Annotated in this window: 66 protein-coding genes and 1 pseudogene (2 of these 67 cut by a window edge); 24 read left to right on the top strand and 43 right to left on the bottom strand. The window is 37.9% G+C overall.

Annotated features, from left to right (window positions below; translation table 11 throughout):
• The 3 genes from parC to MMB68_RS20795 all read right to left on the bottom strand — a co-directional run.
• Positions 1 to 1,912 carry the 5' portion of a DNA topoisomerase IV subunit A gene (parC, locus tag MMB68_RS20805; RefSeq protein ID WP_221785053.1) on the bottom strand. The gene continues 515 nt to the left of window position 1, outside the view, so 1,912 of the gene's 2,427 nt are visible here — the first part of the coding sequence; its start codon is at positions 1,910 to 1,912; its stop codon lies beyond the left edge, outside the window.
• On the bottom strand, positions 1,909 to 3,885 hold the full coding sequence (parE, locus tag MMB68_RS20800; protein ID WP_221785052.1) for a DNA topoisomerase IV subunit B: 1,977 nt from the start codon (positions 3,883 to 3,885) through the stop codon (positions 1,909 to 1,911). The genes parC and parE overlap by 4 nt, the downstream gene beginning before the upstream one ends.
• A 333-nt stretch (positions 3,886 to 4,218) precedes the next feature.
• Positions 4,219 to 4,632 (bottom strand): CoA-binding protein, encoded by a 414-nt coding sequence (locus MMB68_RS20795; RefSeq protein ID WP_221785051.1) that lies wholly within the window; start codon positions 4,630 to 4,632, stop codon positions 4,219 to 4,221.
• Between the two features lie 205 nt (positions 4,633 to 4,837).
• Here MMB68_RS20795 and plsY point away from each other — a divergent pair, with 205 nt between their 5' ends.
• Positions 4,838 to 5,431 (top strand): glycerol-3-phosphate 1-O-acyltransferase PlsY, encoded by a 594-nt coding sequence (gene plsY, locus MMB68_RS20790; protein WP_013083364.1) that lies wholly within the window; start codon positions 4,838 to 4,840, stop codon positions 5,429 to 5,431.
• A 379-nt stretch (positions 5,432 to 5,810) separates the two neighbouring features.
• Positions 5,811 to 6,101 carry a HesB/YadR/YfhF family protein gene (locus tag MMB68_RS20785; protein WP_013057245.1) on the top strand — a complete coding sequence of 97 codons (291 nt, stop codon included), beginning with the start codon at positions 5,811 to 5,813 and terminating at the stop codon, positions 6,099 to 6,101.
• 41 nt (positions 6,102 to 6,142) lie between these two features.
• On the opposite strand, the gene MMB68_RS20780 is transcribed toward MMB68_RS20785, so the two are convergent.
• The 3 genes from MMB68_RS20780 to tlp form a co-directional block, all read right to left on the bottom strand.
• Entirely contained in the window at positions 6,143 to 6,565 is a 423-nt protein-coding gene (locus MMB68_RS20780) for an acyl-CoA thioesterase (protein ID WP_277549295.1), read from the bottom strand.
• Between the two features lie 78 nt (positions 6,566 to 6,643).
• Positions 6,644 to 8,071, bottom strand: a complete 1,428-nt coding sequence (locus MMB68_RS20775) for a phospholipase D family protein (protein ID WP_416234871.1) — start codon at positions 8,069 to 8,071, stop codon at positions 6,644 to 6,646.
• Positions 8,072 to 8,183: 112 nt separating this feature from the next.
• On the bottom strand, positions 8,184 to 8,426 hold the full coding sequence (tlp, locus tag MMB68_RS20770; RefSeq protein WP_014459887.1) for a small acid-soluble spore protein Tlp: 243 nt from the start codon (positions 8,424 to 8,426) through the stop codon (positions 8,184 to 8,186).
• 173 nt (positions 8,427 to 8,599) lie between these two features.
• On the opposite strand from tlp, the gene MMB68_RS20765 reads away from it, so the two are divergent.
• Complete coding sequence (locus MMB68_RS20765; RefSeq protein WP_269870771.1) at positions 8,600 to 9,211, top strand: hypothetical protein; 612 nt, start codon at positions 8,600 to 8,602, stop codon at positions 9,209 to 9,211.
• Between the two features lie 31 nt (positions 9,212 to 9,242).
• On the opposite strand, the gene MMB68_RS20760 is transcribed toward MMB68_RS20765, so the two are convergent.
• The 4 genes from MMB68_RS20760 to acnA all read right to left on the bottom strand — a co-directional run bounded on the left by MMB68_RS20760 (position 9,243) and on the right by acnA (position 13,302).
• A complete protein-coding gene (locus MMB68_RS20760) occupies positions 9,243 to 9,386 on the bottom strand; it encodes an acid-soluble spore protein N (RefSeq protein WP_221785048.1) in 144 nt (47 codons plus the stop codon).
• A gap of 44 nt (positions 9,387 to 9,430) precedes the next feature.
• Positions 9,431 to 9,574, bottom strand: coding sequence for an FbpB family small basic protein (locus MMB68_RS20755; protein WP_013057252.1), 144 nt, complete (start codon positions 9,572 to 9,574; stop codon positions 9,431 to 9,433).
• 212 nt (positions 9,575 to 9,786) lie between these two features.
• Complete coding sequence (locus MMB68_RS20750; RefSeq protein ID WP_013057253.1) at positions 9,787 to 10,386, bottom strand: TlpA disulfide reductase family protein; 600 nt, start codon at positions 10,384 to 10,386, stop codon at positions 9,787 to 9,789.
• Between the two features lie 195 nt (positions 10,387 to 10,581).
• A complete protein-coding gene (gene acnA / locus MMB68_RS20745; protein ID WP_221785047.1) occupies positions 10,582 to 13,302 on the bottom strand; it encodes an aconitate hydratase AcnA in 2,721 nt (906 codons plus the stop codon).
• 221 nt (positions 13,303 to 13,523) lie between these two features.
• On the opposite strand from acnA, the gene sspO reads away from it, so the two are divergent.
• The 4 genes from sspO (at position 13,524) to ku (ending at position 15,603) form a co-directional block, all read left to right on the top strand.
• Entirely contained in the window at positions 13,524 to 13,673 is a 150-nt protein-coding gene (gene sspO, locus MMB68_RS20740) for a small acid-soluble spore protein O (protein WP_277549294.1), read from the top strand.
• A 212-nt stretch (positions 13,674 to 13,885) separates the two neighbouring features.
• Positions 13,886 to 14,026 carry a small acid-soluble spore protein P gene (locus MMB68_RS20735; RefSeq protein WP_013057256.1) on the top strand — a complete coding sequence of 47 codons (141 nt, stop codon included), beginning with the start codon at positions 13,886 to 13,888 and terminating at the stop codon, positions 14,024 to 14,026.
• 152 nt (positions 14,027 to 14,178) lie between these two features.
• Complete coding sequence (locus MMB68_RS20730; RefSeq protein ID WP_269870772.1) at positions 14,179 to 14,619, top strand: Hsp20/alpha crystallin family protein; 441 nt, start codon at positions 14,179 to 14,181, stop codon at positions 14,617 to 14,619.
• Between the two features lie 150 nt (positions 14,620 to 14,769).
• Entirely contained in the window at positions 14,770 to 15,603 is an 834-nt protein-coding gene (gene ku / locus MMB68_RS20725; protein WP_221785045.1) for a non-homologous end joining protein Ku, read from the top strand.
• A 22-nt stretch (positions 15,604 to 15,625) separates the two neighbouring features.
• On the opposite strand, the gene MMB68_RS20720 is transcribed toward ku, so the two are convergent.
• The 3 genes from MMB68_RS20720 to MMB68_RS20710 form a co-directional block, all read right to left on the bottom strand.
• Entirely contained in the window at positions 15,626 to 16,024 is a 399-nt protein-coding gene (locus MMB68_RS20720) for a hypothetical protein (protein ID WP_014459877.1), read from the bottom strand.
• A gap of 186 nt (positions 16,025 to 16,210) precedes the next feature.
• Positions 16,211 to 17,923 carry a DUF2357 domain-containing protein gene (locus MMB68_RS20715; RefSeq protein WP_269870773.1) on the bottom strand — a complete coding sequence of 571 codons (1,713 nt, stop codon included), beginning with the start codon at positions 17,921 to 17,923 and terminating at the stop codon, positions 16,211 to 16,213.
• Entirely contained in the window at positions 17,877 to 19,511 is a 1,635-nt protein-coding gene (locus MMB68_RS20710) for an MrcB family domain-containing protein (RefSeq protein WP_269870774.1), read from the bottom strand. Before MMB68_RS20710 ends, MMB68_RS20715 begins: the two co-directional genes overlap by 47 nt.
• Before the next feature lie 539 nt (positions 19,512 to 20,050).
• Between MMB68_RS20710 and MMB68_RS20705 the strand changes: the two genes are divergently transcribed.
• A complete protein-coding gene (locus MMB68_RS20705) occupies positions 20,051 to 20,281 on the top strand; it encodes a hypothetical protein (RefSeq protein ID WP_221785042.1) in 231 nt (76 codons plus the stop codon).
• Between the two features lie 12 nt (positions 20,282 to 20,293).
• On the top strand, positions 20,294 to 20,527 hold the full coding sequence (locus tag MMB68_RS20700) for a hypothetical protein (protein ID WP_014459873.1): 234 nt from the start codon (positions 20,294 to 20,296) through the stop codon (positions 20,525 to 20,527).
• Positions 20,528 to 20,652: 125 nt separating this feature from the next.
• On the opposite strand, the gene MMB68_RS20695 is transcribed toward MMB68_RS20700, so the two are convergent.
• Complete coding sequence (locus MMB68_RS20695) at positions 20,653 to 20,892, bottom strand: hypothetical protein (RefSeq protein ID WP_013057271.1); 240 nt, start codon at positions 20,890 to 20,892, stop codon at positions 20,653 to 20,655.
• A 70-nt stretch (positions 20,893 to 20,962) separates the two neighbouring features.
• On the opposite strand from MMB68_RS20695, the gene MMB68_RS20690 reads away from it, so the two are divergent.
• From MMB68_RS20690 to MMB68_RS20670, 5 genes are all read left to right on the top strand, one after another.
• Positions 20,963 to 21,436 (top strand): Hsp20/alpha crystallin family protein, encoded by a 474-nt coding sequence (locus tag MMB68_RS20690; protein WP_013057272.1) that lies wholly within the window; start codon positions 20,963 to 20,965, stop codon positions 21,434 to 21,436.
• Between the two features lie 147 nt (positions 21,437 to 21,583).
• Entirely contained in the window at positions 21,584 to 22,489 is a 906-nt protein-coding gene (locus MMB68_RS20685) for a dynamitin family protein (protein WP_221785041.1), read from the top strand.
• A gap of 92 nt (positions 22,490 to 22,581) precedes the next feature.
• A complete protein-coding gene (locus MMB68_RS20680) occupies positions 22,582 to 22,713 on the top strand; it encodes a hypothetical protein (RefSeq protein ID WP_013057274.1) in 132 nt (43 codons plus the stop codon).
• Positions 22,714 to 22,787: 74 nt separating this feature from the next.
• Complete coding sequence (locus MMB68_RS20675; protein WP_221785040.1) at positions 22,788 to 23,342, top strand: PadR family transcriptional regulator; 555 nt, start codon at positions 22,788 to 22,790, stop codon at positions 23,340 to 23,342.
• Positions 23,339 to 23,809 (top strand): DUF4188 domain-containing protein, encoded by a 471-nt coding sequence (locus tag MMB68_RS20670; RefSeq protein WP_277549293.1) that lies wholly within the window; start codon positions 23,339 to 23,341, stop codon positions 23,807 to 23,809. Before MMB68_RS20675 ends, MMB68_RS20670 begins: the two co-directional genes overlap by 4 nt.
• On the opposite strand, the gene MMB68_RS20665 is transcribed toward MMB68_RS20670, so the two are convergent.
• The 4 genes from MMB68_RS20665 to MMB68_RS20650 form a co-directional block, all read right to left on the bottom strand.
• A complete protein-coding gene (locus MMB68_RS20665) occupies positions 23,770 to 24,006 on the bottom strand; it encodes a hypothetical protein (protein WP_277549292.1) in 237 nt (78 codons plus the stop codon). The genes MMB68_RS20670 and MMB68_RS20665 overlap by 40 nt on opposite strands.
• Positions 24,007 to 24,148: 142 nt before the next feature.
• Positions 24,149 to 24,844 carry an SAM-dependent methyltransferase gene (locus MMB68_RS20660; protein WP_034651606.1) on the bottom strand — a complete coding sequence of 232 codons (696 nt, stop codon included), beginning with the start codon at positions 24,842 to 24,844 and terminating at the stop codon, positions 24,149 to 24,151.
• A 67-nt stretch (positions 24,845 to 24,911) separates the two neighbouring features.
• Positions 24,912 to 25,253: a DUF3147 family protein gene (locus MMB68_RS20655; protein WP_050689720.1), complete on the bottom strand. Its 342-nt coding sequence runs from the start codon at positions 25,251 to 25,253 to the stop codon at positions 24,912 to 24,914.
• Complete coding sequence (locus MMB68_RS20650) at positions 25,246 to 25,653, bottom strand: MarR family winged helix-turn-helix transcriptional regulator (protein WP_016764337.1); 408 nt, start codon at positions 25,651 to 25,653, stop codon at positions 25,246 to 25,248. The genes MMB68_RS20655 and MMB68_RS20650 overlap by 8 nt, the downstream gene beginning before the upstream one ends.
• A 172-nt stretch (positions 25,654 to 25,825) precedes the next feature.
• On the opposite strand from MMB68_RS20650, the gene pssA reads away from it, so the two are divergent.
• Complete coding sequence (pssA, locus tag MMB68_RS20645) at positions 25,826 to 26,317, top strand: CDP-diacylglycerol--serine O-phosphatidyltransferase (protein WP_170959531.1); 492 nt, start codon at positions 25,826 to 25,828, stop codon at positions 26,315 to 26,317.
• Positions 26,318 to 26,349: 32 nt separating this feature from the next.
• Here pssA and MMB68_RS20640 read toward each other — a convergent pair whose 3' ends face one another.
• Positions 26,350 to 26,577, bottom strand: a complete 228-nt coding sequence (locus tag MMB68_RS20640) for a hypothetical protein (RefSeq protein WP_221785037.1) — start codon at positions 26,575 to 26,577, stop codon at positions 26,350 to 26,352.
• Positions 26,578 to 26,800: 223 nt separating this feature from the next.
• On the opposite strand from MMB68_RS20640, the gene MMB68_RS20635 reads away from it, so the two are divergent.
• The 3 genes and pseudogenes from MMB68_RS20635 to MMB68_RS20625 all read left to right on the top strand — a co-directional run bounded on the left by MMB68_RS20635 (position 26,801) and on the right by MMB68_RS20625 (position 29,192).
• The gene (locus MMB68_RS20635) at positions 26,801 to 27,559 is read left to right on the top strand and encodes a TrmB family transcriptional regulator (RefSeq protein ID WP_221785036.1); all 759 of its coding nucleotides are present in this window, start codon (positions 26,801 to 26,803) and stop codon (positions 27,557 to 27,559) included.
• 104 nt (positions 27,560 to 27,663) lie between these two features.
• Positions 27,664 to 28,833: an MFS transporter gene (locus tag MMB68_RS20630; RefSeq protein ID WP_057245050.1), complete on the top strand. Its 1,170-nt coding sequence runs from the start codon at positions 27,664 to 27,666 to the stop codon at positions 28,831 to 28,833.
• Between the two features lie 123 nt (positions 28,834 to 28,956).
• Positions 28,957 to 29,192, top strand: a pseudogene (locus MMB68_RS20625) (hypothetical protein).
• Here MMB68_RS20625 and MMB68_RS20620 read toward each other — a convergent pair.
• From MMB68_RS20620 to MMB68_RS20595, 6 genes are all read right to left on the bottom strand, one after another.
• Entirely contained in the window at positions 29,179 to 29,637 is a 459-nt protein-coding gene (locus MMB68_RS20620) for a 2-thiouracil desulfurase family protein (protein ID WP_269870777.1), read from the bottom strand. The pseudogene MMB68_RS20625 and the gene MMB68_RS20620 overlap by 14 nt on opposite strands.
• Before the next feature lie 83 nt (positions 29,638 to 29,720).
• The gene (locus MMB68_RS20615) at positions 29,721 to 30,161 is read right to left on the bottom strand and encodes an Asp23/Gls24 family envelope stress response protein (RefSeq protein ID WP_013057284.1); all 441 of its coding nucleotides are present in this window, start codon (positions 30,159 to 30,161) and stop codon (positions 29,721 to 29,723) included.
• Positions 30,162 to 30,188: 27 nt separating this feature from the next.
• Entirely contained in the window at positions 30,189 to 30,398 is a 210-nt protein-coding gene (locus MMB68_RS20610; protein ID WP_029322072.1) for a DUF2273 domain-containing protein, read from the bottom strand.
• A 15-nt stretch (positions 30,399 to 30,413) separates the two neighbouring features.
• Entirely contained in the window at positions 30,414 to 30,956 is a 543-nt protein-coding gene (amaP, locus tag MMB68_RS20605) for an alkaline shock response membrane anchor protein AmaP (protein WP_098524982.1), read from the bottom strand.
• Positions 30,957 to 31,103: 147 nt separating this feature from the next.
• Positions 31,104 to 31,934: a YihY/virulence factor BrkB family protein gene (locus MMB68_RS20600; protein WP_221813276.1), complete on the bottom strand. Its 831-nt coding sequence runs from the start codon at positions 31,932 to 31,934 to the stop codon at positions 31,104 to 31,106.
• A gap of 282 nt (positions 31,935 to 32,216) precedes the next feature.
• Positions 32,217 to 32,579 (bottom strand): YidH family protein, encoded by a 363-nt coding sequence (locus MMB68_RS20595; protein ID WP_071274061.1) that lies wholly within the window; start codon positions 32,577 to 32,579, stop codon positions 32,217 to 32,219.
• A 334-nt stretch (positions 32,580 to 32,913) separates the two neighbouring features.
• Between MMB68_RS20595 and MMB68_RS20590 the strand changes: the two genes are divergently transcribed.
• A complete protein-coding gene (locus MMB68_RS20590; protein WP_221785129.1) occupies positions 32,914 to 34,113 on the top strand; it encodes a multidrug efflux MFS transporter in 1,200 nt (399 codons plus the stop codon).
• A 33-nt stretch (positions 34,114 to 34,146) separates the two neighbouring features.
• Here MMB68_RS20590 and MMB68_RS20585 read toward each other — a convergent pair whose 3' ends face one another.
• From MMB68_RS20585 to MMB68_RS20570, 4 genes are all read right to left on the bottom strand, one after another.
• Complete coding sequence (locus MMB68_RS20585; RefSeq protein WP_028413131.1) at positions 34,147 to 34,446, bottom strand: TIGR04104 family putative zinc finger protein; 300 nt, start codon at positions 34,444 to 34,446, stop codon at positions 34,147 to 34,149.
• Between the two features lie 152 nt (positions 34,447 to 34,598).
• Positions 34,599 to 35,771: an MFS transporter gene (locus MMB68_RS20580; RefSeq protein WP_014459848.1), complete on the bottom strand. Its 1,173-nt coding sequence runs from the start codon at positions 35,769 to 35,771 to the stop codon at positions 34,599 to 34,601.
• Complete coding sequence (locus tag MMB68_RS20575; RefSeq protein WP_221785033.1) at positions 35,741 to 36,181, bottom strand: MerR family transcriptional regulator; 441 nt, start codon at positions 36,179 to 36,181, stop codon at positions 35,741 to 35,743. The genes MMB68_RS20580 and MMB68_RS20575 overlap by 31 nt, the downstream gene beginning before the upstream one ends.
• Before the next feature lie 155 nt (positions 36,182 to 36,336).
• The gene (locus MMB68_RS20570; protein WP_269870778.1) at positions 36,337 to 37,041 is read right to left on the bottom strand and encodes a hypothetical protein; all 705 of its coding nucleotides are present in this window, start codon (positions 37,039 to 37,041) and stop codon (positions 36,337 to 36,339) included.
• A gap of 206 nt (positions 37,042 to 37,247) precedes the next feature.
• Here MMB68_RS20570 and MMB68_RS20565 point away from each other — a divergent pair, with 206 nt between their 5' ends.
• Both MMB68_RS20565 and MMB68_RS20560 read left to right on the top strand, forming a co-directional pair.
• Positions 37,248 to 37,835 carry a beta-class carbonic anhydrase gene (locus MMB68_RS20565; protein WP_221785031.1) on the top strand — a complete coding sequence of 196 codons (588 nt, stop codon included), beginning with the start codon at positions 37,248 to 37,250 and terminating at the stop codon, positions 37,833 to 37,835.
• Between the two features lie 16 nt (positions 37,836 to 37,851).
• Positions 37,852 to 39,471 carry a SulP family inorganic anion transporter gene (locus MMB68_RS20560; protein WP_269870779.1) on the top strand — a complete coding sequence of 540 codons (1,620 nt, stop codon included), beginning with the start codon at positions 37,852 to 37,854 and terminating at the stop codon, positions 39,469 to 39,471.
• Positions 39,472 to 39,514: 43 nt separating this feature from the next.
• Here MMB68_RS20560 and MMB68_RS20555 read toward each other — a convergent pair whose 3' ends face one another.
• The gene (locus MMB68_RS20555) at positions 39,515 to 40,198 is read right to left on the bottom strand and encodes a response regulator transcription factor (RefSeq protein ID WP_013057296.1); all 684 of its coding nucleotides are present in this window, start codon (positions 40,196 to 40,198) and stop codon (positions 39,515 to 39,517) included.
• The gene (locus MMB68_RS20550) at positions 40,176 to 41,666 is read right to left on the bottom strand and encodes a sensor histidine kinase (RefSeq protein WP_269870780.1); all 1,491 of its coding nucleotides are present in this window, start codon (positions 41,664 to 41,666) and stop codon (positions 40,176 to 40,178) included. Before MMB68_RS20550 ends, MMB68_RS20555 begins: the two co-directional genes overlap by 23 nt.
• Positions 41,667 to 41,936: 270 nt before the next feature.
• Here MMB68_RS20550 and MMB68_RS20545 point away from each other — a divergent pair, with 270 nt between their 5' ends.
• Complete coding sequence (locus tag MMB68_RS20545) at positions 41,937 to 42,437, top strand: GNAT family N-acetyltransferase (protein ID WP_277549291.1); 501 nt, start codon at positions 41,937 to 41,939, stop codon at positions 42,435 to 42,437.
• 42 nt (positions 42,438 to 42,479) lie between these two features.
• On the opposite strand, the gene MMB68_RS20540 is transcribed toward MMB68_RS20545, so the two are convergent.
• Both MMB68_RS20540 and MMB68_RS20535 read right to left on the bottom strand, forming a co-directional pair.
• Positions 42,480 to 43,019, bottom strand: coding sequence for an SMI1/KNR4 family protein (locus MMB68_RS20540; RefSeq protein WP_269870782.1), 540 nt, complete (start codon positions 43,017 to 43,019; stop codon positions 42,480 to 42,482).
• Between the two features lie 155 nt (positions 43,020 to 43,174).
• Entirely contained in the window at positions 43,175 to 44,767 is a 1,593-nt protein-coding gene (locus tag MMB68_RS20535) for an APC family permease (RefSeq protein WP_074680910.1), read from the bottom strand.
• Between the two features lie 249 nt (positions 44,768 to 45,016).
• Between MMB68_RS20535 and MMB68_RS20530 the strand changes: the two genes are divergently transcribed.
• Together MMB68_RS20530 and spoIIP are read left to right on the top strand one after the other, a co-directional pair.
• Positions 45,017 to 46,585: an RQC-minor-2 family DNA-binding protein gene (locus MMB68_RS20530; protein WP_269870783.1), complete on the top strand. Its 1,569-nt coding sequence runs from the start codon at positions 45,017 to 45,019 to the stop codon at positions 46,583 to 46,585.
• A gap of 160 nt (positions 46,586 to 46,745) precedes the next feature.
• Entirely contained in the window at positions 46,746 to 47,915 is a 1,170-nt protein-coding gene (spoIIP, locus tag MMB68_RS20525; protein ID WP_264407599.1) for a stage II sporulation protein P, read from the top strand.
• Between the two features lie 26 nt (positions 47,916 to 47,941).
• Here spoIIP and cobO read toward each other — a convergent pair whose 3' ends face one another.
• The 10 genes in view from cobO to MMB68_RS20475 are tightly spaced (at most 31 nt apart) and all read right to left on the bottom strand, a layout consistent with a single transcriptional unit that may run on beyond the window.
• Positions 47,942 to 48,481, bottom strand: coding sequence for a cob(I)yrinic acid a,c-diamide adenosyltransferase (gene cobO, locus MMB68_RS20520; protein ID WP_013057304.1), 540 nt, complete (start codon positions 48,479 to 48,481; stop codon positions 47,942 to 47,944).
• A 31-nt stretch (positions 48,482 to 48,512) separates the two neighbouring features.
• Positions 48,513 to 49,082 (bottom strand): nitroreductase family protein, encoded by a 570-nt coding sequence (locus MMB68_RS20515; protein WP_264407600.1) that lies wholly within the window; start codon positions 49,080 to 49,082, stop codon positions 48,513 to 48,515.
• A gap of 20 nt (positions 49,083 to 49,102) precedes the next feature.
• Entirely contained in the window at positions 49,103 to 49,873 is a 771-nt protein-coding gene (cobA, locus tag MMB68_RS20510) for a uroporphyrinogen-III C-methyltransferase (RefSeq protein ID WP_013057306.1), read from the bottom strand.
• Positions 49,870 to 51,252 (bottom strand): cobyrinic acid a,c-diamide synthase CobB, encoded by a 1,383-nt coding sequence (locus tag MMB68_RS20505; protein WP_264407602.1) that lies wholly within the window; start codon positions 51,250 to 51,252, stop codon positions 49,870 to 49,872. Before MMB68_RS20505 ends, cobA begins: the two co-directional genes overlap by 4 nt.
• Before the next feature lie 13 nt (positions 51,253 to 51,265).
• Positions 51,266 to 52,390 carry a cobalt-precorrin 5A hydrolase gene (locus MMB68_RS20500; RefSeq protein ID WP_277549290.1) on the bottom strand — a complete coding sequence of 375 codons (1,125 nt, stop codon included), beginning with the start codon at positions 52,388 to 52,390 and terminating at the stop codon, positions 51,266 to 51,268.
• The gene (cobM, locus tag MMB68_RS20495) at positions 52,387 to 53,163 is read right to left on the bottom strand and encodes a precorrin-4 C(11)-methyltransferase (protein WP_269870786.1); all 777 of its coding nucleotides are present in this window, start codon (positions 53,161 to 53,163) and stop codon (positions 52,387 to 52,389) included. The genes MMB68_RS20500 and cobM overlap by 4 nt, the downstream gene beginning before the upstream one ends.
• Positions 53,160 to 53,861: a precorrin-2 C(20)-methyltransferase gene (gene cobI, locus MMB68_RS20490; RefSeq protein WP_013057310.1), complete on the bottom strand. Its 702-nt coding sequence runs from the start codon at positions 53,859 to 53,861 to the stop codon at positions 53,160 to 53,162. Before cobI ends, cobM begins: the two co-directional genes overlap by 4 nt.
• Positions 53,862 to 53,863: 2 nt before the next feature.
• Entirely contained in the window at positions 53,864 to 55,060 is a 1,197-nt protein-coding gene (gene cbiE, locus MMB68_RS20485) for a precorrin-6y C5,15-methyltransferase (decarboxylating) subunit CbiE (RefSeq protein WP_269870787.1), read from the bottom strand.
• Positions 55,050 to 56,153 carry a cobalt-precorrin-5B (C(1))-methyltransferase gene (locus MMB68_RS20480; protein WP_277549289.1) on the bottom strand — a complete coding sequence of 368 codons (1,104 nt, stop codon included), beginning with the start codon at positions 56,151 to 56,153 and terminating at the stop codon, positions 55,050 to 55,052. Before MMB68_RS20480 ends, cbiE begins: the two co-directional genes overlap by 11 nt.
• A gap of 3 nt (positions 56,154 to 56,156) precedes the next feature.
• On the bottom strand, positions 56,157 to 56,195 hold the 3' portion of the coding sequence (locus MMB68_RS20475; protein ID WP_013083415.1) for a precorrin-8X methylmutase. The gene runs 609 nt beyond the window's last position; the window shows 39 of its 648 coding nt (coding positions 610-648); its start codon lies off the right edge, out of view; it ends in the stop codon at positions 56,157 to 56,159.

Here is a 56,195-nt window from a genome sequence, read left to right as displayed (position 1 = left end):
AATTAACGGCGACAAGAGCTTTGGAGTAGCGCTGTGCTTTATATTGAAGTAATTCTGATTTTTTGACCATACCATTTTTCGTAAAGAAAAGCAGATACTGATTTTCTTTAAATTCTTTTACCGGTATCGCCTGTACAATTTGCTCTTCTTTATCAATTGGAACAATGTTCATGATATGCTGCCCCATGTCTTTCCACCTGATATCAGGAAGTTCGTGCACTGGCATATATAAATAATTCCCTTTGTTTGTGAAGATGAGCAGGGTTTCGGTTGTATTAATTTCATACTTCGCTAAAATTCGGTCCGTATCTTTCATACCGAAGTCTTGCCCGTTAGACGCGGCGTAAGAACGAAGGCTTGTTCGTTTTACGTATCCGTCTTTTGTGACTGTCACCATCACTTCTTCAGATGGAACCATCACTTCTAGATTAATCTTAATTTCTTCGATTTCCGCTTCAATTTTTGAGCGGCGTTCTGTACTGTATTGCTTTTTTACACGGCGTAATTCTTTTTTGATTACATTAAAAAGTTTTTTCTCGCTATGTAAGATTTCTTCTAACTCGTTAATTTTAGCACCTAGCTCTTCAGCTTCCGCTTGTAGAGCTGTGATGTCCGTATTTGTCAAACGGTATAATTGAAGCGACACAATCGCTTCTGCTTGAGGTTCTGTAAATTCATATTTGGCAATTAAATTATTTTTAGCATCGCGCTTATCTTTAGAAGCTCTGATGGTCGCAATAACTTCATCTAAAATCGACAGTGCCTTAATCAATCCCGCTACAATGTGTTCACGTTCACGTGCTTTTTGCAGTTCGTACTTAGAACGATTTGTTACCACTTCTTTTTGATGATCAATATAAGCATCAAGAATGTTAGCCAAGCTCATAAGCTTTGGTCGCTTTTTAGCAATAGCAACCATGTTAAAATTATACGGTACTTGCAGATCCGTATTTTTATAAAGATAGTGAAGTACTCCTTGAGCATTTGCATCCTTTTTTAATTCTACTACGATGCGCAGACCGGTACGATCCGTTTCATCGCGAACTTCAGCAATGCCTTCCACTTTTTTATCTAAACGAAGCTCATCCATTTTCTTAACAAGGTTGGCTTTGTTTACTTCAAACGGAATTTCCGTAATGACAATTTGCTGTTTTCCGCCGCGAATGGACTCCACTTCCGTTTTTCCGCGAATAATAATTTTTCCTTTACCTGTCTCGTAGGCTTTCTTAATCCCGTCTACCCCTTGAATGATTCCTCCCGTAGGGAAATCAGGACCTTGAATAGCCGTCATCAACTCTTCAATTGTACACGTTGGTTTATCAATTCGCATGATCGTTGCGTCAATTACTTCACCTAAATGATGAGGAGGAAGTTCTGTAGCATAACCAGCTGAAATACCCGTGGATCCATTTACTAGCAAGTTAGGAAACATAGCCGGTAACACAGTTGGTTCGCTGCTTGTATCATCGAAGTTAGACACAAACTCAACCGTTTGTTTGTCAATATCTCGTAGAAGTTCTGCAGCAATCGATGAAAGGCGAGCTTCTGTATAACGCATTGCTGCTGGGGGATCTCCATCAATACTTCCGTTGTTTCCATGCATTTCGATCAATACATTTCTAACTTTCCATTCTTGACTCATTCGAACCATGGCATCATATACAGATGAATCACCATGAGGGTGATAGTTACCAATTACGTTCCCTACTGTTTTAGCTGACTTGCGAAAACCTTTTTCTGCTGTATTTCCATCTACGTGCATTGCGTATAAAATACGGCGCTGAACGGGTTTTAACCCGTCTCTTGCATCCGGCAGTGCACGCTCTTGAATAATATATTTACTGTATCGACCAAAACGGTCGCCTAGTACATCCTCAAGAGGTAAATCTAAAAAGCGTTCTGTTTGTGTCATTGTGCGTCCTCCTCTGCGACCGTTAATACATTTTCATTATCTAAAATATTTGGATCTTCTTCTAACCCAAACGCTACGTTGCTTTCAATCCATTTTCTGCGTGGTTCTACTTTATCGCCCATCAAAGTGGTCACACGACGATCAGCGCGAGCAGCATCATCAATACGGACACGAATCAGCGTACGCGTCTCTGGGTTCATTGTTGTTTCCCAAAGCTGATCTGCGTTCATTTCACCGAGACCTTTATAGCGCTGAATCATATAGCCTCTTCCTACCTTATCAATAGCACCTTGCAATTCTTCGTCACTCCATGAATATTCAACCACTTCTTTTTTACCTGACCCTTTACTTACTTTGTAGAGTGGTGGAAGAGCAATAAATACTTTTCCTGCTTCCACAAGCGGTTTCATATAGCGGTAGAAAAACGTTAGAAGAAGCACTTGAATATGAGCGCCATCCGTATCCGCATCGGTCATGATGACTATTTTATCGTAGTTAATATCATCGATGGTGAAATCTGCTCCTACTCCTCCGCCTATCGCGTGGATGATCGTACTAATTTCTTCGTTTTTAAAAATATCTTGAAGCTTGGCTTTTTCGGTATTGATAACCTTCCCTCGCAGTGGCAGCACAGCTTGAAAGCGGCGGTCCCTTCCTTGTTTTGCTGAACCTCCGGCGGAATCCCCTTCGACTAAATACAGTTCGTTTCGCTGAGGATTTCTTGATTGCGCAGGCGTTAACTTCCCGCTTAGAACGGTTTCTTGACGCTTTCGTTTCTTCCCGTTTCTTGCGTCTTCTCTCGCCTTTCGTGCTGCTTCACGCGCTTGAGCAGCTTTGATTGCTTTTTTTACAAGAAGAGAGCTTACGTCTGGGTTTTCTTCTAAGAAATAGGCAAGTTTTTCAGAAATAACTGCATCTACGGACGAACGAGCTTCACTTGTACCTAACTTTCCTTTTGTTTGTCCTTCAAACTGAAGCAATTCTTCAGGTATTCTAACGGAAACGATGGCTCCTAAGCCTTCTCGTATATCTGTTCCTTCTAAGTTTTTGTCTTTTTCTTTTAGCAGGCTCACTTTACGGGCGTATTCATTAAATGCACGGGTCATAGCGCTTTTTGCACCGGACTCATGCGTTCCACCATCTTTGGTACGAACATTATTAACAAATGATAAAATGGTTTCAGAATAACCATCGTTAAATTGAAAGGCAAATTCAACTTCAATATTATGGTGAATCCCTTCAAAAAAGACGACTGGATGAAGTGAATCTTTTTCTTCATTTAAATATGAAACGAAGGCTTGAATACCTGTTTCATAATGAAAGATATCGTGACGATCATGCCTTTTATCGATTAACTCTATTTTGAATCCTTTTAACAGAAAAGCCGATTCGCGGAGCCGTTCACAAAGCGTATCATAATTGTACACAGTTGTTGAAAAAATCGTGGCATCCGGTTTGAAATGAATCGTTGTTCCCGTTTTTTTCGTTTTCCCTATTTTTTCTAGCGTCGTAACCGGCTTTCCTCCATTTTCAAAACGCTGTTCATAAATAAATCCATCTCTATGAATGGTTACAGTCAACCATTCAGACAGCGCATTTACAACAGATGCACCTACTCCGTGTAAGCCTCCGCTTGTTTTATATCCACCCTGTCCGAATTTACCTCCTGCATGCAAGATGGTTAAAATAACTTCAGGCGTTGGTTTTCCTAGTTTATGCATGCCCGTTGGCATACCTCGACCTTTATCTTGTACAGAAATTGAATTATCTTTGTGAATGGTTACAATAATTTCTTCTCCGTAGCCTGCTAGAGCTTCATCGACAGAGTTGTCGACGATTTCATATACTAAATGATGCAGACCTCGTGTATCCGTACTTCCAATATACATACCAGGACGTTTACGAACGGCATCTAATCCTTCTAGTACTTGAATTGCATCTTCATTATAATTAAATTGTTGTTTCCGAGCCATTCATACTACCCCTTTCATCACAACGAACATTACTACATTATGTATGAAACACAAACGTTTGCGCTTCGTGTCTAAGAATAAATGATCATGTATCCTATCTTTTAATTTTATAGTGTTCGCATCAACAGAACGTATGTTTCTATTTTTGCGTACTTACAAGATTTTAGCACAAATTTCCGTATTATAAAAGCAATATCTTGTGTATTCATGGATTATAAGCATTATAAAGCTAGCTGTCTAACGTCTATTGTAGCGGAAACGCTCTTGCTATTTCAACGCATGGTGAAACCCATGCAAGCAGTGTGCATGGGTTGGTTGTTCTGCTTATAGATCTTACTTTGTTAAAGCATGCTCAACTTTTATACAACGATCCATAACTACAGTATACCCTTTTTTAGCGAGCAGGTCATATGCTTCTTCATTAATTAAACCAGATTGTGCCCAAAATACGTCTGCGTCTACTTCTAAAAACTCTTCTGCAACTTCAAGCAAATGCTCAGAGCGACGAAATACATTAACGATATCAATATGCCCTTCAATTTCTTTTAATGAAGATACGGCTTTTACGCCGAGCGCTGAGTTGATTGTCGGGTTCACCGGAATAATCTCATAACCTTGCTGCTGCATGGCTTCTGAAACCATATAAGACGTTCGATGAGGATCATCTGATAAACCTACTACAGCAATGCGCTTGCTTTTTTTTAATATTTTACCAAGCTCTTGACGGGAAGGAATTTTAATGGACATGTCTATTACCTCTCTTAGCTATATAATATGTACTGAACAACATTCGTGATTTATAGTTGATTTCCTGCATATAGTACCCGTTTTCTCTATTTTTGTAAACGTCTTCTTTTTTTAAAATAATTGTCTCTCACCCAAAACTAGCTATGTTTTTTTAAGTATCTCATGGTAAAATAGAAACGATATAGAAATAAAGGAGCTTTCAAACATGAATTATTTATTACCTATTCTTGCCTATATCTTGGGCTCTATTCCTTTTGGACTAGTTGTTGGAAAACTAGGATACGGCATCGATATACGAGAGCATGGAAGCGGCAATTTAGGCGGCACCAACTCCTTTCGTACATTGGGCGTAAAAGCCGGAATTATCGTTACGCTTGGAGACATTCTAAAAGGAACCCTAGCAGCTTCTTTACCGCTTTTATTTAATACGAATCAAAACATTCTCTTCATTGGTTTATTTGCTGTCATTGGTCATATTTTTCCTGTTTTCGCGAAATTTAAAGGCGGGAAAGCTGTTGCCACGTCCGCCGGAGTGATTTTGTGTTATGAACCTCTTTTATTTGCTTTCGTACTATTATGTTTTTTTATCTGCTTATACATAACGAAGTATGTATCACTGTCATCAATGGTTACCGGGGTATTAACCTTTATCTACACGCTGTTTAAACAAGACTACATGCTTATTATGATTATTGGTTTAATTGTAGCCTTTGTCATTTACAGACACCGCGCAAACATTACCCGAATTCTTAACAAAACAGAACCGAAAGTCACATTTTTGTCAGGTAAAAAGAAATAAGAGGATCTTCCTCTTATTTCTTTTTTTATAACGACTTTGTAAGCGAATACATTTCTTATTTATTAGTTATACTGATACTAAAATAAGGAGGTGAATGATGTGAAGAAAAAATGCCCCATTTGCAAACGAAATAAGAAAATGGATTCACAGCTAGAAGGAAGCCGCTACTGCGTTCACTGCTGGGAAACCATTGGAAAACAATATGATTTCAAATGAAAGAATGAAACGATTTAATATAGAAATGAAGCCTTCACCTCTATATTAAATCGTTTTATTTTATTTTATCTCATTCCTTCCTAGCTGGATTCGTATATATTGGTAATTTATCTACCTTTCTACTATAATAAATGTATCCGCAGTATTGGAAGGAGCATAATTAATGAAATTAACAGTAACAGAAGCAGCAGCTACGTGGTACAAAGACGAAATGATGCTAGAAGGAAATGAAACAATTCGCTTTTTTGTTCGCTACGGCGGGTGCAGCAACGTTCAAAAAGGTTTTTCTTTAGGTGTAAACACAGATTCTCCTAAAAACGTTGGCGTTGAAACAAAAGTTGACGGTTTAACATTCTTCGTAGAAGATGAAGACCTTTGGTACTTTGATGGTCATGATTTGACTGTAAATTATAATGAAGAAACAAAAGAACCTGACTTTCATTACGAAGCGTAAGAAAAAAAGCATCGATTTATCGATGCTTTTTATTCTTGCGCTTAACCCTGCTTTTTGGCATTTTCATAGGCTTTATGCCATTCCGGATAATTACGGCGAATTGAAATAGGCTTAAAGTTTTCTTTTTTCACACATACGTGTGACGATGTTCCTGTTAACGCAAGTTCTTCATTTGAATTAAAAATTTCGTAGTCGTACACAACGCGTAGCCCGTCATAGCTCTCAACCCAAGTATGTACTACAGCTGTCTCGCCATAATGAAGCGGCTTTTTATATGAAGCCTGTATATCAATAACTGGCGACAGCACACCGTCTCTTTCCATTTGTGCATAGCTAAAACCTAAATCACTAATAAACTGCGTTCGACCTATTTCCATCCATACTAAATAGTTAGCATGATACACAACGCCCATCTGATCAGTTTCTGCATAGCGCACTTCGATTTCTTTCTTCGATACTAGCATGATTTTACCTCCTCTTGCACTGTTACTGTTTTATCTTACCATATAAGGAGAATATACTCCTACTAGTTTGGTTCTTACTCAATATGTTGTAAGACTAAGCGCATCTTGAATGCGATATATCAGCATTTCCAGCCGCGTCATCTTATTTTCATGCCTTTTATAAGGAAGTGTATATGTGTAGTCTTTATTTGTCCATAAGCGGTCAAAATAAGCGTTTAGTTCGGTCATAACCTTTTTGTGAGAAGGTCCTGATACTTTAATATCCGTTTCTAAGTTCAAGTCAGCCAAATTTCGTTTTGTGAAATTTGCTGCTCCTGCAATAATAGTTGCATTTTTTTTGTTCCGAATAAATAAAGTTTTAGGATGATACTGCTCTTTTCCCGTATGATACCAGCGAACTTTAATATTTCCTTTAGATTTTTTCACAAGTTCTGCTGCGACTGGACGGTTAGGCAGTCCGAACTTCTTTCTTCCAAACGCATTTTCATTAGGATCTAAAATTAATCGTACGTTTACGCCTTGTTTAGAAGCTTTCAAAAGCGCCTTTATTACGTCTCGATCTCCAAGATAAAACATGCCAAGCCATACATCGTCACCTTTTTTAGCATGACTTAAATCATTTAATACGTGCTTATAGATTTTACCTTCTGTTAACAGCTGAACATAGAGGTCTCCCTTTTCTTTTTCTTTCTTCTTATACCGAGGTAACTTTCCTCCGTAAGAAAAATCTGACACCGCTTGTTCACTTTTTACCACATCTCCAATGATATTCCCTTTTACTTCAAAGGCCATGTTAGAGTTATAAAAACTTGCATCATGAGGATTAGCAGAGGAGATAATAATGCTTTGATCTGTTGCTACTACTTTTCTATGATTAGCTTTTACATTTAACAACTTAAAATAAGCACGGGCCGTCACGTTAGGCGCATTATTTCCAAAAGGATTGGTGATCCATCCGTTTCCTTTTTCACCAAACCACTGAACAAACGTTCTCCACACTGAAGAATACAGTGGAATGGAGTCTCTGAGCTTAGATAAATTGGTTTGTACCACTTTGATTCCGTTTAGCCGCAGTGAATCTAACCACTTTGAATCATGTGAGCCGTAGGTTGTATTGATTTCATCTGTAATAAAGACGATTTCGATAGGAGGATGTTTTCGTTTCTTTTCAATCAGCTTACTTGCAAGCGTATCACTAAGGTGAGGAAACGTTTCGCCTTGGTTATAGTAGCCATTAAATAGAAACATATCCATAATAATAAAAGCTTTTGCGTCATCAATCGCATTTGTAACTGCTTGAAAAATATGTTGTTCAGAAACAGACGTCTGCTGGTCTTGATACGTTAGGTCTGATAAAAGAAATACATCTTCTACTTTGTGAGGCTTACTTTCGTATGAAACTCCTTTAGGCAAGGGCTTATGCGTGTGATAAGAGCCCACAATAATCAAGACGACAAGTAAACTGACCAAAATCCTTACTATTTTCTTTTTCACGTGCTTTTTCACCTACATAAACCTCTTCGCTAGTTTGTATTAGTATTGACCTTACTAAAAAAATATAGAAAGAAAGCAGCTAAAACCGTTTATTTTTAGCTGCTTATTGTCGCTGTTTTATTTATTAAATCGTACCTTCGTAACCATTTTGACGAGCTTCTGACTCATCTTTTATTTCGCTGCGCATTGCTTCGATACTTACTTCACGATTGTGATTTTTTTGCTGAATGCGCTGACGTTCTTCTTCAGTGCTGCATGCAGCTGCTTCTTCTGCTTCTTCAATGTTTTTCATTGTATTTTGGACCATTGTTTGTAATTTTTCAACGTTATCACTGCGATCGTCTGGATTTGATTTATTCCATGCCATTGTATCTTCCTCCTCAAAATAACTTTGTTACAATTGTAGTATGCCGGATTTGTTCATCTCTATAAGTGGAAAAAAATGATTTTAGTTTACATAATATGATTATAATAAAACTAAAATGTATATATAAAAACATACATAATATGGTAATATATACATACAAAGGGGGAATCGCTATGACCAAACGAATGATAACATTACTAAGCGTCATTTTTATTGCAGTGCTTGCCGTATTTTTTATGTCGCAAACCTCATTAGCATCAAAGTTAACAGTAAGTGCCTTTATGAAGCCTCATCATTACTCAAAACATGAAGAAAAGATGTTAGCCGTGACAAATTTAGACTACAAAAGCAATATCATTGCATACGATGTGAAAGCTCCTAATGACACAAAAGAAGCTTATGTAAAAGCTACTTATTATGAAAAGGGAAAAGCAAAAGAGCCTTTATTTTCAGGAGGGTTGACTGTTTCAAAAGAATTTGACATGTTTGCTATTACATATAAAATCGATGATGATGCGCATAAAGTTATGTTTAATGTAGGCAGCAACGATACAAACCTAGGAATAGAAGCGGAAAAGCCAAAAAAAATGAACGGCTATTCCTTTACTGGATTAGAGAAAAAACAAAAAGTAAAAATGAATAAAACATATCCAGTTGCTGCTTTATTTGGTGACGATGGCAGTGGCATACGAGTTGCTCCGCTTTCAACCGACGATGGAGAAGTCGTTAAAGAGCTTATTTCGAGCAATCCTTACGTTTATTTATTCACGGTAGAATTCAAATAATAAAAAGTCGCTGAATTCAGCGACTTTTTATTCATTCACCTTTGGTTTGAATAACTTGAGGATGCTTGCCGGATTTATCTTGCATTTGTTTTCCGTTATTTCCACCAGCTTCTCTCGGTTGAGTGCCGATGTGATTCGGAACAAAAGATTTGCTTTGTTTTTTAGGATTTCCCATGCTTATCCCCTCCTCACCGTTACTCTAACCAACTTACTTTAAAATTATTCAGCTCTTTCAAGCATACGATCTTCTAACCGCTTTTCAATTTCCATTTCGATGCGTTCAATTTCTGACTGATCTTTTAACAGCTGCGTTTTATTTTCTTGCACTAACTCTTCAAATGAACGTTTGCGTAATTTTCTCATGATTTCAACACCTACTTTATGTAATTTTTATGAAAAATCTGAAAAATCTAAAGAAACTGATATCATATAACTATCTATATTGTAACCAATTTGTCAGATAAGTAAACATACTTTTTGAAAAGTTGTAAGAAAGTTTGACATGTTTACTGACTTATCTATGTATACGATGGTAAAGTCAATAAGTTTCATTTTTAATAAAACAAGCAGCGAAGTTAATTCGCTGCTTGTTGAGCAAAGTTTTCCATTTGTTTAAGCGTCATTGGACCATTCACTCGTTGAACAATTTTCCCTTCTTCATCTATAAAGTAAGATGTCGGAATGGTGGAAACCCGATATTTTTTACTTCCTACACTATCTTGGTCGTCCAATAATACACGAAACGTAAACTGTTTTTCTTTAAGAAACTTAGATACTGCCTGTTTACTGCCTTCTGACGAAGTTAAATTAACCGCAAGCAGCTGTACATCGTTTCCATATTTCTCATAAAACGCTTGCATATCGGGCATTTCTTTTTGACACGGCGGACACCATGTTGCCCAAAAGTTTAAAATGACTTTTTTTCCTTTAAAGTCCGATAATTGAACGGATTTCCCGCTCGTATCTGACAGTGTAAACGGAGGCGCTGTATCTTTTGGTTCCAACCCATAAGCTTGACCCGAAGCCTGACGAGCACTATCGCCTTTTTTGATATTTAAATCCTTGTATTCGCTTAAGTTAGAATTATCGGATGCTTCATTTGGAGAAAGCCCTTGCCAAAGTGCGTAGCTAAGAAAGCCTACTAGAAGCAAGACCGCAATTATTTTTTTAACCATATGATCGGCTCCTTTATTTCTTCTAAAAAGTGATAATCTATGTACTAATAGATATGTGCAATATCTACTAAAATAATCCTTTTATAGGGCATTTTCTTTTATAATATAGCATATTTCCCTCTCACTTTTTGTCGAAAGCGGTGTGTTTGCATAAAAAAAGAGCGGCTCACAAGAACCGCTCTTTTTCTTTATAACTTACGCATGTGTTTTAGACTGTAATTTATCACGAAGCACCATTTGAAGGATACCACCGTGGCGATAGTAATCAATTTCAACTTCACTGTCGAAACGAACCAGCACTTCAAATTCTTTTTTGTTTCCAGCTTCATCAGTTGCTGTTACTTTTACAAGATCACGTGGTTTTACTGTTTCATCAACTGCTACTGCAATTGTTTCTTTTCCAGTTAAACCTAATGTATCCGCGCTTTCACCATCTTTAAATTGAAGAGGTAAAACACCCATTAATACTAGGTTTGAACGGTGAATACGCTCAAAGCTTTCAGCGATTACTGTTTTAATACCTAAAAGGTTTGTGCCTTTTGCTGCCCAGTCACGAGAACTTCCCATGCCGTAATCTTTACCTGCAAGTACAACAAGACCTGTACCTTGCTCTTTGTATTTCATACAAGCATCATAAATGCTCATTACGTCATTTGTTGGCCAGTGTGTTGTCCAGCCGCCTTCTGTACCAGGAGCTACTTGGTTTTTAATGCGAATGTTTGCAAACGTACCGCGCATCATCACTTCGTGGTTACCACGACGAGAACCATATGAGTTAAAGTCTTTTGGCTCTACACCGTTTTCTTGAAGGTAAAGACCTGCAGGTGATGTTTTTGCAATTGAACCCGCTGGTGAAATGTGATCCGTTGTCACTGAGTCACCAAATTTCGCTACTACGCGAAGATCATTTAACGGTTCTACTTCACCTGGCTCTTCTGATAACCCTTCAAAGAAAGGTGGGTTTTGAATGTACGTTGAATCATTCTCCCAGGTATAAAGAGCATCTTCGCTTGTTTTAATTTCATTCCAGCGCTCGTTATCATCGAATACGCGCTCATACTCGTTACGGAATAATTCAGGCGTTACCGTACGGCTAACAACTTCTTTAATTTCATCTTGTGAAGGCCAAATGTCACTAAAGAATACTTCATTTCCGTCCGTATCAATACCGATTGGATCTTTTTGTAAATCTACATCTACCGTCCCAGCCAGTGCATATGCTACAACAAGCGGCGGAGAAGCAAGGTAGTTACCTTTTACTAATGGATGAATACGTCCTTCAAAGTTACGGTTTCCTGAAAGAACAGACGTTACAAGCAAGTCGTTGTCTGCAATCGCTTCTTCAATTTCAGCTGCTAATGGACCAGAGTTACCGATACAAGTCGTACAGCCGTAACCTACGATGTTAAAGCCGATTTTATCTAAGTATGGAAGTAATCCTGAATTTTGCAGGTAAGCCGTTACTACTTTTGAACCTGGTGCTAATGACGTTTTCACATAAGCTGGAACATCCAATCCTTTTTCTACTGCTTTTTTGGCAACTAAACCAGCTGCTACTAAGACGTAAGGATTTGATGTGTTCGTACAGCTTGTGATAGCCGCAATGGCAATGGCACCTGTTTTCATTGTTGTTTCTGAACCGTCTGCAAGCTTAAACGTAATTTCTTTATCCACGTCTTTAGCATCAAGTCCGAAGCTTTGGTTGCTAACAGGAGCTGTTAAAGCCTTTTTGAATTCTGTTTGCATTTGAGAAAGTGGAATTAAATCTTGCGGACGCTTTGGACCAGAAAGATTCGCTTCAATTTCTGCAAGGTTAATCTCAACAACGTCAGTGAAAATTGGATCTTCATTTTCTGGTGTGAAGAATAAACCATTTGCTTTTGTATATTGTTCGACAACCTGAATGTCTTTTTCATCTCTTCCTGTTAAACGCATGTATGCTAATGCCTCTGCGTCAACTGGGAAGAACCCGCATGTTGCACCGTATTCAGGAGCCATATTAGCAATTGTTGCACGGTCAGCTAATGGAAGTTCTGCTACGCCAGGACCGAAGAATTCAACGAATTTTCCGACTACTCCTTTTTGACGAAGCACTTGCGTAACTTTTAACGCTAAGTCTGTAGCTGTAGTACCGTTTGGTAATTCACCAACAAGTTTAACACCGATTACTTCAGGAACTGGGAAATAAGAAGGTTGACCAAGCATGCCTGCTTCCGCTTCAATACCGCCAACACCCCATCCTAAAACACCGATACCATTAATCATCGTTGTATGAGAGTCAGTACCTACTAGAGAATCAGGGAAAGCTACGAATTCGCCATCTTCTTCAACAGCATGAACAACGTTTGCTAAATATTCTAAATTTACTTGATGCACGATACCAGTAGCTGGCGGAACTGCACGATAGTTATTAAATGATTTTTGAGCCCAGCTTAAGAAATTATAGCGCTCTGTATTACGTTGAAATTCAAGGTCCATATTAATTCGTAATGAGTCAGCTGTACCTGCTTTATCAACTTGTACGGAGTGGTCGACAACGAGGTCTACTGGAATTTCTGGATTGATTTTGTCAGGATCTCCTCCTAAATCAGCCATTGCTTTACGAAGTGACGCTAAGTCTACAACCGCTGGAACTCCAGTGAAATCTTGAAGAATAACACGAGATGGTTTGAAAGGAACATCGATATCTTTGATATCTTTTGTTCCCCATTTTGCAAGGTTTTCGACGTGTTCTTTTGTAATAACACGGCCATCTACCTGACGAAGAACAGATTCTAATAATACTTTAATTGAATACGGCAGCTTAGATACGTTACCTAAACCTGCTTCCTCTAAAGCTTGTAAGCGGTAATAATTATATGTGCTGCCATTAAGATCGAATGACGAACGAGCGTTAAAAACGTCTTTTTTAGTCATTGCTTTTACCCCCTTAAAATTCTATGTATAAAGGATTTACTTACCCCATCCTCTATTCCCTTCACCATCTATCTTAATATAATATTATACATAAGTAAATAAAAAGAATGTTATTAATTAACATAAGTTTCACTTATAACTTTTTTCCATCTGCCTTTTATTTTTCTAATAATTCATATTTCATTGATTTTTACGCATGCTAGAAACGGAGGTGATTCAACATGGCTAAACGCAAGTCCAACCACGTCATTCCTGGAGATAACGCGGCTAGCGCTCAAGGAAAAGGAGCGGGTTATAATGAAGAATTTTCAAATGAACCATTAACCGAACAACAGAAACAAAATAATAAAAAACGCAAAAAAAATCAATAAAACACTCTCTTATTGGATATACTAATCACTAGTTAGAAAAGCAAAATCGTTTAACTCCATGAAATCTAACGAGAAGGCGTCATTATATATGGCGCTTTTTTTCTGTTCCCATTTCCTGTTTTTGCTAAACCTATTTTTAGAAAGGGGAATTTTTCATCGGATAAATCCCCTGTCACTATCCCACCCTAATAAATGAAAGGGAGGGTTTAACTATGAACAAAAACAGCAGCAAAGACATCAGAAGAAATGCGCCAAAAAGCAATTCTGGACAGCCCGAACCGCTAAGCGGATCTCATAAAGTAAAGAACCGTAAGCATTCTCGCCAAAAACACAATAGCGGACATGATATGTAAAACAGCGGCAAGCTCTATACAGAGCTTGCTTTTTTATGCATAGAAAAGGCAGCTAGTACTTCAAGCTTATTCTTTGCACAGGAGTTCACTAAGTACATAAACGCGCATATGATAGTAAAGTGAAACAGTTTAAATAATGGAGGAACGCAGAAATGAAAAACAAGCGTCTGCCAGCAGACCAAATGTTTGTAAAAGGCTTTCAAGAGTTGTTAGAAGTCATGCTTTCAAATCCCTTTATGAGCTATTTAGATTATGATTCCGTTCGTATAGATTTATTTGAAACAGAACAATCATTTATTGTCGAAGCTGAATTATTAGGGTATCACCCTAAGGATATTATCGTTCAGATACATGCTGACCACTTACAGCTGACAGCAAAAAAATACTGCATTAGAGAATTTCATGACGAAAAGCAAGGAACGCTTGCAAGAGAACAAATGGAAGAAAGCGTTGAACGTACAATCGACTTTCCATTTCCATTGATGAATAAAAAAATTACCGCTACATTTAGTAACGAAATCCTTGAAATTACGATTTCTAAACATAAGACAAATGAATCTAATCAGCAAATAGTCCCTATTGAATTCCAATAAAGCTGCAGATGTTGTCTCTGCAGCTTTATTGGAATTATTTAATTGTTTATTTAGCACATAGTTCTTTAAGAATATTCTTCTTTTCAAAACAATGGGATATCTAATTTATTTTACGGCACACTACTAAAAAAGAGTAAAAGGAGAACGTTTATGCTTCATACTGCTTGGAAAGGTAAAATCAGCTTTGGATTAATTGATATCCCTATTAAACTGCACGGAGCAATTGAAGAAAAAGATGTAAAGCTGCGCACACTGCACTCCGTTTGCCATACACCCATTCATCAAGAAAAACATTGCCAAACGTGTGGACGAGAAGTAGAATCCGATGAACTGGTTAAAGGATACGAAACCGCGACCGGTCAGTTTGTTGTACTTTCACAACAGGAAATTGACAGTGTCAAAGAGCCCTTTGCAACAAACAAAGCCGTTGAATTGTTACACTTTGTTTCGTTAGATGACATTGATCCCCTGTTTTTTGATAAGCCCTACTATATTTCTCCTGGAGAAACGAGCCTAAAAGCTTATTATACTTTATTAAATGCACTTGAAATAACGAATAAAGTCGGCATTGCCAATGTATTTTTATATTCCAAGCAGCAAATGGCAATTATTCGTTCCGTTGGTGGCTCTCTTGTTCTTCACACGATGCATTTTGAAGAAGAGCTCCGTTCAGTCACAGATGTGCCTAACTTATCCAGTACTTCTTCCATTAATGAAAGTGATACACAAGTGACGGTGGAATTAATTGATAAGCTATCTACTTCTTTTAATCCATCTATTTACAAAAACAACTACCGAGATGCCTTACAAAGCGTCATTCAACAAAAAATAAATCAAGGCGAAGTTACAAAAGTAAGCGGAAGCGAAGAACGAGATATTCGACATTTAATGGAAATGTTAAAGGTGAGCATAGATCCTTCTACTTTACAGCCGACAAAATCAACAGCAGAGAAAAAAACGTCATCCTTAAAAAAGAAAGCATAAAAAAAGCTAACGAAGAAGTTCGTTAGCTTTCATTTGCAACAGAAGTCTTAGGAACAATAGCTCCATATGACGCCGGTATTTTTAAATATTGCGTTACTTGATCATTTTCTACAAAAACAATAAAGTTATCTTTTTTATCTTTTCCAATACCTTTTGCTTTTGCTTCAGACCAATTGAAGCCCAGCTTTTCATTTACCTCACTGCGGGTCGTTTCCGGTCCAAAAACATATACTTTATCCCATCTAAAATCACATAATTCATTAAAATCAAGGATGGAAGCTTCTTCTTTACTTTGATTTGTTTTTTTAATTTCATTAATTACGGTTTGCTGAAGTTGCGCTTGGTTGCGTTCGCTGTATACCCTGTCAATAAAAAAAGTTGCCAATAGCGCTACTAACGTGAATAGTAGAATCTTTTTCACTTCGTTGTCCTCCTGATACGTTCTCTGCACATGATACGACTTCTTTTCGATACGGTTTTATTCTCTACTATTCTAGAAAATTCAACAGGAAAATACAACTAAAATCTCGAAATGTCATCAAAACATAAAAAACTTAACACTGTGTCAACGCATAAAAAAAGACTTGTTCACGTTCTACCTATTTACCTAATCAGCGCTGAAAAGATTTGGTTCTTCCGTACAAATAGTTTCAATAAATTCTTCTACTAGCCCTTCCTCTCCCGGCAAAAAAGGCAGCGCACCCACTCCAACGCGTTCAATACTTTTATAAAAATGATGCTGCTTATAGCCTTCTGCTTTCCCTGGAAACAGCACAATCGCTGTTTGTACCGGTTTTATTCCATTTTCCTCTACAATAGCGTCTCGGTAACGGTGCATGGTATTAATATCTTCTTCTCTAGGAGAGGGCGTATCATGATTTGGTTTGATACGATACTTAGCGTCAAAAAGATATACACTTTTTTTCTCCCCTTGCTTTACTTCAAGCAGTAAGTCCGGCTTTTGAATAACGGTATGAGTATGATGGTATGCTTTCTGATACCATAGCGTGACTTCTGCTTTTCCCACCTGAAAACGATGGTAAGAGGCCTGCACCCTGACATTCAACCCTTGTTCTGTCGTTGTCATGATGTTTTGTTCTATCCGTTTGCCGTAAATTTGCAACTTCTTTAAAAGACTAACATACGTCCAGTATTCATAGAGAGTTGCGATATCTTTTAATGAAAGGTGGTAAAACTCTCCGTTAAGAGCCAACCCTCGAGTTAAGAACATAAAGTATCTGCTTGCTTCCCGGTAGCGGGGTGCCGTACGCAGTGTAGAAGGAAGAGTTGAAGCTTGTATGGTCTTCACCCGTTGCCAAAACACATTGTTTAACAGTCTTTTTAATTCGGTATGATTAGTTTCTAGAGCCGACACCGCCTCTTTTTTTACATATCTATCTTCTATTAATTTGTCAATTAGTGCAGTTAGCTTATGGTACAGCTGCGTCATCATCCATTTAACACTTTGATTTTCCAGATTATCATAGGTAGCTACATGTCTTGTGCCAATTGCTTTTGTGGGTACTACTTTTATATGCCGATTAATTTTAATTCCTCTGCTTGAAGATGCAAGATAGGTAGGGTGTGTTCGGACAAATGATATAGCACGGCTATCTTGTTTTTTTATTTGATCTCCTCTCATGAGCTCATGTTCAACTTTTACCGATTGAAACGGCTGATTTTCAATCTGACGAACAGAATGAAGAAAGGGTTTCATATAGTGAGAAAGAACATGATAAAATTCCGTCCATGTTGCTTGCTTAGACCAAACAGATTTCGCTTCAATATATGTTTTACGAAGCATCTCGTATGCCAAATCATGAATGTATCCGTTCACTTCATCAACCATGTGTACATAATCTGTTTTGTAGCTCATCTTTGATGGGAAAATTTCAAGAGTAAAGGACAGCTCTTTTTCTCTTTCATTGTAAACATGAAACGTAGAATACCCTACTTCATTTTGAAAGCTTATATTTCCTGTTAAAATGTGGGGAAATCCTACGGTTTGAAAACTTTGTTCAACTGCTTTTGAATCGTGGGTAACAAACAGGCTTGTTTCATTTTTAGAAACAACTGTAATTTGATAGGTTTCATTTTCAAAAAATAAAGGCTCAAGCGGCGGTTTTGAAGTCATCATGCCTTTTGTTTGATTTAGTACTTTTACATGTGTGATTCCTTTTCCCGTACAAGAAAAAAACATCACTTCTTCTGCAGATTTTATTTTTTTCTTATTCTTTCCTTTTATAACCACCGTACACGTATCGGTTTCAATTTCAACGTACGGTATTAATCCAAAATGACGTGTATCCGTATACTTCAAAACGTCTCATCATCTCCATTATTTTGCGTGCGCTTTTAGGAAATCTCATTCCATCTGCATTTACGACAGCTGTCTCAAATTCATCATCTAACAGTGTATTTGTACAGTAATAATAAAGGTTTTTTAATAAGTCAAATGTGTACCCATCGCTTCCTGAAATACGAGGCAAAACTTTTTGCAAAATCTGAAAATCAAACGCCTGATCAAATGTAAACATCCCGCTTTTCACCGCGTAAATTAAATAAAAGCATATTTCGTCGCGTACGCGGTAACCTATTTGCAAATCGACTTCTATAAGCATCTCGTTGACGGTTAGCAGTTCATTTGTTACTTCGTGAATGAGTTCAGCATGTTCAACATACGCATCTTTTAAGTGAACATATTGACTTTGAATTTGTACATTTTGAATGCTGTACTGAGATGGATCTCTATCATCTAAAAAATCAAAAGAATCTAACTGAATCTTATTTAACTCAATGGTGTTGGTACGATCTAACAACTTTTGACTAAACCCATGAGTTGTTTCATCCATATTAATGGTACCGATAATGAGAAGATTAGACGGCAAATAAATATCTCGGAACATCTTATGTCCAGGAAATAACGGGGCCGTTTTAATTTTCCCCTTTGACCAGCTCCTGCTTTCCATCACGCTTAAAATATCGCTAAAATAATGTTCAACTCGAGCTAAGTTCATTTCATCCAATATGGCAACATATGTGTAAGCTGGATGCTGAATGGCTTGCTGCATAATCGACAGAAACGATCCTCTGCGAAAATCTCCTCTTAAATCAATATAACCTAATAAATCTGAACTATCGTGCCAATCGGGTCGAACCGGAATGAGCACTTGTCTTCCATTTTCAATCGTAGCACCGATACTATCTGCTAAGAGCTGAGCAAGCTTTGTTTTTCCTGTCCCGCTCATTCCTGATAAAACAATAAACGGTTTGGTCTTTAAAGCAAAGTAGGCGTTGGCTATATCATGTCGTTCATATGTAAATCCAGATTTCCTAATATACTCATGAATATGGACGATGGCGTCTTTGTCTACCATCATCTCTTTGCTCATTCCGTATGTTTTTATATACTGTTCATGCATACTTAGCAGTAAATGCAAGTCATCTTGCAGCTGATCATTGCTAGGTAAGTCTGCTATATTGTAAGGAAGGTAAAGAGCTACTCTATCCTCAAAGCTTTTCGCTTCCATGCTTGTACCAATGACAATATGATTATCTTTCAATACGCGGGCATGTTCAGGAGTAAAAAATCGAATGTCTTTCAGATCAGTTCCTTCTTCTGAGTCTCCTCTCATCATGACTAAGTAAATGCGCTGACCGTCTTCACTGAATAAATACGCGACCATCACGTCACTCTCTATATTCTTATTCGCGAGGGTCACGTAAGGAAATGTTTCAGCGTGGTGTCCCGATATACGCATTTCTTCTCGATTTATATGCTCCAATCGATAAAGAGAAATCGGAAGCCTGCGTGTAAGCATATTTTCTATTTCATGTTTTACAAGTACGTCTCCACCCATTTGTTTATAATGTTCCGCTACATACAGCAGCCGCTCGCGCAAACTCATCGAATTCTCTCCTTTCTGCCTTCACTGCAGTTTGTAAAAATAAAAAGCATCGTCAGCTGACCACGCAAAAGGTTCATTTCTTTTATTATAGACGCTTTCTTCGTATAGTAAGCTTATTTTATAACGTTAGAAAACACTACATTATTCTTTTCTCTACATATATGTTTATGTTCATTTTAATGAAACATGACAGAAAAGAAAAGCGTTAGGGGCTCAATGAATGAAGAGGTAATGATACGAACAGAAAAATAGGCAGCTTCTGTTCGCAGTGATAAAACAACCATTATGCTACATGATTATTTGATATCTGATGCTTTTGGCTGAGTAAAGAAAAAAATAAAAGTTATCAGTACATTTTCAGCATCCCCTCCTTTTCCTGCAAAATTCTTAAAATCTTTTCACGTTTTACGCAGAACTACAATACGCTACAGTAGACCACTTCTACTCTCTGAATGAATCCATGTATTATTCATATTTTCAACGAAGCTACAATAAGCTTTTAAAGACTTAGAAGAACTGTCGTTTGAAAGGAGAATAATATGCTATTCGACTCAACAAAAATCAACCTAGGAAAATTGAACGTTCGCAGTGCTGGTCAAGCAAGCAGTATTTCTATTGGAAATACGTCCAAAGTTACAAGATATGTCACAGCAAAGAAAAATCAGGCCTTCGGACAGCAGCACGCTGATCAATGTTTTACAGCAGGATCTGCTCAAAAAACTGTAGATAATGATTATGTAGATGCATTTGCAACAAAAAATGATAAATAAGGAGGAAACCATATGATTTTTTCGCCTATGGTCATTAACTTACAAGCCTTCAAAGTGAACGTTATGGATAATTCATCCGTTTTAAGCATAGGACCTAATCAGCAGCTTGATGTGTTCGTATCTTATAAACGTAATCAAGGTCTAGGAGAATCAAACGGAGATTTTTCTCCGAACGTAACTCCATTCTCATGGATTATAGATTCAGATGTAAACGATTCAAACTCAGTTAAAAACAGCGTAATTTAAGCTTCTACACCGCCTCTAACGAACATGACTAGCAGCATACCTTCATCTATTCGTCTATCAGTATTCAACCTGAAGCCTAATAAATATAACCTGCGTCTGAACTGGCTATATTTATTAGGCTCTTTCTATGAAATGGGCACTTTTTGAAAAGACGATGGGCTATCAATTTGATCTCGATCATCAACACAGCTTCTCGTTCCTATAAACCCGCTATCATCACCGAAATTTTGCCCAAATCCCTGTGTTTTTTTATCTGAATTATTCCAGTCTGCTAGTAAATTCTGTCCGATATTTACTGCAGACGCATTTTCAAAGGAATTTATCTTTAGCATTAAAATATTAATATTTATAGATGCACCTGCCATTTAAACCACCCCCCTTTCAAACTATATTCAAATTCCATCTTTTTATGATGTGTGGCAAGGAGGAAACCATATGGACTTTGATAAACTTATGCAGTGGATGGAATTTGCTAAAAAATATCAAACAAATGACTTTTGGAACGGTGTTTTTGATCAAACTGCTTTCAACGAATTTATGAAAGAAAATATGGATATGAATGCTCCTGATTCATATCAGGCACCTCAGGCTTCTAAAAGTAATTTTCCACCTGTTGACATTTACGTTACCCCACATGAAATCATTATTATCGCTGACTTGCCCGGCTATCTAAAAGAAAATTTGCAGGTGTCTGTTTCAGGCAGCCGGCTTTTGTTAAAAGGCTCACCGCACCCTCTCATCACAGGACAGCCGGTTGTACAAGAACGACCTTCTGGAGACTTTAACCGAATTATTGAATTGCCAGAACCTACGGATGCGCATCATCTGCGTGCGAAATTTGAAAATGGACTGCTTATTCTTTCTTATCACAGGCAGTTTTTCCAAGAAGAACGTATTCACATTGAATAAGGCTTAGTAGTTTTATGAATGAAATTCAATAGTTCACATAAGCATTTATAGACGCAAAGAATTTAACGTGAATTTCCAAACTGGACCAATATATATTTATCTAACTGTTATTACATCGGAAATAAGCCCAAGATGAGGAGAAGCGAAATGTCTATGAAAGGATTTTTCAACCCCAAACAGACTAACCGACAGCTTCATACTGAGCTAGCGGACTTCAAACATCAAATTAAACGTATTAACACGCTTGAAGTTCACATGAACCGTTTTTTAAAACTCGAACCGCAAATTGGTTCTCTCATAATGCTCAAAAAAAAGCTGGAGGCTCAGCCCTCGCACTCCAATGCTTCTTCACCTTCACAAAGAAGCACTCATAAAAATGCTGAACACGCATACACAAAAGATAAGAAAGAGATTGCTAACCAGCTTCAATTTTTAAAGGAAAAAGTAGCGCAATTGGAACAAGTGATCTCCATGCAACCCCCTCGCGATAAAAAGATAGACGCTGTACCTTATATGGATATAACTCGGTTAGTAGAACAATCTGTAGAAAAACAAATGGCTCCTTATCTCGAAAAAATGACCGAACTAGATGAAAGAGTTTCAGCATTAGAACGCAGCATGTCGCTTTTAACTGAAGTACAGGTGGACATGTTAAAACGAACGTCTGCCCTTCAAGAAGAAGTAAAAGCGATTCACCAAAGAGCCGCACTCTTAGAAAATGCTCCCCCGCCTATTCATATTGATAAATTTTTTCTTGATAAATACGAACAGAACAATAATATTGGCCAAGTTGGCATTAAAGAACTCGGCGGTACTTTAAACATCGGAGCTACATACGGAAGCGGAGCTATACCAAAGGATTTCACGGACCAAATCCAAAAAGACATGGAAGAGTTAAAAAACGCTAAATCAGATATTTCTTCTGGAAAAACGAAGCCTGCACAACCTGCACAAGAGGAAAAAGAAAATTCTTCTTCCGCTTTCGAAAAAGAAGAAACATATACGGAAGTTCCTATTTTTGATGAAGATGATCCAAAGGAAGAGTCAATCTAAAAAAGTCATAAAATTATATCTAGTTATGACTAGAATTTTTGCAAGCTATTCTTTACACTATAGGTAATAACTTCAAAAAAGGAGATATGCTGATGCCAAAGCTTTTATGGAGAATAGGTGCTGTCATGTTGCTAATGTGTGGAGGCTTTATCTTTTTATTTATTGCTGCTTCGCAAATGATGGTTCAGCAATACAAACCTTTTTTTAGACGCGAGAGTGCATAACTCTCGCGTTTTTTTATTGAATATTATCCTGTTTATGGTAATATATATCAAAAAGATATAGGTAAGGAAAATAAATGAAGGAAAATCAAACAACATATGCAATTTTAGGGCTTCTTACCACGGAATGCAGAACTGGTTATGAAATTAAGCAGTTAATGGATCGAAGTTTAAATCATTTTTGGAAAATCAGTTATAGCCAAATTTACCCCACTTTACAAAAGCTTGTGAATGATGAACTAGCAACGGTCAATTCCGTTGCTCAAACTGGTAAACCAGATAAAAAAGAGTATGTAATAACAACTAAAGGAAAAGAAGTTCTGCAAGATTGGCTGCGTGAACCTATTAAGCAGCTCCCTTCAGAAAGAAATGAAATTTTGTTAAAACTCTTTTTTAGTAGTCAGCAAGAAAAGCAGCTCACAATTTCCCAGTTAAAAAACGCTCAGCAGAAACTAACTGAACGTTATCACATGTATTGCGGAATCGAAGACAGCATTTCTAACAGCCCTTCTCCCGACAGAACGTATTGGCTTATTACCCTAGACTACGGTAAACGAACAACGTGTGCTTCGATAGAATGGTGCAAAGATACGATTAATAAATTATATGATGAGGAGGCGCATAATTTATGATTCATTCCAATCGTGTGATGGCTAAGCCCGGTCAGGAGTTGGTCGTCTTTGTTATAGGAATGCGTATTAATAAATGGACAGCCGTACACAAATGGTTCCCTGTATTTAAAGCAATGCCTCCTATGAGTCGCGAATTGTATGCAAACAAAAACCTTGGATTTTTATCTTTGCAAGGAACTTTTAATTTAAGAACCATCACGCTGATTCAATATTGGGAGTCAGTTGATCAATTGACCTCCTATGCCAAAGGTCCTCAGCACTTAAAAGCTTGGAATTCTTTTTATAAAAAGGCTTCAAAAACGAATGCAGTGGGCATTTATCATGAAACGTATGTCATTTCTGCAGGAAATTATGAATCAGTATATGTGAATATGCCTTCGTTCGGTTTAGCTAAAGCGCTTGGATCTGAAACCATAACGAAGCATACTCAAACTGCCAAAAAATGTTTGACCGTCAAAAGAGGTTGAGACATGACGAAATGAATCCAATCTAAAGACGAACAAATGGGATACATGAGCTGAACCGCTTGTGACGCCGCAGTTGATTTCCATGCAAGGCTTCGCTTTCCGCGGGCGGACGGCGAGCCTCCTCGTCGCTTCCGCTCCTGCGGGGTCTCACTTGTTCCGCTTTTCCCGCAGGAGTCTTCGCCTTGCCCTCCAATCAACTGCTAAAAGGAATGACACAGATGAAACATACGTTCACCCTAACAAAAGAAAAAAAACGAACCCTTGATCAAACATGTTGATCAAGGGTTCGTTTTTCACTTCGGCTAAAATACTTTTGTCCCAGCCTCTTCATTACATTTGTTATACATATATCTTCAGCATTTGATTGGCACCTTTTTGGAATTCATACGGGACGTCTGCTATTTCTGTTCCTTTTACTAGAGGCGCAATCTCTTCTAACAGCTGCGGCAAATAGGTAGAAATCTTGCCGCTCAAATTCGTTAAAGGAAACAAACGTACTTCCTCTTTTGTAACGCGTATCAGTTCTTTTAAAGCTTCTAAATGAAACGTATAATCTAACCGGTCGCTGTACATAAATAAAAAGTTTGCACAAAGAGTTAAATCAAACTCGTTCTTTTGAAACGGCAAATTAGGAAGTGCTCCGTACTGATAGGCTTCGGGGTTCTTTTTCATATGAGCAATACAATCTTTTAATGCTCTTTTTCGATGTTCAGTTAAATCATCAATAGACGAAAAATACTTCCACACATACTGTTCCTGTACGTGCTGCATTTGATTCATCGTATGAATTAAATCCAGGCTTCCTTTCTTTTCAAGCTCTTCTGCCGTAAATTTATAGGCAATATCACAGCTAGTAGCCTCCGTACCTTGCTGCAAGGCATGAGCAGTAAAAGAACAGGCCCCGCTAGCACAGTCTAACACTTTTTTTCCTTTTAAATGCTTTTCATTCAAATTAAACATAGCTCTATACTCTTCAAACGTTCTGCCGATAAAAACAACTCGGTCAATTCCTAACTTTTTCTCTGCTAAACTCAACTCTACTCAGCTCCTATCTTTTACTTAGACTTTCATTTTACAGAAAATTGGATTAAATTCCAATAGTTTATGTATTAATTAGTTTAACCACTATCTTTTGAAGCCCTAAAAACAGGCCCCAACACATAACTCCTATTGATAAACTCATAAACAAATGAAGAGAGTTTTTTAAGCAAATATAGACGACAGCAAGTAGTAAAATAGTGCCTGGCAGTCCATAAAGAACGCCTAGTGTAAACTGACTGACCACTTCCTTTTTTTCTCCTTGCACTGATAACCATATAATACTTAGTAAGCTCACAATTGGAAGGGCCGCCACAATTCCACCGTATGTCGGAAATCTTTTGGCCATTTCTGTTACCCCTGCAATAATAAGAGCCGACATTAAAATTTTGATGATACTATACATGTTTTGCACGCTCACTCAATAACTGAAAAGCCTGTTGAATCAGCTGTTTTTCAGATGCTGTCATTTCGCGTAAAATAGCTGATACTTTTTCTTCATCCAAGCTCGAATTCCGTTTTAATAGGTCTTTTCCTGCTTCTGTTAAATGCAGAATTACTTTTCTTTCATCATGTATATCTCTATTTTTATATACATACCCTTTATCAATACTTCTCTTTACGTGTTCAGATGCCGTATTATGTGAAACGTGTAAATAATCCGCAATTTCTTTTATTCCAACCGAAGATGATTTATCTATATGCTGTAAAAGACGTATTGTCTGGTGTGTAATTTTCTCTTGATGCGTATAGTGCAAATGATAATAAATAGACGTCCAATAACTGTTTAACTCTTCTACTTTCATGATCCTGCTCCTTTATATCGTATTTTAAGTTATTATCGTATTATACGATATATATATTACAGGAATGACAGCCAGGTTTCAATACTACCTTCTTTTCATCTGACATCTCACATAATAATACGATTTAACAGTTACACTAATCGTACACACTGTGAAAGGCGGTTGTATGACATTGATTCTTCGACTGTTAAAATGGGTTCCGAATCTCTTTACGATTGGAAATTTGCTAAGCGGCGTATTTTCCATAGCTTTTAATATGAATAGCTACGAACGCTTAGCTGCTCTTTTTATTTTTCTAGCCGCTTTTTTCGATTTATTTGACGGCAAAATTGCGAGAAAGCTGAAAGTTAACAGTGAGTTTGGTGTAGAGCTAGATTCTTTGGCTGATATTATAAGCTTTGGCGTAGCGCCTGCAATGCTATTTCATACTCTTTCTCCCCACTCTTGGCTAACCGTACTCGCTTTTATGATTTATCCAAGCATGGGCGCATTAAGATTAGCTAAATTTAGTGCAAATCCAACCATAGGTTATTTTATAGGGCTTCCTATTCCTTTTCCAGCTCTAATTATCGCACTGCTTGGCATGTTTTATTACGTAAACCCTTACCTTATGATTATTTTAGCTATTTTGATGGTTAGCCCTATTCGAGTGATGAAAATTTAGATGCAATAAAAGACAGACAAAATGCCTGTCTTTTATAGTGCTGTCCATTCTTCGCACAACATTTTATGCTTGAATTTCAGCTCATGTTCTCTTTTTTCAAGCTGAGCTTGTAAAGAAAGCCACTCGCTATTATCAGGTGCTGCGCATAATTTTTCTTCAAGGGACAGTAAGGAATCCAGTACGTCTTCAAGCTGAGCAGCCACTTCTCTTTGCTGTTTTATGTTCATTTTTTTCAACAGTAGTTTTTCATTTTTCTTCATTTTTTTCACCTCTTTCTTTTCTTTACCCAATGTTGAGTGTTTTAGTATAGAAAGTATATGGTTAAAAATATTTCTACTGTAATAAAGATTCTTTGATAGCTTATTTTATTTTTAATGATTATTTAGAACATAGTTTAATAAGATTATTATATCTGATACAATTAGTAATACTTTTACAAACCGTGATATACTTAAAAAAAGAAAGGATGATGAATAGAGAATTATGCTGCAAAAATTTGGTTTTTCTCAGTATGAAAGTCAAGTATATGAAGCGTTGCTTGCGAATGATGGCCCGCTGGATGCTAGTACGATTGTTACGTATTCGCATGTTCCAAAAGCAAAAATTTATGAAGTGCTTAATCGTTTAATTGATAAAGGTATTGTAGTAAATACATTGTCCGGGAAAAAGAAACTTTACTCAGCGGTAGCCCTTCAAACCGTCATTCAAAAACTTACTGCTGATTTTGAAAATGACATTAATGAATTAAAAACATATAAAATTAAAAAAACGTTTACAGATGATCATGTTTGGAGTTTAAAAGATAAATCCTCTATTTCTGCTCACATTGAACAATTGATTCATGAAGCGGAATCTTCTATTATTTTATCCGCGTGGAATGATGAGTTAGCACATTACCGCTCATTGCTAGAAGAAAAAGAGAAACAAGGCGTAAACGTCGAGGTCTTAACCATAGGAAACTTGCAGACTGCCCTCACACATTTACATACATTAAATCCAATAGATGATCATAAAAACCTTGAGCCGTCGCAGTTGATTATTGTTGACGATGCTTACCTTTTATTTGCCGGCATTGAACATGAGACATGGAAAGCAATAAAAACCATGTCGCAGCCGCTTGTAAAAGTTTTTGCTGATTTCTTTTATCATGACGTCGCACTTACCCATATCACAAAGAAATACCAAGAGCAGCTTCTTCAAGATTCTGAGATCATGGAGCTGCTTACTCGCCTGCGATATTAAAAAGGTTACTAATTCATTAGTAACCTTTTTAATATTACCTATTGAAATCCCTTCTAAAAAAGGTTACTATTCTAGTTGTAACTTTTTAAAGAGGGGGTTTTTTGATGAATAAAAAAGTTTACATACTTGCGATTGCTTCCTTTGTTGTTGGAACGGTCGAATTAATTCTAGGAGGCATCTTAGACTTAATTGCCGATGCATTTCATGTATCATTAGCAAAAGCAGGTTATTTAATCTCTATTTATTCGTTTGTTTATGCCTTGTCTGCGCCGATTTTACTAAATGTGACGGCTAAGATAGAGCGTAAAAAAGTTTATATGTGGACATTATTTATTTTCTTATTGAGCAATGTATTTTCAGCCTATAGTTCGGGCTATTATATGCTACTGATTGGACGTATTCTTGCTGCTGCGAGCGGTTCTTTTATCATTGTACTATCTACCACAATGGCTTCTAGAATGGTAAAGCCTGAATACCAAGGCAGAGCGATTGGCATCGTATTTATGGGAATCAGCGGCTCACTTGTTTTAGGCATTCCTCTTGGTATTTTGATTGGAAATGCGCTTGGCTGGCGTCAAGTATTTGTTATGATTGCAATTTTGACTGCCATTATTATGATTACCGTCTGGTTTACAATGGAGCGTCTAGCTCCTGCTCCAATTGTACCGTTAAAAACTCAGGTAAAAGCTTTACGCAATAAAAAAATGCTCGCTATTCACCTAGCAACATTATTTGTACTTGCGGGCCATTTAACGCTTTATGCGTACTTCACACCATTTTTACAAGAAACGCTGGGATTAAATACAACGATGGTGACCATTATTTATGGTATTTTCGGTCTTGCTGCCGTAGCAGGAGGAGGACTTGGAGGAGCTGTTTCTGATAAATGGAACCCTTCTTCATCTGTTATCACCATGATTGCTCTCTTTTTTGTTAGCATGATTGCTATGCCTTTTGGCGTTCATTTGCCATTTGTTGTGTTCTTGCTTCTTATGATCATTTGGAGTGCGCTCAGCTGGGCGGTCTCACCGGCTCAAAGCAATTTAATTATTCATAGTGCACGCGACACGTCGGACATTTTAATCAGCACCAATGCAGCGATTTCACACGTAGGAATTGCGATCGGCTCCTATGTTGGAGGAATTGTCGTTAATCAATACTCTGTTATTTATAACGGCTGGGTCGGGTCTATTTTTGTTTTGCTTGGTCTTTTCTGCTCTCTTTATGCGGTAACACGAACAGAAAGCACAGCAGATACGCTTCACAGTAAATAAGCTTTTACAAAAAGAGATTGGATAAAAATAATTTCATAAAAGTGAAACACGAACTATCTATCAAAAATGGATAAATAGTTCGTGTTTTTTTATAATCATGGTGAACGCAGGTACTTATAGCTGTTGGTTGGAGGGCAAGGTGAAGACTCCTGCGGGAACAGCGGAACAGATGAGACCCCGCAGGAGCGAAGCGACGAGGAGGCTCATCGGCCGCCCGCGGAAAGCGAAGCCTTGCACGGAAATCAACGGCGGTCGAGCAAGCAGTCCAGATCATGCATCCAAATTGTTTGTCTTTGGGTTGGATTCATTTCGTTCTGTCCCATCCTCTTTTCATTGTGATTGTTCTTAATACATTTTAGCTGCAAATTGAGATTCGGATATAACGATAAAACCATGCTTTCTTAACAACGCAGTCGTTACCCCTTCACCGGCTATTTTAACACCTAGAAATGCTCCGTTATATATATGTTCACTTCCGCATGAAGGACTGTTTTCTTTTAGTACAATAACAGTAGCTTTTATTTCTTTTGCGATGTTCAGTGCCTTATAGGCCCCGTCTATATATATATCTGTCACGTCTTTTCCCGATCGTTCAATAACTCGCGCATTTCCGTTTATTACGTCTATTCCCGTTCCTTTTATAATTTCTGCCGGTTCTCTAGGCGTGTGAAATCCACCTAACAGTTCCGGACACATCATCACCGCTTCTTTATTTTCAACGAGCGCTTCAATTTCCTTAACTAAGGCACTGCTTCCATTATATCTGCACCCTTGACCTGCTAAGCAGGAACTAACCAAAATCACAGAATTCTCCCTCCCCCAAAAAAACACTTCTCATTCATCATACAAAGAATACATGATGAATGGAAGTGTTTACCTTTTATATTTTATTCAAGATCACGCTTTGACTCCTGCTCTTTGTCTCGATCCGTTTTCGCTTCAAATTCAGAGCGAGTCATTACGTCCTCTACATGCATATTTACTTCTACTACTTCTAATCCCGTCATCTCGTGAACTGATTTTTTTACGTTATTAACAGTTTCAGAGAAAATGGCTGGAACATTTTTTCCGTATTCGACAATTACTTTTAAATCAAGGGCAACTTGCTTTTCTCCTACTTCAGCGTTAATCCCTTTTGTGATATCTTCAGTGCTGCGGAAACGATCTGTTAACCCGCTCATAAATCCGCCGCTCATTGATAAAATCCCTTTAATTTCATTAGCTGCAATTCCAGCAATTTTTTTAATAACTTGGTCTTCAAATGTTAATGTATTTTGATGTGTATTTTCCTGAGATTTTACTGCTGTATTTGTTTCATTAACTGCCATAACTAACATCTCCCTTAAAGTGATTTTCTATCTTCCTTTAGTAAAGAATCCTACCCAAGCATTTATGTCTAAATGACCGTCTCGCCACTTCCCAATTACATAACCAATTCCCATAAAAGCTACAATTAGCAGCGTGGGACCAAAACCAATTGTTAATAGCAAAATTGCCAACACTAAACCTGCCAGAATACCAAGTACTCGGCCACGGTACGGAATCAATTTATCTGGAGTACCCATTATGTCCCTCCTTCATCACACAACACGCTCTTTCTTTCGTGTTTGTGTATCTGTTAAGTCAATACGAACGGAGTGAACGGGAAGCTCGAGTAAGGCCTCCACGGCGCGTTTTGTTTCAAGCTGCATTTCTTTTCCTAGCGTTGGTAATCCATCTCGTCCAAACAACGAACAGTTGATATACAGACTAACTTTTTCTTTGCGAGAATGAATAGATGCCTGGACTTCAGGAGAGCGTATTCCCTGAAAGCTTCTAATTGCTCGTAAAGCTGTAGATTCGATCGTTGCTTTAGAAATTGTTATTTTGCCTTCACCAGTTACAATTGCTAAATTCTTTTTAGGCGGTCTGCTAAATATGCCTGTTAAAAGAAAAATAATAAAAATAACTGCTAAAAATGCGCTTATTGATAAAATTGTGTAGTAAAACCACTCCTGATGCTGCCACTTTTCTAACCAGTTTGAAAGGTGAGGAACCCTATAAACCATCAGTGCTAACATACCGGAACAAATCAGTCCTGCAATTCCAATAATTGCGATTAAAAACCGATTAAAATTATTCAATTTTCCACCTCATCTCAACGTGAACTCCTACTGCTTTTTTGTTGTGTATAAAGGGAAGGCAACGAGATATTCAATAGTTACCCGCAATATTTTTTTGATAAACTTTCTAACTGTAAAACTGAATATAAAAAAAACGACTAGGTTTCCCTAGTCATTTTCCGCGTCTCTATACGTTGTCTTGTGAGCTTTGATGAACTTATTACCGTTTATTAAACCGCCAATTAATAAAATAGCGGCCGTTAAATAAAACCAGACCATTAAAATAATAATACTTCCAAGCTGACCATAGATTTGCGAGTAGCTTCCAAACTGGACATAGTATCCAAATCCGGTAGATACAACTTGCCATCCTAGCGTGGAGAAAACAGCTCCTGGAAGTACATCTTTCCACGTTACTCTTGCGCTTGGCATCAGTTTGTAAAAAAGAATAAAAAAGCCCCATAAAAATAATGTCCCAATTCCCCATCTAATTGTCGTCCAGCTTTGAAACCATATGTCAGGAACATGGACTTTTGTTAGGACCAAATGTCGAATGACCTCTTCAATAATTGGTACAAATAATGAAATGGCTACCACAACCATAAAACCAAAAGTTAAAATTAAATCATTGATTAAACCGCGCAAAAACGTTTGTTTTCTTTGAATATGATACGCATCATTTAACGAGCGAACCAAAGATTGTATAGCCATAGATGCGAGCCAAAAAGTCGCCAATAAACTAAAAGATAAAACTTTTTTCCCGCTATTGTTAACTGTTTCAATTGACCTTTCAATTACGTCGTAGGCGCTTTTAGGCGTAAATGGTTCAATAAATATCAGCAAATTGTTTGTATCAATTGGAAAGAAACTCAGCAGAGAAAAAAGAAAGATAATAAACGGTACAAAAGATAACAAAAAATAGTAGGCTGTTTGAGCAGCCTGATCAAAGAAACGCTCCGTAAAAAAACGAGCGGCAACGGTCTTAGATGTTTGAATCATAACAGCGTTCTCCTTTACTTTCGCTTCACTCTGTAGTGAAATTCATATTCAATTTTTATGTTCAACATGTATTGGATAAGTTTCGGCTTATAAAGCGTTCCTTTTCCATTATCCGCGGTTAACAAAGAATTTAACCTGTAAAATTATACAGCCGGTTCATAAAGAAGATATTATTATCATTACATCTGCCATTACCACCATATCAATAGATCTTCTTTTTCTTTCATAAAACCATAAATTCTTTGGGACTGCCTTCCCTTTTTCCTTACATCTTAAACTTTTTTACGCTATGTTAAAAAAATAAAAAATAAGAGCGCCGATCAGCATCAGCATAATCATTGAAACAAAAATAACCAAAGCGTGAGATGATTGATACGTTTGGCTGTTAATTTTTTTGCGCGTTGAAAAATAATGATAGGTTGAGAAAAGAAGCAAACCTGCACTTGCAGCTAAAGAAAAGATGATAACAGCAATAATAAGAGTATCGGCTGCTTCACTTAATTTTTTTCCGGAATTGAAATGCAGGCCGCCTGCAACAAAGCCAATGCCGAGTGTGGCAATAGACGTTCGAATCCATGCTAAATACGTTCGTTCATTTGCTAAATGCTGCTGAATATAAATGGATTCATTTTCTTTTTTAGTCATGCACATACCACCGTCCTTTTATATGTCTTCTATTATAAATAAATGCTCAAACGAAAATAAATTGAGGACGCTTCACGCCACATTATACCCGAAAAGAACGAATCATTACCATCTTCAAGCGGCTAGAAAACCCTAACGTAAAACTTTACCCCTTTCTATCTTCATTTCACGTCAATAGTTCACTAAGTGAATCATTTTATTTTTAAATATTTCTGATATATGGTATAATTTAAACTGATAAAAAGATGCTGCATGTATGCTAAAAGAGCAGGCCGTATGGTTTCGCTCTTTTGTTGTTTTCACGCCATGCGGCACAACGAAAGAAGGAAATAGAATGGAATTATGGAAACGAAACTTGTACATTTGCTGGTTCGGTTCTTTTTGCACCACAGCCGGGATGAGTTTAGTTATTCCGTTTTTACCGCTTTATATTGAAAAGCTGGGAGTTCACGATACAGGCTCCATCAGCAGATGGGCTGGTATTGCGTTTGGAGCTACCTTTTTAATGGCGGCTATTGTTTCTCCTTTATGGGGGAGTTTGGCCGATAAATATGGGCGCAAGCTGATGCTCCTTCGCGCAAGCTTGGGTATGGCAATTGTTATGACTTCTATTGGTTTTGTGCAAAATGTCTATCAGCTTGTCGGACTGCGCTTTTTAATGGGGGCCGTTTCCGGCTTCATCTCTGCAGCCATTACGTTAGTAGCGACTCAAACACCTAAAGAGCACAGCGGTAAAGCATTAGGGACGTTGTCTACAGGAGCTGTATCAGGATCTTTATTAGGACCCCTAGTAGGCGGCTACTTAGGAGATACAATTGGATTGCGTCACGTCTTTTTCGTAACAGGCGCATTTATGTTTTTGTCTTTTTTAATTGTAAATTTAATTCAAGAAGACAAAAAAGAGACGGCGAAAACGAGGAAAGAATCTCACATTGGGTTACTTTCTCTTAAGAATTCAAAGGCCGTGATTGGTGTATTTATTACAACTTTTTTACTGCAGCTTGCGGTTATGGCTATTCAGCCAATTGTTACACTGTATGTAAAACAACTGTCTACTCATACCGATCACCTTGCTCTTATTTCAGGCTTTGTCGTAGCGGCAACAGGAATTTCAAATATTTTAGCTGCATCCAGACTTGGCAAAGTCAGCGATCGGGTGGGTCCTCAAAATGTGCTTCAAATATGCTTGCTTATTGTAGCGGTTATTTGCGGCTTGCAGGCCTTTGTGCATAGTACTTGGCAGCTATTCTTACTGCGTTTTTTACTCGGTTTTGCAATGGGAGGATTATTACCTTCTATTAATTCTTATTTAAAGAAAATTGTGCCGGACTCGATTACAGGTAAAATGTTTGGCTATAATCAAACAGCGCAATACTTTGGGAATTTAGCCGGTCCAGTCATTGGCGGACAAATTGCCGGAGCTAAAGGAATTCCTTACGTATTCTTAACAACGAGTGTTCTTCTACTGTTGAATGCTGGGTGGGTATATTATCAGCGCCATCACGGACAACAGCTAGACGGTAAAGCCGCATAAAAAAACCTTCCGTTTTAACGGAAGGTTTTTTTATTACCACAAGGGTTCTTCTTCGCTGCTTACTTCATAAGAAAGTGGCATCATAATAACCGCTGCTATGAAGAAAATAAGCTCCGCGACAACAATGGATGGAAAGGAAAAGTCAAATAGTGAGAGAATAAGCCAAATAATAAGGGGTGCAAATGAGTAGATTGATAATCGCTTTTGGGATTTTGCAGAGATATACTGTTGTTTGTCACAGTGTGGGCATTCTAAAACGTTTCTAAATGTTAACAGTTGTTTAAAGGTTGTCCTCCAGTTCCATTTATGATTACAATTTTGACAGGTGGCCATGGGCATCACGCTCCTAAAAAGATTTATGTACATATAAAGTATACGTACAAGTTGGTATAGAGTTTCATTTTTATGATTAAAAACGTTTTTACTATTATAACATAAAACAAAATAAAAGGCTTTTTACAAGAAAAAGCCTTTTATTTCAACGTTTATTTAGATACAGCTTCATTCGTTTGAGAAGTTGTTTTTACTTTTATAACCATAATAACAAAAGCTAACAATCCAAGAATCGCTGCTACGAGAAAAGGAGCTTGAGGCGCTACGGCATTGCCAATAACTCCTGATAGTAAAGGAGCAAACGCTGCGCCTAACCATCTTAAGAAATTATATCCTCCAGATGTAATTCCTCGTTCATAAGGAGATACTTCCATTACATGACTCGTAAATAATGCATTATTAAGTCCTGATACAAGACCTGCTGCCATAATTAAAACAATGCGCAACCATGTTGCATCAAAGGCAAATAAACAAATTAAAATAAGTGAAAAAACAATTAAGCTAACATGTAACACTTGTTTTGGCTGATATCTTTTTTCTAACTGATGTGCTAAAACCGCTGAGCCATAAGCTAAACATAATCCCCATCCAAAGAAAACAAAGCCAATTTGAAGAGCTCCGATCGATAGAATAAGCGGCGTATAAGCTAACACTGTAAAAAATCCGTAGTAATAAAGCATGCCTGATACGGCGCCTTGAGTAAAAGGTTTTAATTTATAAAGTTTTACCATGTCTTTAAAACCCGCTGCTTTACGAGGCTTAGTGCTTGTAGGCTGTTTAACAATCGTTAATACTAAAATAAAGGCGATAAAAATTAAAGCACTTGTACCAAAAAACGGCAATCTCCAAGAAGCATTTCCTAACACGCCTCCTACAAGCGGTCCTCCGGCCATTCCCAAACCAATTGCAGCTTCATATAATCCTACTGCTTTTTTCACTTCACCTGATAATGCAATAAGCAGCGTCATAGCTGTTGCAAAGAAAAACGAATTACCAAGTCCCCATCCCGCTCGGAAAATAGAAAGCTGAGGAATATTGTTAGAAAATCCGCATAGCGCTGCAAAAATTGTTACAATGATAAGGCCTGTTACCATCAAGCGCTTGTCTCCTACACGTGATGCTAAGATGCCTGCTGGAATCATCATGATAGCCATCATTAATAAATATGAAGTAAATAACATTTCAACTTGCCAATGAGAAGCTCCAATTTGCTTAGCAATCTCCGGTAAAATCGGATCTACTACCCCGATTCCCATAAATGCTAAAAAAGTAGCTACTACCGTAATAATTTGACCTAATCGGTTATTTGAATGCTGTCCTTCCACTCTTTCATCTCTCCTTTTGTTTTTTCATGTATTTCCATAGCAGATTCTCGCATTTCTTTTAATTCTGTTTTAAATGCCTGCATTTTAACCACTTTAAATTCAATCATCTTGATTTGATTTTCCAGTAAATTTTCTATTTGCGTTATCTCTTTCGCTGATAACCCTTGCTGCTCACTTCTTTCTTCAATCATTCTTTTGAGCGACATAAACTGCTGTAGCTCCTGTAAAGAAAAACCGAGAACTTCCTTTGCTTCTGCTACTTTTTTTAGTTCTTTTACCTCTTCTTCGGAATAAATCCGTGCATTTCCTTTTGTGCGCTGCGGGGGTAAAATGAGTCCAATCTCTTCATAATACCGAAGAGCTCGCTTGGTCAAACCGGTCATTTTCGTCACATCATCGATTAAATACATATGTTTCACCTCACCTTTCATTAACATTAACGTTAACGTCAATCACTTATATACTCATTATAGATTAACGTTAACGTTAATGTCAACAACGTTAAGGTATTTTATGTAAATCTTAAAAATATGTGCACGAAAAAACCTATTGAAAAATCAATAGGTTACATCAATATGTCATATAGCTGCTGTGCTGTTTCTCCTGTTACTTTACCGTACACTCCTCTTTTTTTAGAAGTAAGTTCCGCACTATCGGAGGTGAATCGTACATTGTATACAGCACCCTCATAAGTAAGCTGTACATCTGGGTCAAGAGCGACGCTGTAATCAGCTTTTTTCCACTGAATTTGTTTCATCATTGATTTCACAGTTAAAGCATCTTCTGAACTTAATGTTTTATCTCCTGCTTTTATAGGCTTGCCCTCCCTGTTTTTATTAAATTTTAGTTCCGAATGAGCAAATGAAAATTCAAGTTGGTTTTTATCATGCGCTATGAAATCTTGGGGTAGTTCTACATAGCGGACAACTTCTCCTTCGTGTACAAACACAAGCATTTGATCAGCAGAAACTATTTTTTTCATCACCTCTTCACTAATCGGTGCGTTTACAAGTCTTTCTACGTCGGCTTTCTTACTTTTGTTTGTGAATAAATATCCTTTTTCCCATTTAAAATCACTTAACTTCGATACATCCACTGAGCTTACACCTTTTTTTGCAAATGATTCCTGAATATTCTCCCCCATTTCTTTGTCGTTGGTAACTTGGGCATTAGAACTGCACCCTACTAAACAACAAAAAATAATGCCTATTGCTATAAGAGCCTTCACTTTTGCCTTCCTCCTCTCTACCATTCTTTTAGAAAATTCCAACTTTGTACCATTTTAACATATAATTCCTATTTTTCGTGAAAACAAACAAAGAATACGCTTACATAATTTCACGCATATAATTTCTATTTATTTATAAGTTTTTTCTGAATATTTTAAGAAAATTTTAATATTTTATTTAGTTCGTTTTTAAACTTTATCTTTAGACTAAAAAATAAGTTAAAAATAAATAACGCAGGAGGAAAACAATGACTTGTCTATCTGAAGTTTTAAAGTTTAATGAAAAATTTGTAACAAATAATCAATTTGAGGCTTTTCAAACATCCAAATTTCCTAACAAAAAAATAGTAATCTTAACTTGCATGGATACACGTTTGTTAGAATTACTTCCTAAAGCCATGGGGCTAAAAAATGGAGATGCAAAAATAGTGAAAAATGCCGGAGCTGTTATCTCCCATCCCTTTGGCAGCGTCATGAGAAGTATATTAGTTGCCGTCTACGCTTTGCAAGCTGATGAAGTATGTGTCATCGGTCATCATGAATGTGGAATGACGGGCATGAAAGCTGAAGCTATTTTAGCCTCTGCTGAACAAAGAGGGATTAGCACGGAACAGATTCGTAATCTAAAATATGCTGGTATTGATTTAGAATCATGGCTGACTGGGTTTGAATGTGTAGAGGATAGTGTCGAAAACAGTGTGGATATGATTCGAAATCACCCTCTATTACCAAAAGACGTGCTTGTTTCTGGAATGGTTATTCATCCTTCAACCGGAAAACTTGACGTCGTTGTAAACGGCTATTCCCAAGACCGAACTGAAGCCGTAAGCTCATGAAGGAGGATCCTATTGAATGCTAAAAGATAACCGATTTCAAGGCTATTCAGCAGGGCATTTACAAAAAGACATTATCGCCGGTTTGGTTGTTGGGGTCGTTGCTATTCCTTTAGCGATGGCCTTTGCCATTGCTTCTGGTGTAAGACCTGAATACGGGATTTATACAACCATTATCGCAGGAATTATGGTTTCCATATTAGGCGGATCGAAATTTCAAATTGCAGGTCCAACAGGTGCATTTGTTCCGGTGCTGCTTGGAGTTGTTATGCAGTTTGGCTATGAGAATCTTATTATTGCAGGCTTTATGGCTGGAATTATGATTACGCTTCTCGGAATATTTAAGCTAGGGAAATTTATAAAGTTTATTCCGCGCCCTGTGACGATTGGATTTACAGCAGGAATTGCGATTATTATTTTCTCAGGTCAGATCGCTAATTTTTTAGGACTAAAAGGAATTGCAAAACATGAGGAATTTCATTTAAATATGATTGAAATCCTACGAAACATTGCAACGATTAACATTTACAGCGTTATCATAGCCGCTATTTGTTTAGCTATCGTTATTACAACGCCAAAGTTTTTACCTAAAATTCCAGGTGCCCTTCTAGGTCTTCTTGTCTCCACACTTGTAGCCATTACACTGTTCCCAGGAAAAGTTGCAACGATTGGCTCTACTTACGGTGCCATTCCGAGTAAACTACCATCTTTTAGCTTCCCAGATTTAACATGGGATAACATCGTGATGCTATTTCCGGCTGCCTGCGTAATTGCGATGCTTGGAGGTATTGAATCTTTACTATCAGCTGTTGTTGCTGATAATATGGCCAAAACCAAGCATAATAGCAATAAAGAACTTGTCGGTCAAGGTATTGCTAATATTGCTACCTCTCTATTTGGCGGAATTCCAGCAACTGGTGCCATTGCTAGAACAGCTACCAATATCAAAAACGGCGCAGCTTCTCCTTTATCAGGAGTCATACACGGCTTAGTTGTTTTATTGGTCCTTGTGATGCTGGCTCCTTATGCATCAAACATTCCGCTGGCAAGTATGGCACCTATTTTAATGTTTGTGGCTTGGAATATGAGTGAGCGTAAAGAATTTGCGCATATTTTAAAAACCAAGTCAGCTGATTCATTTGTACTTGTAGCTACGTTTTTATTAACAGTTTCAATCGATTTAACAACAGGTGTAGGCGTGGGTCTACTTTTAGCTATTGTTATGTTCGTGAAACGAATGAGCGGATCACTGAAGATTTCAAAGGTTTTAGCGGAAACATCTGAAAACGCTCACAAATCTGAGTTGATGGAATATACCATGCAAGGATCTCTTTTCTTTGGATCGGCTGAAGTATTAGAAGATTCCTTTGATACCATCGCTGAAGCGAAACCGAAAGTTTTATTGCTTCGAATGAGCCAAGTATCCTTTATTGATACATCTGGAGAAGCTTTACTATCGAAGGTGGTCGAACGTTTGAAAGATTCGCATAGCCAAGTCGTTATTTCTGGCTTACAGCACCAGCCGAAAGAAATGTTAAAGTCAACCGGTCTATATGATAAAATAGGTGGAAAAAATATATTTTCTTCCGAACCTCCCGTGAGTAAGATTAAAACTCGTCATAGAATCGTTACTACGTAGTAAAAAAAGAGATCCGAACGATTAATCGTTCGGATCTCTTTTTTTAAATATTAAACCGGTACCCTGCTCCCCAAACCGTTTCTAAGTACTGAGGATCTGCTGGGTTTTCTTCTAACTTTTCTCTTAGTTTTCGAATGTGAACTGTTACGGTTGAAATATCTCCTGAAGAATCAAATCCCCAAATTTTTTCAAATAGATGTTCTTTACTTAATACTTGATTTGGATGAGAAACGATAAACTTCAGCAAATCGAATTCCTTCGCTGTAAAAAACACTTCTTTGTCGTTCACAAATACTCTTCTAGCGAGCGTGTCAATCGCTAAGCCATGAATACGAATCATACGCTTTTCCTGCTTATCAGAGAGTCTTTCATATCTCGCTAAATGCGCTTTGACCCTTGCGACCAGCTCCCCAGGGCTGAATGGCTTGGTAATATAGTCATCTGCACCTAGCCCGAGCCCTCTAATTTTATCAATTTCTTCTTTTTTAGCTGAAACTAAAATGATTGGAATATCTTTTGCAGCTCGAATTTGCTTACACACTTCAAATCCACTCACTTTAGGGAGCATAATATCCAAAATAACCAGATCAAAATGTTCATTTAACGCTTTTTCTAATCCCTTATCCCCGCTATATTGAACGTCTATTTCAAAATCGTTAATTTCTAAATAATCTCTTTGCAATTCAGCAATACTTACTTCATCTTCAATTAATAATATCTTCTTCATGTGTATCACCATTTTCATTCATTTTTTGCAAAGAAAAGAAAATACTTGTTCCTTCGCCAAGCTTACTTAGTGCCCAGATGTCTCCCCCGTGGCGTTCAACAATTTGTTTTGCAATGGCCAGTCCAAGTCCACTTCCTCCAGTATTGCTGTTGCGGGACTGTTCTGCTCGATAAAACCGGTCAAAAATATGCGCTAATGCTTCCGGTGAAATCCCTGCGCCATTGTCTTTCACTTCAATAATGAGTTCACTTTCGGTAGCAGAAAGAACGATATCGATTCTTTTTCTTTCTTTATCCATAAATTTAATACTGTTGGTTGTTAAATTTATTAAAACTCTTCGCAGCTGCTCAGCATCTGCTTTTGCATACAGTGTGGTTAGAGAATTATCGGAAAATAAAACATCAATATCATGTTCGCTCATTTCAAACTGAAGCTCTTGCACATAACTTTTCATAAAAGCAGAAAGATTAAGTTTTTTAAATACAAATGGAATTTCATGCAAATCCAATTTAGAAAATAAAAACAGCTCATCGATTAACGCATTCATGTCTTTTGCTTTCGTTGAAATCGTTAACAAATATTTAGAAAGCTTATCTGGCGTATTAGCTACGCCATCTTGAATTCCTTCTACATATCCTACAATGGAAGTAATAGGAGTTCGTAAATCGTGTGAAATACTTGAAAGCAGCTGCTTTCGATTATCTTCATATTGAATTTGCAGTTCAACAGAAGATTTTAGTTTTTGCCTCATTTCTTCAAAAGCTTGCGTCAATTCGCCAATTTCATCTTTTGAATTAGCAGAGATCTCAAAGTGAAGATCACCTTGTTTTATTTTTTCAGCCGCTTCTTTTAATTCACGAATGGGTTTAATAATGCTTCTTGAAACAAGATAGTTTAAAAATCCAATAATCACAATCACTAAAATTAATAGTAGAAAGATTAAAAAAGGGAAAATTCGATTAATAATGCCTACATAAGGGCTGATTTTTCGCAAAACGTAAATGCTTCCTTTTTCTTGATTTGAGAAAGGAAAATCAAGGTTGATATATGTAAAGTACTGCTTGCCTATGCGCAGCATGTCCTGCTGATACGAATGATTTCCTTTACTTTTTTGATGCTTTGGCAAGTATTTACGAAGGTTTTCTCCTTTAATGGATTCTGAAGCATATACAACCTCTGTGTTTTTTTGAATCACAATATCAATATTTTCAAATTCATATTTTTTAACCGTCTCCGGCCGCAGCAGCTGTTCTGGTTTTTTTTCACTCAATAACTTTAAATCTAAGAATGCATTTTCTTCTTCTGGCGTTAACAATTTATACTCATAGGAGTGACTGTACAGTTTTCTTACAAAATCGGCGTCTCCAGTAATAGAGAAGAAAATGAGAAAGCCCGATAAAAAAAGCAAAATAATAAAGACAAACACAATACTGATATACGTTAAAACAAAACGCAGCTGAATTGACATGACTTACCCTATGCCCCTTTGGCTTTAACAAAACTATTTGATAGACTAGTAAAGGTGAATAACAAATAGATCGTTAGACATTATACATATAGCAAAAATTAAAACAACAAAACAAATGTATATTCTCACTTTACCGTGATAGAGTGAGAATGAACACCACCTTTTTTACCATTTTATGAATTACTGGAAAATTATGATCTATTTTTCATAATATTCTTAGGCTGAAAGTTATACTATCTGTCTTAATATTTTAAAAAAGGAGACTTTTTAATGAAGATTATCAAAGCTACTTCCTCTCACATCCCTTCTGTTGCCCGTTTATACGTAGACAGCTGGCGCATTACATACAAAGGGTTAGTACCTGATGCTTATTTAAACAGCTTGTCTTATAAACAAAGTGCAGAAAAATGGTCCTTCTTTCTTACCGAGCCTTCTCATTTTATTTTGCTCGCTATCGATGAACGAGAAAAGATTGTCGGCTTTTCAGCAGGTAAGCCTCATTTGTCCGGTGCTGAAATATACGCGCTATACGTTTGCAAGGAAGTGCAAAATCAAGGAGTTGGTCATCTTCTGTTTTCTCATTCAGTAAAAGAATTTACTGATCAGCACTATACGTCTATGATTATTTGGGCTATGAAGAAAAATAAGAAAGCCGTTCAGTTTTATAAAAAATTAGGCGGCAAAAAAATCTTGAATCGCACAAGTCAATTTGGAGACACTAAAGTTGAAGACGAAGCATACGGTTGGGAACGTCTTCCTTCTAATAAATAAACGAGCACACTAGTGTGCTCGTTTATTTATTAGAAGATAATATTATTGAGCCGTCGTCTTTTTATCCGTTGAATGAACTTTATTACAAAGCCCATTCCAGTGCCAAAAACAATTCCCTTGACTCACTATAAAACAATCCAGCCATTTTTGAAAATTCATATGTAATACATGTGCATCTTGAAACGATGCGTTCCGCTTTTTTACTATTATATATGCAGAGTGCGCTGATTTTTTAGAGTCAATGATAATCTCTTCTTCTCCAACAGACCCAATTGTCATATAGAGACTCTGACTTTTATAAGCTGTTTCTCTTACATCTTCTAAGCTATAAAGATTCCCTGCTATTTTTTTGTCAGCATCAATGAACAAATTACACCCATTTGTTAGCTGCAAAAACTGCTTGTAGTCTTCAGGAAGTGATACATGCATTTCTTCTTCAAAAACATTCAGTTGATTCTTGCTTACTCCATCAAAAAAAGTACAAGTGGTTCTGTATACTTCTCCTTCATTTTTACACACTTCTATAACATTATTGTTTTCCCACAGCCGCTTTCGAAGTGAATTTATTATTTTTTCAATCATACTCTTCCTCCAAGCGTTGGATTTAAAACGGTTACATTACATTAATTAAACAATAATGTGCTAATTCCTTCTTTCCTACTAAATTATACGACAAACTTTAGAAATTCATGTTCAAATAACATAGAAAAAAGCAGCGAATATCGCTGCTTTACAGGTTATACAGGTGCTTTTTCTTCCTGTTCAGGATGGTGATCGTAATCAATAAGCGCTTTTGGAAGGCCCGTATATTTAGCCCAATAATAAATCCCAAGAGATACGACCGCTATGATAATTAAGTCTACAGGCGTATCGATCAAACCCTTTCCTCCACCGAACGAACCAATATAAGAAATAAAGAGCATGATGATATAATAAGCAACTAACCACCAAGTTGATTTAATCTGCTGACGAAGACTTACTTCGTTTTTAGGCACATATTTAGCAAAAATCAAATATATAACAAACATAACCAGTTGAGAAGTTAACAGCCATGAAATAGTCTTCCATCCTGACCAGTAGACAATAAAGGAAGCAAAAATAAAGGATAACGGACCAATTATACTCATTCCTCTTAATTTAAAAGGCTTTTCCAAATCTTTTGCGTTCACCATAAAGGCCGCTGATGAAATTGGTGCAATCGCGTAAGAAAGAATAAGCGCAACAGAGCATACGTTTACGAGTGCATTCCATGAAGGAAATGGCAGTGTCCAAAAAATCGAAAGTCCTAATGAAAGCCATAGAGATGATCGAGGAATCCCTGTTTTTTTATCCACATGAGCAAACGTCTTAAATAGCGTACCGTTACGAGACCAAGCATAGATAAGTCTAGATGTTGTATTCATAAAAATATTACCGTTACCACCCGGTGATAAAATAGCGTCTAAAATAACAAGTGTTGCTAGCCAGCCAAGACCAAGAACAACAGCGATGTCTTTAAACGGGAGTGAAAATTTATCTTGAATGCCGGACCAACCGCCTTTAATCATGTCAGATGGAATAGCTCCGATAAATAATATTTGTAGAGCAGTATAAATGAGAGCTGCTAGAATGATACAAATCACAAGAGCAATTGGAATATTGCGCTGAGGGTTTTTCACCTCTCCAGCTACCGATACAATTGGATGAAGGCCTAAGTAGGCAAACATAACCCCGCCTGTGGCAATGGCGGCCTGGATACCATCAAATCCCCCGGGAGCAAACTCTCCCATCGTAAAGTTTCCTGACTTAAAATAAAATGCCAGCGTTACGATTACTGTAAGCGGTACAAAATATTTAAAAATAGAAATAATAATATTCGATTTCGCAAATGCTTTTACACTCCAGTAATTGAGTAAAAAGAATAAGCAAAGCAACACAAATTGTAGAATCCATCCAGATATCGTCGGTGAATCAGATCCAGATTTTGTTAAACCTGGAAACCAGTAGGCCACATACTGTCTCACTGCTGTTACTTCAATAGCGATTAAGCTAGTGTACGCTACAATAGTAATAAATGAAATCATATATCCTACAAGATGACCGTGTGAATAAACAGGATATCGAATAATTCCCCCTGTACGAGGCAAGGCAGCCCCTAGCTCAGCGTATACAAGGCCTATTAATAAAATAATAACTCCACCAATAACCCAAGAAAAACTTCCTGCAGGACCTGCTTGCGTAGCGACATTACTAACGGCAAACAGCCAAGCGGAGCCAAAAATAGCCCCCAATCCAATTAATGTTAAATCTAATAGGGATATCGTCTTTTTAAACGGACCTTTATTCTCCATAAGCTTCCTCCTTTGGATGAATCATCACTTTTGTTGTTTTTTTTGACAGCATTCATATATATTCGATAATATGTGTCAAAATTTTTATTACTATACCCATTCAAAATTACTTTGAACCCCTTTTCTTTACTTCTATAAATTAATTAACAGAAAATTTTAAAAATTAACTCTTATGTTAAAGACACACTAAAACTTTTTCTTCTCTTCTTTAATAGGTAAAATACTCAATAAATGAAAGGAGTTAGATAAATGACTTTACCAGAGAATTTGCCTGTTGATTTTACAGCTTACAGCCACTTAACATTTCTTCCGCTCGGACGCAAGAATAAATCGATTCGATCCGTAGGAAATAAACATACTAAAGGGCTACTTGGACGTTTAAATGACTACTTTGAGCGAGCAATGAATGAGTTATCTCAAGAAGATATCGTCCTTTTTCAAACGTTCTTATATGGAAGTCATAGGGGCGGTTTTCCCGTCGCAATTGATAAAAATGAAGACGTTTATCCTCACTTTTGGCAACCAACTTCATTTCTATGGAAAGAATATAATAAGAATCGCGGCATTCCTATTCATCATGATGAGTTTTATTCTCAAAATTTTACGGTTTTGACTAAAAATGAGTTGGAAAATTATCTTGGAAGCATTATGAAAGATTACATGTTTTGCGCTAGGATACATGATTCTTCAAAAGGAGAATGGATTCAACATATTAATAAGTGTTTCTTCAAACATCCGCTCATTTCCCTTTATCATCGAAATGCAGATGTGATTGAAGCAATTGAACAATCCAAAAAATCACCTTTGCTTTTTATTATGAAAAACCCTGAGCAAATTGCTTTTTGGCGCAATCGGATTGAAATCATTATGAGACCTTTTCGCTCTCTTCCTTACACCGCCTTTGAGAGAGGATTTTCAGATACGGAAGATACGGTATTAACTGTTCACGGAGAAAACGAGATCATTCGCTTAACCTCAGAAAACAGAGGTCTCGCCGTAACATATGATGTCACAAATGATGCTATTTCACTCGATGAGGAGTATAATGTAGTGCTAGCAGCCAAACGCTTAGCTACAACTCAGCGGCAGTTCGAAGAGATTATAGATGAAAATGAAGAAGTGACTCAAAAACTGCTTGTCTTTTTTAAGTGGAAAAGTCTTTTAAAGCATCATGAAGTGCACATCAAAGAAATCCAAGACAAATTGTGCAGCCTAACCACTTATCAACTTAATCAAGAACAAGTTTTGCAGGAAAACGATCGCTTTCTTTCCTTCATTCAAAACGTATTACAAGTAAAAACACCGAATTCAAATCTCGAAGTCGGTTCCATTCAATGGTTTTCGCAATGGGATTTTCCAGATGTCACCCTGCTGCAGGAAACAAACAAATTTACATGTTATATGGACCCAAACGAAATAGAAAAGAAACTGACAGAAATAAGCGCTAAGATAGAAAATGAACTTCATAAGCAGCGTCAGGCCCTGCTTTCAACTCCGCTAAAAATCGGTCAAGTAACTTTTGATTCAAACCAAATGTTACGGTTATTAACGCTTATAGATACCTTAAAGAACACGGAAACTCAGCAGATTTACATGCAAATTTTAGAAGGCGTTTCTACTAACAGTATTCGTCAAAAAGAGCTCGATAAAATACCCGCATTTGGATTATTAAATTCTGTAAAGCGCAAGCGCATTGTTACGTATTTACAAGAATTACAAAACTATCAGCTGCTTAAAAAAGAGAAAAAAGGATTCAGCCTCACTCCAAAAGGCGAAGCCATCCGACGTCTATTTGAAGAAGAATCACGGAGAATATGAGATTATATCTCGCGTGATTCTTCTTTTTTGATTTTGAAAACTACTTTCTCTATTAAATGCTTATCATAATTAGAAATCTCCATTCATATAATCATTACTAGATTAGCAAAGTCCTTCATACTTATTAGCCTGATGCTGACATAGAGAGGAGATTTCGCCATTGAAATCTAGTAATCGCGCAAATTTTGTAGTGTTAACATATAAGATGGTTCTTGTTATTTTATCCATTGTTTTAATGACATCATCTATCATTGTTCTAGTGAGTTACTCAGCATTTAAAGAACAGTTCAATTCTTCTATTGTCTATCAAACGTTATCGAAGCATAAAGCGGAGAGCCTTTATTATTTGATGAGCCAAGAAAATCACCACTTTTCAACGGCTTTCGATAAAAACTACTCGCCTCCAGGTCTTTCTTCTACACTGCTAGAGTTATCAACAAGTATTCGAGCAGAAGACGCGAGAAGCTTGTTTGGTTCAGAACTGCCTGGATTCAGTATTTACGACTCCAATATTATCATCGCCGGTGAAGGCACAAATTTCACAAACTTCCCCAGAGAATCTGCACCGCCATTAGATGAAACGCTAAAAGAAAGAAATTCTACTACAAAAGTTCAGCAACCTAAAGATAACGATGGTGCGAATGCTCCAAATAATAATACAACTGGCGGAAAAAAGGTATTTTATATTTATCATACGCACAGCTGGGAATCTTACTTGCCTCTGTTAGGACTTGAAGGTGATCCAGATGCTAATAAAGCTGTAGATAGCAAAACAAATATTAATATGGTCGCAAATATGCTAGGAAAAGATCTAGAAGCTCAGGGAATTGGAACAGAAGTAGATCAAACCAATATTGGACAGAAGTTAAAAGAAAAAGGATGGAATACTAATCAATCGTACGCCATGTCTCGCACAGTAATTGAAACGGCGATGACTGAGAATAAAGATTTAACTTACTTTATCGATTTGCACCGAGATTCGCTTCGAAGAGATAATACAACCATTAAGATTAACAATAAATCGTATGCAAAAGTCGTGTTTGTTTTAGGGAAAGCAAATCAAAACTTTGAACAAAATTTAAAGATGGCAAAAGCGCTTCATGAAGGTCTTGAAAAGAAATATCCTGGGTTAAGCCGCGGAGTTATTGGCAAAAACAAATCAACCGGTAACGGTGTATATAACCAAGATGTTTCTAAAAATGCGATTTTAATTGAAGTGGGCGGAGTTGATAATAACTTTGACGAATTAACCAACACAGCAAAAGCACTGTCTGATGTCATTAGCCAATTTTATTGGCAAGCTGAAAAAGTAGATGCTCCTGCTCAATAAAAAAAGCCCTCTTCACTGAGGGCTTTTTAAAATTCAATTCCTTTTACAGCCGGAATTCCTTCGTCGTAATAATGTTTATGAGGCTTCATTTCCGTCACAAGATCTGCTGCATCCATCACTTCTTTTTTGGCAGACCGCCCGGTAATGACCAAATGCATATGCTCAGGGCGCTTTTGAATAAGGTCAATTACTTCATGTAGCGGTAGCACATCATCAATAGGAAATTTCTCGATAGCTAGTGCGTTATTTAACTCGTCTAAAATAACTACATCATATTCGTTCGAGAAGACTTTTTCCTTCGTTAGCGCCCAAGCTTTTTGCAACGCTTCACGATGTTCAGGCGGTGTTTTTGTCCACGTAAAGCCGACTCCTGTTTGAATCATTTCAATTCCTATTCTGTCAAACATCAGCTTTTCGCCATATGTACGCTGAGGAGATTTAATAAATTGAATCATTAATACTTTTTGTCCGCGTCCCGTAGCGCGCAACGCAAGACCTAAAGCAGCGGTTGTTTTTCCTTTACCGTCTCCGGTATAAATTAACGTAAGACCCCGTTTATCTTTCAATCTAAAAACCTCTTTTTCTTCGAATTTCAGTTTACAGCCATGTTGTTTTTTCTGTAAACGGTGTTCTAGCAGGCTCTTTCATTTTTGTAAGAGACTCTTCATTTGGGTAACCTAAAAATACGTTTCCTACTACGACTTTACCTGAAGGGTTGCCGATAAACTCATGCAATCTCTCGTCTCGAACAAGACCAACACCTCTTGTTCTCCAAACGAATCCAAGTCCTAGTTCTTTAGCTGCTAGCCACATGGAATGAATCGCGCATGAAACCGCATATTTGTTGTCTTCCGTGGCTTCGTCGTCTCCTTCAACTGTATCAGCTGTTACAACGATATGTACAGGCGTATTTTTTACTGCTTTTAACGAACTTTCTACTAAATGAGGCTTTGTAGGAAAGCGCTCCTTTAAATACGTTTCAGCCAGTTCTTCATACTTCTTTTTTGCTTCTCCTTGAATCACATAAAAGCTCCAAGGCTCTCTCATTCGGTCATTTGGAGCCCACGTCGCTGCTTCAAGCAGCTGTTCGATTTTCTCTTGTTCCACTTCACGCGCTTCATGATCTCGTACCGCTCTTCGTTCTTTTAGCTGTGAAATAATCGTCATATTGTCTCCTCCTTTTAACGTTAAAGCAGAATATTTTCCGCTCTTTCTTCGAACCATTTTATTTTTTCTCTAATTGTCACAACTTCACCTACAAGCACAATGGCAGGATGAGCAATTTCTGCTTTTTTTGCTATTTCTTCGATTGTGGCAAGCGTTCCTGTTACGGTGCGCTGATACTTCGTTGTGCCCCATTGAACAAGCGCTACTGGCGTATGTTTATCTCGTCCATGGTCCATCAACTGCTTGCATATATGAGGTAAATTTCCAACGCCCATGTAAAACGCAATTGTATCTATTCCTTGAGCAAGCGCTGACCAATTTAAATAATCTTTTCCTTTTTCTTCTCTTCCATGACCCGTTACAATCGCAAAAGAAGTGGCATGATCTCTATGGGTAACAGGAATTCCTGCATAAGCTGGAGCTGCAATTCCTGACGTGATACCAGGCACTACTTCGTAAGGAATTCCTTGAGTAGCAAGTACTTCAGCTTCCTCTGCTCCGCGGCCAAACACAAAAGGATCGCCTCCTTTTAAGCGCGTCACTACTTTTCCTTGAAGTGCTTTTTCAACAAGCAGTTCGTGAATACGATCTTGGATGACTCCGTGCTTGCCCGGTAATTTTCCGCAAAAAATAAGCTCCGCATCTTTTTTAGCATAGTTTAACAACTGTTCGTTGGCTAAGCGGTCATATAAAATAACATCCGCTTCTTGAATACACTCCATTCCATATACGGTTATTAGCTTCGGATCTCCTGGTCCAGCTCCTACTAAATATACTTTTCCAACTGTCACACGGCATCTCTTCTTTCTTTTTTTACCGCTTTACACTGTTCCACCCAGTTTTCTACCATCTTCGTAGAAGAGCCGAAATGAAAGTGCGTATAGCCGGCAATTAAATTATTGTTCATATAGCCTTCTTCTTTCATTCCTCGCATCCCTTTTGTATCATAGGCAGGCGAAAACTCTTTCTCTGAATGAAAGGTTGAATAATGAAATTCATGGCCTTTAGCTTGTATATCGCCTTTAAATAAAAAATTCCCCGGCTTTCCCGTCACTTCTCGGTACCCTAAAGCAGCCAATTTTGTCTGCATTCTTACTTGTCCGGGAATAAGCCCCACCATTTCATGGCATGTATCATCTGTTGTGACAATAGCATCTGTTAAGAACATAAACCCTCCGCACTCAGCAAGTGTAGGAATCCCTTTTTGGATGGCTGCTCGAACAGAATTTTTAACATCAATTTGCTGAGCCAGCGTTTCAGCAAATTCTTCTGGAAATCCGCCTCCTATATAAAGACCGTCAGCATCTTGGGGAACCATTTCTCCTTTTAAAGGCGAAAATTCTACAAGCTCTGCTCCGTAAGCTTTTAACAATTCGAAATTTTCTTCATAATAAAAGTTAAAAGCGGCATCTCTCGCTACAGCAATTTTCACTTGAGGTACGGACGGCTTTGTAAAGATAGACTCATTAATTTCTATTTTAGGAGCTAAAGCCAGTTCATATACTTTTTCGATATCAATTGTATCATGAACAAGCTTTCCTAACTGTTCAAAAAACGGTGTTAACTCTCCTCGTTCAATCGACGGAATGAGCCCGAGATGACGTTCAGGAATCGTAAGATCATCGTTTCTTTTCAAGTAGCCTACTACAGGGATATGACATTCCTGCTCAATCGCTGCCTTAACAAGTTTATAATGTCCTTCACTTCCAACCCGGTTAGCAATTACACCGACGATGTTAGCCTCCGGTAAAAATTGCTGAAACCCTTTTACAATCGCCGCTGCACTTCTAGCCATGCTAGCACAGTTGACAACTAAAAGGACAGGACTATTGGTGATTAAGCTGATTTCTGCTGTTGTTCCTTCGTTCGTTAACGGATTTTTCCCATCGAAAAATCCCATAACTCCTTCCATGATGGAAATATCAGCATCTTCACTAGTACGAGCGACAATTTCTCTAACCATATCATGCTCAAGCATCCAGCTGTCTATATTTCGAGACGTTCGTTCTGTAACAGCCGTATGATACGTTGGATCAATATAATCGGGTCCGCATTTAAACCCTTGGACTCTGTAACCAGCTTGTCTTAATGCTGCCATCAGCCCGATTGTAAGTGTTGTTTTCCCTACGCCACTTCCAGTACCGGCAATGACGAGTCTTCTGTTTGACATGTTGTTCTCTCCTTTAGTCATATGGAATAAGCGCCACTGAAATGGTGACATTCCCTGACTTTTTCTTCACAAGTTCAAGCTTATCAGCACCGCTGTATAACATAGCAGCAGGTTCGCTGACGCCATATGCACCTGTATATTTAAAGACAGTATCTGAAGGCTGTTGGATACTTATGCTGTTTAGCTCTTGGGGCGAATAATAGACAAACTCCCAGCCGTACTTAGACGCCACTTCTAACAGCCCTTCTTCATCTTTCTTTATCTCTATTGTACATAATGCTTTTACACTTTTCATTGAAAACTGAAGTTCAGCAAGCGTTTTTTCAATAACGGTTTCAATTTCCGCTGCGCTTGTTCCTCTGTTGCATCCCATCCCAATCGCCAGTACTTTTGGACGGTAAAGAACACCGTTTTCTAAGATCGCTTCTTCCTCTTCTTCTAAATTGCGATGCGTTACAACCAAGGCTGCATGTGGCGATGCTTCAAGAGCTGTCTGAATCGATGAATACGTTTTAATGTTAGCTGGAACAGGGTGCTCATAATGCCACCAGTTCTTTTCACCTGATTCTTGAACCACTGCTATTTCTTCTTCATTCACCACAGAAGCGCTGACAGGCGTTAGTTTTTCTGCTGATTCCCACACCCATCCAAAGCGCTTACCAAATAAATCAACCGGAATTGTTTTTTGCACATCGGATGCTGTTGTAATGACAGGATGAGCTTCAAGAGCTGCCGCCACTTCACGCGTTAGCTCATTTGCTCCTCCGATATGACCCGAAAGCACGCTGATGACATTTTCGCCTTTATCATCAATGACAACAACCGCAGGATCCGTTTTCTTATCTTTTAAAATAGGGGCAATCATACGCACAACTGCTCCCAGTGAGATAATAATAATAAGTCCTTTATACGATTCAAAAAGAGAAGGCAAAAGCATCCGAACGCTTCCTGAAAACAGCTGGATGTTCTGCTCTTGTTCGTCTCCTTTTTCAAACTTGCTCATGTAATACACGTCAGACTGCTGAAAAGTGCGACCTAGATTTCTTGCAATTTCTACGCCGTGTTTCGTGATTGCCACGACAGCATAATCCCCGCGCTGTGTAATGAGGGCTTTTCTTCCTTCTTGGAGTTGAATCATTCCGACTTCACTCCTCTTCGAAAGCCATGGGTAAATGTTTTATCATAAAGTTTTGAACGATAATCTTTGTCATGAATGTGGGGGTCAAGTGCCCAGCCTGCCAAAATCATCGCCTGCTTGCGAATGCCGTTTGTTCGCATAGCATCATCAAGGTCTTTTACCGTTGTGCGAACAATTTTTTCATCTGGCCACGTTGCTTTATAGACTACTGCAATCGGCGTATCCTCACTCCAACCGGCGTTTATAAATTCTTTCATTACTTTTTTTGTGAGCGTCGCGCTTAAAAATAAAGCAATCGTACATTTATGTTTTGCTAAATCGGTTAATTTTTCAAACTCAGGCACAGGCGTTCTTCCTTCAGCACGAGTTAAAATAACTGTTTGAGTCAAATCTGGAATGGTTAATTCTGCTTCAGCCGCTGCTGCAGCAGCGAATACGGAGCTGACGCCCGGAACGATTTCAATATCAACGCCCTCTCTTTTTAAAAGTACCATTTGTTCCATAATGGCTCCGTACATAGCTGGATCTCCTGTATGTACTCTTACAACCATTTTTCCTTCACGCATGCGTTCAAGCATCGTACCGACCATTTCTTCTAAATGCATACCCGCTGTTTTTAACACTTCAGCTCCTGGTTTAGACTTAGCAACTAGCTCTTGACTTACCAGTGAGTCAGCGTACAAGACAACATCTGCTTGCTGAAGTAATTTTAAACCTTTTACGGTAATTAAATCTGGATCTCCGGGTCCAGCTCCGATTATGTATAACTTCATTTTCGCACCACCATTAGCGTTAAGTATTGTAAATCGGCTCCTTCTAGTTCTGAGGCTTTCCAGATAATTTCTTCATCTGACGTTACTTTTGTCACCACTGACGCTTTTTCAAGCAAATCAAGCTCTTTTAAAAGACCGACCATAAAATCGATGACTTTGGCCACTTTAATAAAAATGACGCAGTCGTTTTCCATTAATACTTTTTTCATTGTTTCATAATCTTCACGAGCAGGAACAATTGCTACGTGTTCATCACCGTCTGCTAACGGAATACCTAAACGAGATGCAGCTCCATTAATAGATGAAATACCAGGAATTACTTGAATCGGAGCTTCAGGGTGACGTTCTTGCATTAGACGCATCATGTGAATAAACGTGCTATAAAGCATAGGATCGCCCTCTGTCACAAACGCTACATCTTTTCCTTCCTGAAGCTTCTCCCATACTCGTTCTACCGTTTCGGTCCATTTTCTTTCCAAAATAGCAGGATCTTTTGTCATTGGAAACACAAGGCCAAGCATATCTTTTTCATTTGCACTGAAATAGACATCAATAATTTTTTGGGCATAGCTTTTGCTTCCTTTTTGCTTTTTAGGATACGCAATAACGGGTGATTCTTTTAGTTTACGAAATGCTTTTACTGTAATAAGTTCTGGATCTCCCGGTCCAACTCCAAGTCCGTACAATGTTCCAATCATATTCATTCTCCTCTTTTGGCTGTAATAATATAAATGGGGTTTAAAGCGTCAAATCGCGTTAAATGTAAAATGGGCTTGCTTCTTGAAATTTGTGCAAGGGTAACAGCAGTCTCAAATCCTCGCTCTTTAAAAGCTTTCATCGCTTCTGCCAAATTTTCAATCGTTACGGCATTTAATACGATGCGTCCTCCTGAATTTAACCGGCTGCAGCACACATCCAAAATGGTTTCCATGCCTCCAGCTGTCCCTCCAATAAACACCGCATCAGGATCAGCAAACTCACCTAACCCTTCCGGTGCTTTTCCGTGCACAGTGTGGGCGTCTACTCGAAATTTCAATAGATTTTCTCTGCAGTTTTCTAAGTCTGCTTCATTTTTTTCTACGGCAAAAATTTGTCCTTCACGCGCAATTTTAGCCGCTTCAATTGCGACTGAACCCGTACATGTTCCGATATCCCATACGACGCTGTCTCTCTTTAGCTGCAGGGCGCTAATACTAAGTGTACGAACTTCTTTTTTAGTAATAAGCCCCTTGTCCGGCTTGCGTTGAATAAATTCATCGTCCTCTATTCCAAGAGGCCAAACTGGGCTTTTTTCTACCTGTTTTAATATCACGACATTAAGCGGAGAAAAGAGTTGATTCGCCGCTTCTTCCAGCGAAAGCAGCTGACAGCGCTCCGTTTCTCCTCCTAAATTCTCTGCTACAAACATCTTGTATTCCGCCATGCCGAATGATAATAAGTAGTTTGCCAGAGCACTAGGAGAATTTTGCTCATCAGTTAGAATCGCCACTGTTTTATAGCCGTCAATGCGCTGAGCCAGCCCTTTTATGCTCCTGCCGTGCACGCTTGTAAAATAAGCGTCTTGCCATCGCTCTTTTAAACGTGAGAATGCAAGCTGAATAGAACTTAAATAAGGATATATTTCAACGTCTAGCTTCGTAGAAAGATAGCTCCCAATTCCGTAAAATAACGGATCGCCTGAGGCTAACACAATCGCATTTCCTTCTTCGTTTTTTAAACGTTCAACAAGAGGAGAAAGCCCTCCTTCAATCGCTACTTTTTCTCCTTCGAAATCTTGAAAAAAATCCAGGTGACGCTTTCCTCCAATTAGCACATCACTTTCATACACCCACTGTTCATACATAGGAAGCAAACTTAACTTCCCATCGTCACCAATTCCAATAATTTTAATTGCCATGTTGCACCGCCTGTCCTAAAAAATCTCCTTTTAATGTGTAAAGAGACGTATCGACATCGATTCCGTCCCCTATTTCCTTTAATACTGATAAACAGCAGTACTCGCACAGTTTTTCAAAAAACTGATGATGACCGCTTTGCGTCATTAAATCTCCCACTTGAGAAGCTGTGTTTGCACCTTTTATTTCCTCTACCAGTTCAGCAGAAGCGCCTGACTCAGAAGCTGCTTTTGCTAAAAAATTAAAATCAATAGGTGCACTTTTTGAATGAACCATCATAACGCCTTGCGCGACTTTTGAAAACTTTCCCATCATGCCTACGAGCGACACTTTTTTCATTCCTTGCTTTTTACATTGTTTTAAAGTGAATCCAACAAAATCTCCCATTTCGATAAATGCTTCTTCCGGAAGATCTGGGAACTGTTTCATTCCATACTTTTCGCTTCGGCCTCCTGTCGTAATGACAACGTGCTCACAATTACTTGCTTTAGCAACGCTAATTGCCTGCACGATGCTTGCTTTATAAGCAGCTGTTGAGAACGGAACGACAATCCCCCGCGTCCCCAGTATCGAAATGCCTCCTAAAATACCTAGACGCGCATTTAATGTCTTTTTCGCCATTTCTTCTCCCTCAGGAACCGAGATGACAATCCTAACGCCTTTTTGTATATTGTATTGGGCTAAAAGCTGTTCAGCCGTTTCTTTCAGCATCTTTCTTGGAACAGGGTTAATGGCTGCTTCACCGACAGGAACTGGGAGGCCGGGCTTTGTCACACGCCCCACTCCCACTCCTCCATCAATGATAATGTCTGCACCATTACACCACGAAACTTCAGAAATAATCAGCGCTCCGTGCGTGGCATCGGGATCATCTCCAGCATCTTTAATGATGCTGGCTACAGCGCTTCTTGTGCGATACTCGCATTCTTCAAGATGAAACGTAGCAAAGCGGCCGACAGGTAAGTAAATCGTTGACTCATCTTGCACTTCTCCTGAAATTAGCGTAAGCAGAGCTGCTCTCGTAGCTGCCGTTGCACAAGCGCCCGTCGTATAGCCTTCTCTGAGTTTCTTAGGTTCTTTTGGTACTTCCTTCATGCGTTACACCTGATCTGCAAGAATTGAAATTGCATTTAATGC

Source organism: Priestia sp. Y58 (genome assembly GCF_029522095.1).
GTDB classification, from domain to species: Bacteria; Bacillota; Bacilli; order Bacillales; family Bacillaceae_H; genus Priestia; species Priestia megaterium_E.
The sequence above is the reverse complement of the archived record's forward strand: the minus strand, read 5'-3'. Positions and strand labels throughout refer to the sequence as shown.

Bases quoted from the DNA above. Each gene is read 5' to 3' on its own strand.
- cobI (WP_013057310.1), bottom strand. From the start codon at position 53,861: ATGATTGGAACATTGTACGGACTTGGAGTTGGACCGGGAGATCCAGAA.
- MMB68_RS20540 (WP_269870782.1), bottom strand. From the start codon at position 43,019: ATGATTGAAAAAATAATAAATTCACTTCGAAAGCGGCTGTGGGAAAAC.
- MMB68_RS20670 (WP_277549293.1), top strand. From the start codon at position 23,339: ATGATTCATTCCAATCGTGTGATGGCTAAGCCCGGTCAGGAGTTGGTC.
- MMB68_RS20760 (WP_221785048.1), bottom strand. From the start codon at position 9,386: ATGGGAAATCCTAAAAAACAAAGCAAATCTTTTGTTCCGAATCACATC.
- MMB68_RS20795 (WP_221785051.1), bottom strand. From the start codon at position 4,632: ATGTCCATTAAAATTCCTTCCCGTCAAGAGCTTGGTAAAATATTAAAA.
- MMB68_RS20705 (WP_221785042.1), top strand. From the start codon at position 20,051: ATGCTATTCGACTCAACAAAAATCAACCTAGGAAAATTGAACGTTCGC.
- MMB68_RS20700 (WP_014459873.1), top strand. From the start codon at position 20,294: ATGATTTTTTCGCCTATGGTCATTAACTTACAAGCCTTCAAAGTGAAC.
- ku (WP_221785045.1), top strand. From the start codon at position 14,770: ATGCTTCATACTGCTTGGAAAGGTAAAATCAGCTTTGGATTAATTGAT.
- MMB68_RS20650 (WP_016764337.1), bottom strand. From the start codon at position 25,653: ATGAAAGTAGAAGAGTTAAACAGTTATTGGACGTCTATTTATTATCAT.
- MMB68_RS20480 (WP_277549289.1), bottom strand. From the start codon at position 56,153: ATGAAGGAAGTACCAAAAGAACCTAAGAAACTCAGAGAAGGCTATACG.
- MMB68_RS20755 (WP_013057252.1), bottom strand. From the start codon at position 9,574: ATGAGAAAATTACGCAAACGTTCATTTGAAGAGTTAGTGCAAGAAAAT.
- MMB68_RS20500 (WP_277549290.1), bottom strand. From the start codon at position 52,390: ATGATTCAACTCCAAGAAGGAAGAAAAGCCCTCATTACACAGCGCGGG.
- MMB68_RS20765 (WP_269870771.1), top strand. From the start codon at position 8,600: ATGACCAAACGAATGATAACATTACTAAGCGTCATTTTTATTGCAGTG.
- MMB68_RS20780 (WP_277549295.1), bottom strand. From the start codon at position 6,565: ATGCTAGTATCGAAGAAAGAAATCGAAGTGCGCTATGCAGAAACTGAT.
- acnA (WP_221785047.1), bottom strand. From the start codon at position 13,302: ATGACTAAAAAAGACGTTTTTAACGCTCGTTCGTCATTCGATCTTAAT.
- MMB68_RS20695 (WP_013057271.1), bottom strand. From the start codon at position 20,892: ATGGCAGGTGCATCTATAAATATTAATATTTTAATGCTAAAGATAAAT.
- parE (WP_221785052.1), bottom strand. From the start codon at position 3,885: ATGGCTCGGAAACAACAATTTAATTATAATGAAGATGCAATTCAAGTA.
- MMB68_RS20655 (WP_050689720.1), bottom strand. From the start codon at position 25,253: ATGTATAGTATCATCAAAATTTTAATGTCGGCTCTTATTATTGCAGGG.
- MMB68_RS20535 (WP_074680910.1), bottom strand. From the start codon at position 44,767: ATGGAGAATAAAGGTCCGTTTAAAAAGACGATATCCCTATTAGATTTA.
- MMB68_RS20575 (WP_221785033.1), bottom strand. From the start codon at position 36,181: ATGTATTTAATCGATGATGTGACGAAAATGACCGGTTTGACCAAGCGA.
- tlp (WP_014459887.1), bottom strand. From the start codon at position 8,426: ATGGCATGGAATAAATCAAATCCAGACGATCGCAGTGATAACGTTGAA.
- MMB68_RS20545 (WP_277549291.1), top strand. From the start codon at position 41,937: ATGAAGATTATCAAAGCTACTTCCTCTCACATCCCTTCTGTTGCCCGT.
- cbiE (WP_269870787.1), bottom strand. From the start codon at position 55,060: ATGGCAATTAAAATTATTGGAATTGGTGACGATGGGAAGTTAAGTTTG.
- MMB68_RS20630 (WP_057245050.1), top strand. From the start codon at position 27,664: ATGAATAAAAAAGTTTACATACTTGCGATTGCTTCCTTTGTTGTTGGA.
- MMB68_RS20750 (WP_013057253.1), bottom strand. From the start codon at position 10,386: ATGGTTAAAAAAATAATTGCGGTCTTGCTTCTAGTAGGCTTTCTTAGC.
- MMB68_RS20730 (WP_269870772.1), top strand. From the start codon at position 14,179: ATGAAAAACAAGCGTCTGCCAGCAGACCAAATGTTTGTAAAAGGCTTT.
- MMB68_RS20560 (WP_269870779.1), top strand. From the start codon at position 37,852: ATGCTAAAAGATAACCGATTTCAAGGCTATTCAGCAGGGCATTTACAA.
- MMB68_RS20555 (WP_013057296.1), bottom strand. From the start codon at position 40,198: ATGAAGAAGATATTATTAATTGAAGATGAAGTAAGTATTGCTGAATTG.
- MMB68_RS20690 (WP_013057272.1), top strand. From the start codon at position 20,963: ATGGACTTTGATAAACTTATGCAGTGGATGGAATTTGCTAAAAAATAT.
- MMB68_RS20595 (WP_071274061.1), bottom strand. From the start codon at position 32,579: ATGACTAAAAAAGAAAATGAATCCATTTATATTCAGCAGCATTTAGCA.
- MMB68_RS20685 (WP_221785041.1), top strand. From the start codon at position 21,584: ATGTCTATGAAAGGATTTTTCAACCCCAAACAGACTAACCGACAGCTT.
- sspO (WP_277549294.1), top strand. From the start codon at position 13,524: ATGGCTAAACGCAAGTCCAACCACGTCATTCCTGGAGATAACGCGGCT.
- MMB68_RS20680 (WP_013057274.1), top strand. From the start codon at position 22,582: ATGCCAAAGCTTTTATGGAGAATAGGTGCTGTCATGTTGCTAATGTGT.
- MMB68_RS20635 (WP_221785036.1), top strand. From the start codon at position 26,801: ATGCTGCAAAAATTTGGTTTTTCTCAGTATGAAAGTCAAGTATATGAA.
- MMB68_RS20785 (WP_013057245.1), top strand. From the start codon at position 5,811: ATGAAATTAACAGTAACAGAAGCAGCAGCTACGTGGTACAAAGACGAA.
- MMB68_RS20550 (WP_269870780.1), bottom strand. From the start codon at position 41,666: ATGTCAATTCAGCTGCGTTTTGTTTTAACGTATATCAGTATTGTGTTT.
- MMB68_RS20735 (WP_013057256.1), top strand. From the start codon at position 13,886: ATGAACAAAAACAGCAGCAAAGACATCAGAAGAAATGCGCCAAAAAGC.
- MMB68_RS20615 (WP_013057284.1), bottom strand. From the start codon at position 30,161: ATGGCAGTTAATGAAACAAATACAGCAGTAAAATCTCAGGAAAATACA.
- MMB68_RS20515 (WP_264407600.1), bottom strand. From the start codon at position 49,082: ATGACGATTATTTCACAGCTAAAAGAACGAAGAGCGGTACGAGATCAT.
- MMB68_RS20585 (WP_028413131.1), bottom strand. From the start codon at position 34,446: ATGGCCACCTGTCAAAATTGTAATCATAAATGGAACTGGAGGACAACC.
- MMB68_RS20505 (WP_264407602.1), bottom strand. From the start codon at position 51,252: ATGTCAAACAGAAGACTCGTCATTGCCGGTACTGGAAGTGGCGTAGGG.
- MMB68_RS20565 (WP_221785031.1), top strand. From the start codon at position 37,248: ATGACTTGTCTATCTGAAGTTTTAAAGTTTAATGAAAAATTTGTAACA.
- cobM (WP_269870786.1), bottom strand. From the start codon at position 53,163: ATGAAGTTATACATAATCGGAGCTGGACCCGGAGATCCAGATTTAATT.
- MMB68_RS20640 (WP_221785037.1), bottom strand. From the start codon at position 26,577: ATGAAGAAAAATGAAAAACTACTGTTGAAAAAAATGAACATAAAACAG.
- plsY (WP_013083364.1), top strand. From the start codon at position 4,838: ATGAATTATTTATTACCTATTCTTGCCTATATCTTGGGCTCTATTCCT.
- MMB68_RS20675 (WP_221785040.1), top strand. From the start codon at position 22,788: ATGAAGGAAAATCAAACAACATATGCAATTTTAGGGCTTCTTACCACG.
- MMB68_RS20530 (WP_269870783.1), top strand. From the start codon at position 45,017: ATGACTTTACCAGAGAATTTGCCTGTTGATTTTACAGCTTACAGCCAC.
- MMB68_RS20590 (WP_221785129.1), top strand. From the start codon at position 32,914: ATGGAATTATGGAAACGAAACTTGTACATTTGCTGGTTCGGTTCTTTT.
- MMB68_RS20610 (WP_029322072.1), bottom strand. From the start codon at position 30,398: ATGGGTACTCCAGATAAATTGATTCCGTACCGTGGCCGAGTACTTGGT.
- MMB68_RS20600 (WP_221813276.1), bottom strand. From the start codon at position 31,934: ATGATTCAAACATCTAAGACCGTTGCCGCTCGTTTTTTTACGGAGCGT.
- MMB68_RS20710 (WP_269870774.1), bottom strand. From the start codon at position 19,511: ATGAGTTTGCGCGAGCGGCTGCTGTATGTAGCGGAACATTATAAACAA.